This is a genomic window from Kosakonia sp. CCTCC M2018092 (assembly GCF_003864115.1).
Classification (GTDB): domain Bacteria; phylum Pseudomonadota; class Gammaproteobacteria; order Enterobacterales; family Enterobacteriaceae; genus Kosakonia; species Kosakonia cowanii.
On record NZ_CP034225.1, the window covers coordinates 1,833,143 to 1,888,616 of the forward strand.

A 55,474-nucleotide genomic window follows, 5' to 3' on the forward strand; every position below is an offset into this window, starting at 1 on the left:
GGTGAATACGCGCGCCTTTCACCGGACCGAGGGTTTCGATAGTGCGGGCCAGTTCGCCTTCCAGCGCGCGCTGGTAATTAACCTGCTCGCTGAACTGGCTGATGCCGAACTTTTCTTGATCCAGCAGTTCAAAACCCGCCGCGCCGCCTTTCGGCAGACCTTGCTGGGCGAGACGCAGGCGCAGCTCGTGCACCTTGTCAGCAGGCACTTCAATCGCGCCGCTGCCGTCAGCAAAGCGGTAGGGGATATTCATCTGCGTTAACTGCGTAACGATGGCACCGCCGTCCTGATCGGACAGGTTGCTATAAAGGGTGCGGTAATCCGGCGATTTCGCCCACAGCACCATAGCGACAATAATGGCGCAGGCTGCTGCAGCGGCCACCATCAACGGAATTTTTGGGTTCGCGCGTAAGCGGTTGAGCCACTCAAGAGATTTATTCTGCGGTGCAGTTGTTGCAGTCGCACTCATTGTGCACCTCGTGACTCTGGGTGGATGTTGTTATGTGAGTTGAGAAACAAAACGGACTCCCGGGTCGGCAAACTCGACAAATGACCATTAAGATGGCGATGTCATTATTTGATGAAATGGATTTTTCTATGCCTCAAATAACCTGGTTTTTTGACGCTATTTACCGCCATCATCTCATTGACAAACTGTTAGCCTTGTCAGGTATCAATCCATCCGGGGAATAACAATGGCTATACAGGGCATTGAGAGCGTTGTCAGTCAGCTGCAGGCAACTGCAGGTATTGCGCGTGCTCAGAGCGTGGAGAGCGAACCGTCTATCAGCTTCGCCGGGCAACTGCACGCGGCGCTGGATCGCATCAGCGACACGCAGAACGCCGCACGTGTACAGGCGGAGAAATTTACGCTTGGTGAGCCGGGCGTGGCGCTGAATGACGTGATGACCGATTTGCAGAAATCTTCGATCTCGCTGCAAATGGGCATCCAGGTGCGTAACAAACTGGTTTCTGCTTACCAGGACATCATGAATATGCAGCTGTAGTTCACAGCCGCAGAGATAAAAAAAACCAGGCCGGAGCACTCCCGCCTGGTTTTTTTATTGCTTGCGCCGCGGGCTGCGGCGCAAAAGTGGGCTACTTCTGGATCAGGTAACGGATGGTTGGCCCATCCTGCTGGATATCCAGCACCGTGTAGCCGTGGTTGCGCGCATCGAGCGGAATGTTGTTAATCGACTGCGGGCAATCACTCACCACTTCGAGAATTTCCCCTTTTTTCAGCTGCGGCATCGCTTCAAGGGTGGCGACCGCCGGGTAGGGGCAGGGTTCGCCGCTCATATCGAGACGGTAATCAGGCACAATGCTCATGCAGGCTCCTTAGCAGGGTTGGCGGCAGGTTTCTGGCGGCGGAAGAACTGTTTCTCCCAGCCGACCACAAAGAGAAACGCAGCCAGTAACAGAAGATAGGTGACCAGCAGACCGCCGAGCGGCCCGAAGGTGTTAAGCAGGTTGATTTTGTCCCAGCTGGTGGCAAGCGTCGGTGCGAGATCGTCCCAGAAATACGCAAGAATGGTTGAGCCGATTACGTTACCCAGCCCGACCCACCAGTAGTGCACCTGGCCTTCGACGGCGCGGTACATCCAGCCCGTTTCACACCCGCCCGCCAGCACAATACCAAAACCGAACAGCAGACCGCCGAGCACCGCATTGGGGCCGGCCCACATGATTTTCGCTTCCAGCCCCAGCTGCACATAGCTGAAAATGCCGATGGCGCTCGCCGCCATGCCAAAGATGATCGCCTTCGCCATCATCGTGCGCCCGGTGATCCACATATCGCGGAATGCCGAGGTAAAGCAGATTTGCGCCCGTTCAATCAGCAGACCAAAACCGACGCCGAACAACATCGCCAGCCCCAGCTTCGGCTGATTCATCGCCGTTAACAGCGCCCAGCCGAGCATGCCAATAAACACCAGCATACCGAGACGAAAACGGCGCTTCGCCTGATCCGGCTTCTGGGTGAGCGGCGAGGCGGCAGAGACTTTCTGCATCTTCACCGGAATACGGAACAGCGGCAGCAGGGTAAAGCGTGCGCCGAACCAGGAGCCAATCGCCGTGGCGATGGCGAAAAACCAGGCGTGCAGAGAGAACTGCGGGATCCCGGTAAAGAAGGCCGCAAGGTTACAGCCCATCGCCAGGCGCGCGCCAAACCCGGCAATAATGCCGCCGACAATCGCCTGCGCGATACGGATGCGGTTCTGCGGCATCCGCAGTTTCACATTATTAGCCCACAGCGCAGCGGCAAAACAGCCGCCGAACATGCCGATAATCATCATGCCGTCGATGCGCGTCAGCGGCGTGCCCTCGAGGTGGATAATTTTGAAGTAGCCCCACTCTTCGGTGTGCACACCGGCCAGTTGCAATAACTGACCGCCCCAGCGAGTAAACTCGCCAGTCACCGCCCAGAAGGTGCCGGTAATGCCGAAATAGTAGGTAGAAAGAATACCGGCCGCAATCACCGCCGGAACAGGAGACCAGAACTTAATAAGGAAGCGGTCTTTGAAGTGTTGCCATGACATAGTAAAAAGCCTCTGAACTCAGAAGGTATGGGGACGTACAGAAAAGTCGTACAAAAGAAGCGGGATGATACACGTCTTCGCGCCTGAAACGCTGCACAATAGGGCAAAAACCTGGCGCAGATCAAAGTTGTTCTCTCGCGGCGAAAGGGTGGCGAGGCGCGGCCTTTAATGCCACAATCGCTTTTTTTCACGAGCAGGATGAAGAATGAAAAAGCGTATGATTCTCGGCGCGATGCTGCTGCTGAGCGGCTGCGTGCAGGTGGATAACTATCAGGCGGTGGTGAAACACCCGGCGCCCGCAGGATTAGCGGGTTACTGGCAATCGACGGGGCCGCAGAGCAGCCTGGTCAGCCCGGAGGCGATCGCCAGCCTGATTGTGACGCCGCAGGGCGATACTCTCGACTGCCGCCAGTGGCAGCGCGTGATTGCGGTTCCCGGCAAACTGATGCTGGATGGCGGTACTTTCTATAACGTTACGCAGAAGCTGGACGTTTACCGTTTAAATCAGGAAGGCAATACGCTGGAGTTTGATGGCCTGACGCTGTCGCGTACCGATAAACCGACCGTCGAGTGCCAACAGGCGCTGGAGAAAGCGGGTCTGGATATTAAACGCTAGATCGTGCTGAAAAGAGGAAAGCGTGGCGGGTGAGGGGGGAAACCACAGCACCCGCCGCTAATGAGATTTACATCTCATTGGGGAAGAGAATATTTCCGGAAAGACGTCCATATGTCGAATTCAGGTTATGTTGTCGGGAAGTTTGACCAACCAATGTCCTCAGCTCGTCCATTCGCTGGTTTAACAATGTTTTCAATAACACTTCATTATCCAGGATTTGCTTAAGCATCGGACGAATTTGCGCCTGCACATGAGGCGCTGCTTCGCTCGAGTCCTGGAACTGCGTCAACTTCTCAACCGAGGTAACGTACCCCAGTTCGTAGCTGATAAGTTCGTCCCAACGCCCTTCCTTAGCAAGGTTGAGCATGGTACGGCTGGTGGCCAACAGTTGCTGATAGTGGTGGAGCAACCCGAGATTTGCTTCCATTAGTAAGTGTCCCGCGCGTTTTGATGAGTGGGGCCAATCTCTTTCCAGGCATCAGCAATATTGCTCAGCAACAGGGTGACTTCATCAATAGCGGCGAGGTCATTATGGAGATTTGCCTGTAAAAGACGTCGTGTCATGTAGTCATAAAGACTGTCCAGGTTTGCCGTAAGTTCGCCACCGACTTCATGGTCGAGACCTGCACGCAAACCGTTGTTAATGATATTAATTGCCTTTGTAAGCGCCTGTCCTTTACCGGGGATATCTCCCTGCTCAATCAGGATCGCGGCTTTTTTCATGGCGCTTAGCGCGCCATCAAAAAGCAATACCACGAGTTGATGCGGGCTCGCGCTCATCACGGCGCTTTCGACGCCGACCTGAGCATAAGCCTGAATTCCCGATTTCGTATACATGTCCAACCTCAACTAATGGTTTATTAACTCATTGCATTAAACTGTTGGGTCAGATAGTTCCCTGTCGATGTCATGGAGGAGACTAACTGGCTCAAACTGGTGAACTGCGTTTTGTAGCGCGCCATAGTGGCCGTAATCTGGTCACTGACCGCCTTATATTGTGTATCCAGGCGCTTCAGGGTTTTGTTAATACCGTCGGTCGCATTCTGGATGCTGCCGTTACTGCCCAGGATATCTTTCAGCAGATTGCTGGCCTGGGTAGCAAAGCCCGTTGTTTTGCCATCGCCGGAGAGGAAGGTCACCACATCGGCGGATTTTTCATTCAACGCTTTTTCAAGCTTGGTGCTATCTACGGTCAGTTTACCGCTCACATCCTGGGTAATACCCAGCTGCGACAGCACGGCAAAACTATCGTTACCAGACTGTGATGCAGAGAGCTGAGAGCGCAGGCGCGTCTGAATGTTACGCAGCGTACCGTCACCCAGCAGATCGCCGTTCGAGTTGCTCTGTTTGTCACTGCCCTGATCCACCGCGGTATATTTGGTCTGGTTACCAATGGTGGTTTGCAGTGAGTTATACGCATCAACATACGCCTGAATCGCTGCGGTCATCGGTGCGTTATCTTTCGTCACCGACAGGGTTTCCGGCGTGCCGGTAGTCAGCTTGTTCAGCGTCAGCGTCACGCCTTCCGGCGCATCGGTGATGGTGTTGCTGCTACGGGTGATATCGATGCCGTTGATTTTGACTTTTGCATCGTTAGCCGCCACCTGCTGCGTCATTACATTGCTGGCACTGCCGGTGTTCGATGAATCATAACTAACGTATTTCGCCAGCTCCGCATCATTGGTGGTGATGGTCATCTGGTTGGTGGTGCCGCTGTCGCGCGAGGTCAGCGACAGGTAGTAACTGTTATCGTCCGCTTTGATGATACTGGCGGTAACGCTGCCCTGTTTGGCGTTAATCGCATCGCGCATATCCGCAAGGCTGGTCTTATCTTTATCCAGCGTCACGGTCATCGGGGTTTTCTGTCCCGGCTGCGTGATGGTAATTGTGCGCGAATCCAGGCTCTGGTCGCCTAAATCGGTATCTTTACTGGCCACTTTCGGGCTCAGCAGCGACTGCGACGCCGCCAGCGCGCTCACTTCAATAGAGTACGTTCCCGCCGACGCGCTATTGGAAAGCGTGGCGGTAAACGCGGTATTGGTGCTCGACACTTTCGTCCCTGCGATCGCCGAGGTGTTTTTCAGTGCGTCCGCCGCCGTTTGCAGTTTGTTGAGGGAGGTTTGCACCACGCCCCAGGCAGTTAGCTTGGCTTTATAAGAGGACTGCTGAGCCGTAATAGGCGTCAACTTGGTCTGCTCTGCCGTCTGCAAATTGTCATACAACGTATTGAGATCCAGGCTGGTGCCTGCGCCGAGTGAACTAATAGTTGCCATTTCATCATCCTTCAGTTTTAGACAATCACTGTGGAGAGTATCGGCAGCGATGGTGAAAAGATTAGAAGCTTTTTTTTAAAGCAATGGCGAAATAAAGAGGGTGAATCAGGGGCAGTTTGTCGCTTTAAAAAAATGATCTTTTTTTCTAAAGGTTGTTTTCGTCCGGTCGATAATCTGGTTAACGGTGAGAAAGCCGTAGGCAGATGCCTGAATCTGATAACTTTTTTTTATGAAGGAAATACATCATGGCTGTTATTAATACTAACACCCTGTCGCTGATGACTCAGAACAACCTGACTAAATCTCAGTCTTCTCTGGGCACCGCTATTGAGCGCCTGTCTTCCGGTCTGCGTATCAACAGTGCGAAAGATGATGCCGCGGGCCAGGCTATCGCCAACCGCTTTACTTCCAATATCAATGGCCTGTCCGTCGCAGCGCGTAACGCCAACGACGGTATCTCCCTGGCACAGACCGCTGAAGGCGCGCTGGGCGAAATCAACAACAACTTACAGCGTATCCGTGATCTGACCGTTCAGGCACAGAACAGCTCTAACTCCGCGTCCGATGTCGACTCCATCCAGGCTGAAGTTAACCAGCGTATGGAAGAGATCAACCGCGTGACCACCCAGACCGACTTCAACGGCATCAAAGTGCTGAACACCGGTACCGGCACCAGCAGCTACAGCTTCCAGGTTGGCGCGAAAGATAACGAAACTATCTCTATCAGCCTGAGCTCCTCTAACGCCTACAACCTGTACAACGCCACCGGCGCCACTGCACAGACTACCGGCCAGACCATCAACGGTAATGCCCGTAGCACCGCAGCCGAAGGCTTCGATGTGCTTCAGGGTACCGTAAGCAGCGGCGGCGTTACCAACGGCTCTCCGCTGGCGGATATCGATGCGGCGATCAAATCAGTTGACTCCCAGCGCAGCCTGCTGGGTGCGTCCCAGAACCGTTTTGAATCGACCATCACCAACCTGAACAACACCGTGAGCAACCTGTCGTCTGCCCGCAGCCGTATTCAGGACTCCGACTACGCGACCGAAGTGTCGAACATGTCCCGCGCGCAGATCCTGCAGCAGGCCGGTTCTTCCGTGCTGGCCCAGGCCAACCAGGTTCCGCAGACCATGCTCTCCCTGCTGCGTTAATCACCGCTTACGCAGTACAAAAAAGCGCCGCTTGTCGGCGCTTTTTATTTGTCTGAAAAATAAAAGATAAAAAGAAGTAAAAAGAACTAAAGAGTTCGCAAGGTCCGTCGATAACTACTTGGACGGTGATGAAGCCGCTGGCGCTTACCGGAATATAAATTTCTTACTTAAGGATAACTATCATGGCTGTTATTAATACTAACACCCTGTCGCTGACGACCCAGAACAACCTGACTAAATCACAGTCTTCTCTGGGCACCGCTATTGAGCGTCTCTCTTCCGGTCTGCGTATCAACAGTGCAAAAGATGATGCTGCTGGTCAGGCAATTGCTAACCGTTTCACCTCCAACATCAATGGCCTGGGTGTTGCAGCGCGTAACGCCAACGACGGTATCTCCCTGGCACAGACCGCTGAAGGCGCGCTGGGCGAAATCAACAACAACTTACAGCGTATCCGTGACCTGACCGTTCAGGCACAGAACAGCTCCAACTCCGCGTCCGACATCGATTCCATCCAGGCTGAAGTTAACCAGCGTATGGAAGAAGTGAACCGCGTGACCACCCAGACCGACTTCAACGGCATCAAAGTGCTGAACACCGGTACCGGCAGCAGCAGCTACAGCTTCCAGGTTGGCGCGAAAGATAACGAAACTATCTCTATCAGCCTGAGCTCTTCCAACTCTTACAACCTGTACAACGCCACCGGCGCCACTGCACAGACTACCGGCCAGACCATCAACGGTAATGCCCGTAGCACCGCAGCTGAAGGCTTCGATGTGCTTCAGGGTACCGTAAGCAGCGGCGGCGCTACCAACGGCTCTCCGCTGGCAGATATCGATGCGGCGATCAAATCAGTTGACTCCCAGCGCAGCCTGCTGGGTGCGTCCCAGAACCGTTTTGAATCGACCATCACCAACCTGAACAACACCGTGAGCAACCTGTCGTCTGCCCGCAGCCGTATTCAGGACTCCGATTATGCGACCGAAGTGTCGAACATGTCCCGCGCGCAGATCCTGCAGCAGGCCGGTTCTTCCGTGCTGGCCCAGGCCAACCAGGTTCCGCAGACCATGCTGTCCCTGCTGCGTTAATCCGCAGATCGCACAGTACAAAAAAGCGCCGCTTGCCGGCGCTTTTTTATTTTCTGCGCTGCTTCTTTTTTCGGCGGAATTTGTTCAAAAAACATAAAAAAGACTAAAGAGTTCGCCGGAGTCGTCGATAACAATTATGACGGTGATGAAGCCGATGGCGCTTACCGGAATATAAATTTCTCACTGAAGGATAACTATCATGGCTGTTATCAATACTAACACCCTGTCGCTCACGACCCAGAACAACCTGACTAAATCACAGTCTTCTCTGGGCACCGCTATTGAGCGTCTCTCTTCCGGTCTGCGTATCAACAGTGCAAAAGATGATGCTGCTGGTCAGGCGATCGCAAACCGTTTCACCTCTAACATCAATGGTCTGGGTGTTGCAGCGCGTAACGCCAACGACGGTATCTCCCTGGCACAGACCGCTGAAGGCGCGCTGGGCGAAATCAACAACAACTTACAGCGTATCCGTGACCTGACCGTTCAGGCACAGAACAGCTCCAACTCCGCGTCCGACATCGACTCCATCCAGGCTGAAGTTAACCAGCGTATGGAAGAAGTGAACCGCGTGACCACCCAGACTGACTTCAACGGCATCAAAGTGCTGAACACCGGTACCGGCAGCAGCAGCTACGACTTCCAGGTGGGTTCTAAAGACAACGAAAAGATCTCCATCAGCCTGAGCTCTTCCAACTCTTACAACCTGTACAACGCCACCGGCGCCACTGCACAGACTACCGGCCAGACCATCAACGGCAACGCCCGTAGCACCGCAGCTGAAGGCTTCGATGTGCTTCAGGGTACCGTAAGCAGCGGCGGCGCTACCAACGGCTCTCCGCTGGCAGATATCGATGCGGCGATCAAATCGGTTGACTCCCAGCGCAGCCTGCTGGGTGCATCCCAGAACCGTTTTGAATCCACCATCACCAACCTGAACAACACCGTGAGCAACCTGTCGTCTGCCCGCAGCCGTATTCAGGACTCCGACTACGCGACCGAAGTGTCGAACATGTCCCGCGCGCAGATCCTGCAGCAGGCCGGTTCTTCCGTGCTGGCCCAGGCCAACCAGGTTCCGCAGACCATGCTGTCCCTGCTGCGTTAATCCGCAGATCACACAGTACAAAAAAGCGCCGCTTGCCGGCGCTTTTTTATTTTCTGCGCTGCTTCTTTTTTCGGCGGAATTTGTTCAAAAAACATAAAAAAGACTAAAGAGTTCGCCGGAGTCGTCGATAACAATTATGACGGTGATGAAGCCGATGGCGCTTACCGGAATATAAATTTCTCACTGAAGGATAACTATCATGGCTGTTATCAATACTAACACCCTGTCGCTCACGACCCAGAACAACCTGACTAAATCACAGTCTTCTCTGGGCACCGCTATTGAGCGTCTCTCTTCCGGTCTGCGTATCAACAGTGCAAAAGATGATGCTGCTGGTCAGGCGATCGCAAACCGTTTCACCTCTAACATCAATGGTCTGGGTGTTGCAGCGCGTAACGCCAACGACGGTATCTCCCTGGCACAGACCGCTGAAGGCGCGCTGGGCGAAATCAACAACAACCTGCAGCGTATCCGTGACCTGACCGTTCAGGCACAGAACAGCTCCAACTCCGCGTCCGACATCGACTCCATCCAGGCTGAAGTTAACCAGCGTATGGAAGAAGTGAACCGCGTGACCACCCAGACCGACTTCAACGGCATCAAAGTGCTGAACACCGGTACCGGCAGCAGCAGCTACGACTTCCAGGTGGGTTCTAAAGACAACGAAAAGATCTCCATCAGCCTGAGCTCTTCCAACTCTTACAACCTGTACAACGCCACCGGCGCCACTGCACAGACTACCGGCCAGACCATCAACGGCAACGCCCGTGCTACTGCAGCTGAAGGCTTCGATGTGCTTCAGGGTACCGTAAGCAGCGGCGGCACCACCGACGGCTCTCCGCTGGCGGATATCGATGCGGCGATCAAATCAGTTGACTCCCAGCGCAGCCTGCTGGGTGCGTCCCAGAACCGTTTTGAATCGACCATCACCAACCTGAACAACACCGTGAGCAACCTGTCGTCTGCCCGCAGCCGTATTCAGGACTCCGACTACGCGACCGAAGTGTCGAACATGTCCCGCGCGCAGATCCTGCAGCAGGCCGGTTCTTCCGTGCTGGCCCAGGCCAACCAGGTTCCGCAGACCATGCTGTCCCTGCTGCGTTAATCCGCAGATCACACAGTACAAAAAGCGCCGCTTGCCGGCGCTTTTTTTATGCAACACGCCAGACAATCGCCAGATTTAAGCCCTTTTCAATAACGTTATTTCCCCCTCGAAAAGCAGCCATTCCCGCACAATAACCATAACTACACTTGCGCCCGCCGTAGCGGGACGAGGTAAAACCGGTTGAGGATGACGGATGCACACCATATTAATCAGTATTGATAGCTTCGACGCGTTCACGCAGCCTGCGGCTGAACTTATTGATATTGCTGACGCGCTAATCGAATCCGGCTGGCACGTCGAGGTCATTTGCCCGACGGCGGGTAAAGCGTTGGGTCACGAAATTGCGCGTCTGACGGCAACAGGCCGCTTCGCGCTTATCACCGATAAGCAGGGCGAGCCTGCCAGCCATTACCAGGTTATCTGGATCTACCGCGGCTTTTTCAGTGAGAAGTTACTCGACGCTCTGAGCGCCGGACGCCTGAGCGGCGCGATGATCTTCCGGCACTACAGCGATTACAATGACATCTACATTCCCTGGGGTGTCGCGCTGGAAAACCGTCTCGCTGCCGTGACGCTCAATCTCTCGCCGCGCACCTCCGCCATGTTATTGCAAACGGGGATCGATCCGGCCCAGCTTCAAACCATGCCGTGGTGCGTGCCGCGCCGCTTTGCGCAGTATGTGCGTACGCGTGAGCCGCAAAAACTTACCCGTGCGCTCTTTATGGCACCGTCGATGTCAACAGAGATGTATGAGGTTCAGTCCCGGGCGTGGGAAGCGGGGATCAAGATTGAGTGGTTCGATCTCAGCCAGCAGGTTGAGCGCATCGAGCCCGCCTGGCTGGAGCAGTACGATGTCATCATCGGCAACGAAGAGAGTGTAGCGAAAGCGCTGGCGCTCGGCATTCCGCTGTTTCTGGTCAACCAGGGTTATGTGGAAGGCTACCTGGGTGACAATAACGTCGCTCAGCATGAGGCGGAACATTTTAGCGCGCTCACGCTGCGCAACTGTCCGGATGCCGAGGAGTGGGTCGACCTGCTGCAAAACGGCTATGCCGAAGCGCTGAAATGGACCCAGGCTCAGCGGGCGCATTTCGCCACTAAATGGACACTGGAGACCCAGCTCGACAGCCTGCTGGCGCAACCTTTGTCAGAGAAGACGCTGCTGATCGATGATAAAGAGCGCTACACCCTGCATTTTCACAGCAAAGCGGTGCTGGCCCAGCAGCAGACCAGCGATTACTCTCTTACCCGCTGGTTTGACGATCGTAAGCTCAGCGATGCCCGTCGCGAGGCGCTGCTCTCCTTTGCCGCAGCGTATCCGCACAAAGCCACCCTCGGCGTCATTATTCTTGGCGAAGGTGCGCAGGCGGCGAAAACCAGAGCGTCGGTTGAGAGCCAGTCACTGGCACCCCTCAGCATTGATGTGATTGCCGAAGAGAGTGGCTGGCCTGCGGCAGTGAACGCGCTGCTTACCACGCGCGAAGCCGGGTCGATGCTGTTTATCCCTGCGGGGTATACCTTACGCGACGACGCGCTGTTGCGTTTCGTCGGGCAAGCGCTGCATCAGCCTGACGCTTTGCTCTTCTACTGCGATGAGATGACGCAGGGCGAAGGCAACGATCCAGAGCTGACGCTGCGCCCGGAAGTGAATATTGATTTACTGCGCGGTTTTCCCTATATCGGGCGCGTGCTGCTCTTCTCACGTGAAGCGGCGCAACAGTTGGGTGGCCTCAATTCACACTATCCGCAGGCGGCGATGATCGATCTGCTGTGGCGCTTTGTTGAAGCGCAGGGGGCGCAGGCGCTGGGACGCGTGGCGGAAGTTCTGGTGGAGAACCCGCAAAAAGCGGCAGCCTGGTATGCGGACCCGGCGGTGATCGACGAGTGTGGCGAGGTGCTGCTTGCGCATCTGCAGCGCCTCGGTATCAACGCCTCGCTGGAGGAGGGCAACGCCCCGGCGATTAAACGTCTTCGCTATCACTGGGGAGCCACGCCGCTTATCTCCATTATTATTCCGACCCGCGATCGCTTTGCTCTGCTTAAGCGCTGCATTGAGAGCCTGATGGAGAAGACGCGTTACCCGCACTATGAAGTGCTGATCGTAGATAACCAGTCCGTTGAGGAGGATGCCTGTCGTTTTCTTAACGATCTTGCCGGGCTTGGCATCGATCAGGTGCGCATTCTGCGTTATGACGCGGCGTTTAACTACGCCGGGATCAATAATGCTGCGGCCCAGCAGGCGCGTGGTGATGTGCTGGTGTTCCTCAATAATGATTGTGAAATCATCGACGGCGACTGGCTTGATAGCTTACTGGAGCAGACGCTGCGCCCGGAAGTGGCACTGGTTGGCGCCAGGCTTGAGTACCAGGATGGCCGTATTCAGCACGGCGGGTATCTCCTCGGCGTGCAGCATGGCGTTGAAGTTGCTTTCGACGGTGCCGACAGCCAGAGCAGCGGTTTTAACCACTTCCTGAAAACGCCGCGTAACCTGGCGGCGGTCAGCGCGGCCTGCATGATGGTGCGTAAAGAGGTGTTTTACGCCCTTAATGGCTTTACCGAGGAGAAGTATCCGCTCTATTTTGCCGACGTTGATCTTGGCTTGCGGGCGCAAAAGCTCGGCTATCTCAATGTCTGGACACCTTACGCCCGCGTTAAACATATGGGCGGGGCAACGCGGCTGCTGGGCAGCAAGATCGGCGTGCAGGAGCGCCCGTTGCTGGAGGATTATGCGACGCTGCGCAAAGAGTGGCAGCAGGGGCTGTTGGCAGAACCCTCTTACCATCCGTTAATGCAAAAGATGGGCAAAGCCTTCACCCTCAGCGACAGCATGGCCCGGCTGCACCCGCCATTGCCGGGGCGGCCGCTGCCGGTGGTAATGGCGCATCATATTAACTGGGTTGGCGGCGGGCATCACCGTGTTATGCAGCCATTTAAAGCGATGGAGCGCCATTTAATGCTGGAGGGCGGACTGATCAACACCATTCCCGGTGTGATGGAGGCCGCACAATTACAGCCGGACGTTATTCTGCTGGAACTGATTACCGGTAGTCGCTTCCCGGATATTTTCAGGCAGTTACGCGAAGTCAGCGCTGCGAAAATCGTGCTGGAGTATGATGACTACCTGCTGAACGTACCGTTAAAGAATGGCAACCGGCAGCATTTCCCACAGCAAATGATTAAAAGCTTCAGAAAAGTGGTGGACAGCGCCGACTGGCTGGTGGTCTCGACCGCGCCGCTGGCGGAGGCTTACAGCCGTTTCCACTCAGACATTCGTATTGCGCAAAACCGCCTGGCACCTCATCAGTGGGGGCATTTACGCAGTGAACGCGGAGTGGGGAAAAAGGTGCGCGTCGGCTGGGCGGGCGGCAGTTCGCACAGCGGCGATCTGGAGATCCTGCTGCCGCTTATCAAGGCGCTTGAAGGGCAGGTTGAGTGGGTCTTTATGGGCATGAAACCGCGCAATGTGCAGTGCGAGTTTCATCCCGGCGTGCCTTTCGAACTCTACCCGGAAAAGCTGGCGAGTCTCAATCTTGATCTCGCGCTGGTGCCGCTGGAAATCAACCAGTTCAACGAGTGTAAAAGTAATCTGCGCCTGCTGGAGATTGGCACCTGTGGCGTGCCGATTATTGCCACCAATATTGAACCGTACCGCTGTGATCTTCCGGTGACGCTGGTGGAAAACCGCTTTAAAGAGTGGATGAACGCCGTGCAGGCCTATATTAACGACGCGGATTTACGCCATCGTCACGGCGACGCGCTGCGCGAAGCCGTGCATCAGCACTGGTATCTACGTGACAGCGGGCTGGACGAGTGGCGTCACGCCTGGTTGCCGACAGCAAAGTAGCGTGCAATATGTAAAAAGGGAGGCCAGATGGCCTCCCTTTTTTATTAGCGTCTATCGCAACCAGGCTTAATCAGGCAGCCAGATACGGGCCTGCTGAAGCAGCGTCTCCTCATCCCAGAACCCCTTCTCCCGCGCATACGCATGCAATGCATCACCAAGGGCGGCTGAGGCAGCGCGATCGTTGAGGTGGTTTTCAATCGCCTCGCGCCACAGTTTAGGTTTGTTCTCCACGCGCGTAACGGCAGCAACATCCCGGGTAGAGAGAAGATCGCTACAGATAACCGGCACGCCGCAGGCACCATATTCCAGCACCCGACGCGGGCTGATAGTGCGATTCCACAAATTATCCGCCATCGGCAGTAAAGCGAGATCCAGATTGAGGCTGGCCAGCTTCTGCGCAAAAAAGGGCGCTTGCACCGCGACGTGATACTCGGTCACCAGCGGGCGCAATGAGGGTGGGCAGTAGCCATAGAAGACCCACTCAACGCGATCCGCCAGCTGACCAATTACCTTGTGAATCACTTCCAGATCGCCGACATCGGCGGCGCTGCCGATCCAGCCAATGCGCATTTTATCGCCGGTACCGCGCAGCGTATTGAGCGCTGACCACAGGCGCGGATCGAGGCGAGCGGGCATAACGCGGATATCGCTATGCAGACCCGCGCACTGCTCCGCCAGCACATCGCTGGCGACCACCAGCCGATCAACATGGCTTAAGGTGGCGCGCAAGGCTGCCGCTACCGCCTGCGGCGGATCGTTGCGCTCCGCCGCGTTCGCCGGCATGGCGGGCAACCACCCGTCGAGGTCGAACACTTTAAAAAGGGCATTCCCCTGCGGCAATCGTCTTAACCACTCCTGCGTGCCGGCACTGATCTGGCGATGAACAATTAACGCATCCGGCGCGAAGCGAGCCAGGTCGACGTAGCTACTGGCGCGGTAATTGATCTGTCCTTCAACCAGCCCCACTTGGTGCATTAACGACAGCGGGGTATCGAGGCGCTGTTGGCTGGTGGGCAGGCTGTGCAGCGGGAAGGAGACCAGGCGCGGGATCGGTTTCCAGTGCAGCGGCTGCCAGCTGTTATGGCGATCTACCTCAAACTGGAAACCTGCGCCATCCTGGGAGAGGTTAGGGTTATAAGCCGGATCGTTGGCGATGATCGGCAACCATTTGCGGTACATGGTGTCCTGTTCAGCCATAAAACGCTGGCGCTTTTTCTCCTGCACCGTTTTATCGACGTGAGTCTGGCTGACGCTGCCCTCATGCATCACCACCGCGTGCGGTGTCCATACCTCTAAATAGCCCGCTTCACGCACTTTCAGACAGAGATCAACATCGTTATAGGAGACGGTAAATTGCGCCTCGTCTAACCCGCCGACCTGCTCATACACAGATTTGCGGATCAGCAAACAGGCGGCGGTCAGCACATTGTAGTTCTGGTCGACACGCAGACGGTTCATATAGCCGCTGCGATCGTTTTCGCTACCGATAAAGGGGTGATCCGCCGGGCCGCGCAGCCCGAGCACCACGCCAGCGTGCTGGATCTTTCCGTCAGGGTAGAGCAGTTTTGCACCGGTGATACCCACTTCCGGTCGCAGAGCGTGGTTGAGAAGATTATCCAGCCAGTCGGGGTTAATGATCGCGGTATCGTTATTCAGCAGTACCAGGTAGTCACCGCGCGCTTCCCGCGCCGCCATATTGTTGATGGCAGAGTAGTTAAAAGGATGCGGATAGCGCAGAACACGGATGCGTTCAGGATCGATGACCGAGATCCCCTCCAGCCACTGCAATGCTTCCGGGGTTTCGCTGTTGTTATCGACAATCAGCAGCTCGTAATTACGGTAGCGCGTTTTTTCCAGCAGGCTGGTGACGCAGGCGATCAGGATGCGCAGCTGATCTTTGGTCGGGATAATAATCGATACCAGCGGTTGTTCCTGATGATGGTAGCGCAGAGCGTAAAGCCCTTCGCCGGTCACCGCCACCTGGCCCTGAGCGTAGCCGCGCTGGTGCAGATGCCCGGTTAAAATGGTCAGCTCTTCCGGCCGGGTGACAATCTCCGGCAGGTGGCCGAGAAGAAATGGCTCCGGAAGGTGTCCGGCAAAACCGATCCCTTTCTGCTCAATCAGGCGCACGATGTACTCAAATTGCCACGCCTGCGCATAGTGCGGGTTGAAACCGCCCAGCTCACGCAGCGTGCGGGTACGAAACAGCCAGTGGCGCGCCATTTCCGCCGGGTAGCTCAGCAGTAAATCGAGGTTAAAGTCAGGGCGAAACGCCGTCGAGTGGATGTCGCCTTCATGCTGATACAGCTCGTCGCCGTAGAGCGCATCACAACTTTCCGCACCGTCCAGCGCCAGATCGAACATCAGCATGCCGCTGGGAAGCAGCGTTTCGCCAGCCTCAAGGAACAGCACCCAGTCTGTTGCATGGTCGTTAAGAAAAGCGTTAATGCGCTGCACCGTTTGCGTTTGCGCCGCGACAACAGTGATGGTGTCCGGCGCGGTTTGTGGCGCGGTTTCGCCTACCGCAACCGCTTCAAGCGTTAGCCCATAGCCGGTGTAGCCATTGACGCTGTCAAGCGTGCGCCGGGTAGCCACCGGATCGCGGTCAGCGTGCAGGATAAACACCGTCAGGGTTTGCGCAATGCCGCGCGCCTTTGCATACGCTTCGGCATAACCACAGTGCTGGGCAGGAAGCGTGCGCTGTTGCAGCCACTGCTGAATTTGATAACTCTGATAATGGCGGTTTGAGAGATGCGTTGCGTGCAGCATGCCGTGAATGATGTTTTCCGGCTGGAACGCTTCAGGGGCGTTCAGCGGTGCCACTTTGAAGACGCAGTTCTCCTCTTTGTTGCCTTTGTACCACCCCATTTCGCGAATAAGCTGCGGGAAGCGGGTGTAGGTACGGTTGATCATCTCGCGATACTTCTCTTCGCGTGCCCACTGGCTGCTCTGATTTTCCGAGATGCGAAACGCGGCGAGAGCGTCAGCAACAAACGCCAGATTGCCATGGCGCAACAGCTTGACGTAGAGGGCGACATCGGCGAGGAAAGGCATCGATTCGCCATTTAATTTAAACAGCTCATCTTTATATGCCAGCAGATCGTCGCGATAGCAGAGCACGGTGCTCGGCTCACCGATAAAGTTCACCTGGTGATCGCCAAGGAAAGCCACCACGTCCGCGCCGTCTATCACCACGTCGCAACCGAAAGGGAAGGCGGTGGCATTAATATCAGCAAGCGGTTTACCCGCTTCGTCAATACGCGTACGTCGGCAGGAAGCCAGACGGTTCAGCGGGGAGGCCTCTATCGCCGCGACCAGCCGGGTTACACACTCCTGATAAATAATGTCATCGTCGTAGAGAAATTTAATGTATTTCCCCTGGGCTTCCTGAATACAGCGACGGACATTGTTCTCTTCACCCAGCTGCGTCTCATTTTTAAAGTAACGGATGGGCATTGCGGCCTGACGCGCGTAACGCTCTGAGAGAAGCCGGATGGTGTCATCGCGACTGTCGTCGCAGATAATAATCTCGCAGTTTGGCCAGCTTTGATTGAGCGCGCTAAGAAGCGCCGTTTCAAAAAAGTCAGGCTTATAAGCTGGAATGGTAATACTTACCAGAGCGTGTTGGTTCATTCTGTATCCGTGTCGAGCCACCTGCGGGCGCAGGGGGCATGATGGGTTCAGAATGAACGCTGTCATACGCCCCTTTATTCAGCCGCTACATCGCTGAATGTTTCTGCGCCTGTTCTGCTGATGGTGAGTAACAAACATTGCCAGTCAGTCGCCTGGCTGGCTGTGAAGGCGCGCAGTTGCGGCCTTATTGATTAGCGGGTTTTCCAGTAATCCATAAAGCCCTCTTTGCCGAACAGCCAAAGGGTTTGCAGTTCATTATTGATGTTGTCGACCAGCGGTTTGATTTCGCTATAGGGCTGGCGCAGCAATACCCAGGATTTACTTTTCGGGCTGTAGAGAGAGGATTGATATCCCCACTGCTCCATCAGAATGCTCATACTTTTATTGGTGTGCACTACCGTATGTACCGGGACATCGGTGTAGAACCAGTCCGGATCGCACGGTACGCGGTCCACCACCACGGTATGAATCAGCAGCGAGCCATTATCCGCCACCAGCGCGTTGACATCGTCGAGATCCTGGCGGGTCAGCACATGTTCGAACATGGCGGAGTTGATCACCATTGACCAGGCACCCTTCTGCGGCTCATCAATATAGCGGTGCTCCGGGTTGCGCACATATTTGTCGTAGCAGGGGATTTCGCGGTTGAAATATTTGCGCTGAATATGGCTGAGCGTGCCATAACCGGAGGCGTAGTCGAGCATGCTGGTGGTATCAATAATGTTATTGCGCGCCAGCAACTCAATCATTAATGCTTGCTCAACATAGGGTGGCTGATTAAACCCTGTAGTATCGCGGCCACCGGTTTCGCTGTAGTGGTGGAAATCAATATTTAACTTTTCCCACTCTTCATGGCTCAGCTCTTTATGCGTCTGTGAACTCAAAAAGCCGCAATGGGGACACTCATAAAACTGCACCGGCACCAGCTTGCGGGTAAAACTCTCGGTTGACGGCGCGCAATAGTTATCTTTTTGAAAATAAAATTTCATTTCCGTGTCGCAGATAAGGCAAGTGTTTGTTTTCATGAAGATCCTGATAATTTCGCCATAAGGGTGAGAAAAGAGGGTGGCGGTAGCGGAGTGTACTCAGTCAGCCTGGTCGCCAGTCTATAGAATGAATTTGACATAATTTGCGCATATTCAGCCGCTAAATATCCGCTGTTTTGCCCCTCTTTTTATGGGATAGCGCGTTCGTATCGATAATTAGCACCTGAAATAGGGTTTGTTTTACCGATAAGCCCGCCGGGCTATCGCTATGATGCATATCTACCCTTTATTCCTGTAGGTCCGCGTATGGGCGATAACATCTTTGTCACAAGTCCTCTGTTGCCTCCTCTTGAGGAGTTCATTCCTTATATGGAGCAGATTTGGCGTAATCGCATCCTCACCAACGGGGGGGATTTTCACCAGCAACTGGAGGCTGAGCTTGCCGACTACCTGGGGGTGAAACATGTATGCCTCTTTTCAAACGGTACACTGGCGCTGCTTACCGCGCTCCAGGCATTGCGCGTGACGGGCGAGGTGATTACCACCCCTTATTCGTTTGTCGCCACCTCACATACGCTGCTGTGGAATGGGTTAACGCCTGTCTTTGCGGACATCAATCCCCAGACGTTTAATATCAGCCCGGAGTGCATCGAAGGGCTGATCACCCCGCAAACCACCGCGATCATGCCGGTGCACTGTTACGGTATTCCCTGCGAAATCGACAAGATCCAGCAGATTGCCGATATCTATGGCCTGAAAGTTATCTATGATGCTGCCCACGCCTTCGGCGTTCGTCAGAATGGCACCAGCATCCTCAATCACGGCGACTTATCCGTGCTGAGTTTCCATGCCACCAAAGTGTTTAACACTTTTGAAGGCGGGGCGATCATCTGCCACGATGCGCGGACAAAACAGCGTATTGATTACCTGAAAAACTTCGGTTTTGCCGGCGAGACACGCGTTGTCGCCCCCGGTATCAACGCCAAGATGAATGAGATGGAAGCGGCATTTGGTCTGTTACAGCTGAAATATATTGATGGCGCACTGGCCGCGCGCAAAACGATCTACCAGCGCTACTGTGAAGGCTTGCAGGATGTGGCGGGGATTACGTGGTTTGATGCCGGTGGACGTTTTGAGTGGAACCACGCTTATTATCCGGTGCTGGTGGAAGGGGACTACCCAATGGCGCGCGACGCGCTCTACGAGGCGCTGAAAGAGGAGGGGATCTACTCCCGTCGCTATTTTTACCCGCTGATTAGCTCCTTCGCCATGTATCGCCACTTACCGTCAGCCGCACCTGAACACCTGCCAGCGGCAAACGTTATTGCCGAGAAGATCCTCTGTCTGCCGATCTACCCTGACTTAACGGAAGCAGAACAGCAGCGCGTGATTGATGTGGTGCGTAAACATGCGCACCATAAAGGTAAGCCCGGCGGCCCGGTAAAAGAGGTGGCCTGAACAAAAAAGCTCTGTTTTCACAGAGCTTTTTTTTATCCTTTTATCCTGGCCGGTGGCACCGCATAGAGCACCAGTTCGTAGGCCAGCCGCGGATGGTGCGCACGCAAATAGAAGCGATAATCGCTGTGCAACTGCTGGATAAAGTGCGGAATGGAGAGCAGATCGCCCGGTTTATGATAAAGGCTGATGGCCAGTATCGGTTGCCAGCGAGCGATCGTCTCCTGCGCCCCCTCGAGCGCAGCCAGCTCAGCCCCTTCGATATCCATCTTAATAAAGCTCACCCGCTCACCTGCGGTAACATCGTCAATCTTCATCAAATCGATCTTGTCGCCATGCGCACTCTCGCTCAACGACGAGGAGAAGGAGTTAGAAGCATTAAAATAGAGCGTGGTGGCTTCATTCCATACACCGGCCTGGAAATGGAGACACTGCGGCAGCGCGGCGGTATTTTTTTTCAACTGGGCAAATGTCGTGCTGTCCGGCTCGAAAGCGTAAATTCGCCCGGCATCGCTCGCGCCATCGCGGGCCAGCGCGCGGGTAAACGCGTTGATGCTGTCGCCGTCAAAGGCCCCGCAGTCAATAAACACTTCATTATCTTTCAGAGCAATAATCTCTTGCGGAAAGTAGTGCTGCGGGTGGTACAGCGCGCCATATTCGCCTTCGCATGCGCTGATGCGCTGGTTCAGGTAGGCCAGTAAAGTCGCTTTTGAGGTTTCATCCGCCAGCTGCTCATAGAGTGCGGTTAACGGCTGCTGATGCGCCTCGCACCAGGCGAAAGTAAAGTACTCTTTGGTGTTCACGCCCATGAACGCGCAATCAAAGAACAGCATCTCGTGGGCGTTCTGGCTCAGGCTGGCTTTCAGCGCCTCGTCGACAAACTGCATGGCGACAATGTAGTTATAGCGTCTGCCCGTCTGCGCCAGCGCTTCAAAGGAGACCAGCGGGCGGCCATTAAACTCACTTCCGGGGCGCAGGTAGTCGCGGCCAATCGCCACTTCATCAACAGGCATCTGTTCACGCTGCATAAATGCCCAGGTCTCTTGTGCCGCATAGCCCGCGCCGCAAAGCACAATGGGATCGCCATTGGCCTGCATCCGCGCCACGCTATCGATAAAGGTGTTACGGCGGGCAGAAATCAGATTCAGGATTGAGGTCATCGCCATCTCCGGGGCATAAATTAAAAAAGTAGAGCCGGGCTTAAATGCCGGCGGCAATGCGTCTGGTCAGCATCGCGACCAGATCATAGCCATCCCAATGCAAAGTGAAGTCTAGCGTATGGCCAAACGGGACAATGCGATCCACCCCTTTCGGCCTGTGGGTGGCAAGCCACTGATTAACGCTCTCTTTCTCGACGCCGAACAGCGCCAGCGTTTGGCAACGTTCGCCGCAGATCGAGGTGATCTCATCCAGCGAAGCCGCCTCAAACTCCATGAAAAAACCGCAGTTGCCGCGCAGCGCCATGACCTCTTCTGTCAGTTCCGGCAGGTCTATGCGAAGCAGTAAATTATCGTCGTCAGAGGCCTTTCTGACCCCCGGGTAGTGGGCCGCCAATTGATACAGACGACTCAGCTTATCGACGGCCGCCACCGGCTCCAGGGTATAACGCGGTGCGGCGTAGTCGCGAAAGTGTTGCCAGAAGAGCGTCCGGGCGTGCGCTGCATCTTGCCCCAGCCACACCACCAGCGCCGGTGAGGAGCAGGCATTCTGATCGTTGAGCAGGGTATCGTTAAAGAACGCCTGTGCCAGCGCGGCTTTGTCCTCATGCGCCAGGTAGCGTTCGGCGTCGATCGCCGCCAGCGAGTAGCGATCGGCAAAGGCGATGTCGAGCGCGCGCACCGGGAGCGGTGAGCGGCGGATCTGGGCGATGGTTTCATCCCCACCCCAGATAATCCGCGTATCGCACAGCGCCGAGAGCGCATCATTAATGGCTTGTTGACGCCCGTAGCGCAGCAGACAAATCCAGGGCGCAAGCGCCGGGTGTTCTGCCAGCGCGGCGGATAATAAGCGCACAATTATCGTCACCTGCGGGTGATCGCGCCCGGGTAAGCGCACGATATTGGCATTGCCGGTCAGCAGCCCGCTAAACAGCGAGTAGGCAAAATTCGCCGCAACGTTACCCGGCGCGATATGAAACGCCACGCCGCGGCCAAAGCGCTGGGCGAGATCGCCGCAGCTGGCGCGCATCTGCGCCAGCGACGCCGGTCGACACCAGAAGCCGAGGCTCACCACATCGGGCCACGCTTTCGCTTCGCTGTCTCGCAGCGTCAGGCGCGAAAAGGTGTGCAGAAATTCCAGCACCGGCGCGGCAAAGGGAGCAAACGGGGCCAGTGTCGGCATCGCCCGCAGCTGTGCTTCATCGCCAATGGCAAAGGTTATGCCGTCAAAATGTGGCTGCATACGTGTCGCTACACCCTCTTAATTCTGCTTTTTTCAGCCGGCCAAACAGGTGGAAGTACTTCCCTTTGCGCCCGCAGGGGCAGTCATCTTCACCCAGCAGCACGCCCTCATCTTCTGTCAGCAGGGAGTGACCCGGATAGGACTCCGGGAGCAGGGAGAGCACCTGAACGATCCCGCGCTCTCCAACCGGCGCGCAGGAGAAATCGGCTGCGTTACGGATAATCACATCTGAGAAAATAGAGCTGTGCAGATGGCCCTCTTCGCACTGCATCGAAATTGAGCCAGTCTGCTCCACCATGCCGTAGTAGTCATGCACCGCGGGCAGCCCGCAAACAGCCTGTAAACGACGGGCGAACTCAGCCGGTGAGACCGCCTCGTTTTGCAGCTTTTTCCAGCCGCCGCCATGGATCAGCAGCGCGTTATCCAGCGCCAGTCTCTTTCCGCTGGCCGCCAGCGCTTTATAAAAGTGCTGCCAGACCATAAAGGTGAAGCCAAACATCAGGATGCGCTTGCCGCGGTGTTTTTCCAGGAACGCCTCGATCGCCGCAACATTCAGGTTCATCTCTTCATCCAGCGCCCATGCGCGATCGGCACCAAAGAGGGAGAAACCGAGAATGCCCGCACCGCGCGCCGAGAAGTGCAGGCGATCTTTAAGCACTTCAGGCGAGTCGATAATCAGCATCGGCATCCGCCCGGCACCGGTAAAGTGGCTGACAATCTTTACCAGCGTTTTTTGCTGCATCGCCGCGGTGGTTTTATCGAGAAAAATGCGCGATACCTGCTGGCCGGTGGTGCCGGAAGAGGTCATGGTTTTCACCACCTCTTCATCCGCCACGCTTTTGAGCGTTAACGTCTTAAACAGCGATACCGGCAGGAAAGGGATCTCTTCAGGCGCGTTAATCGCCTGCGGCGCAATACCCTGCGCATCCAGCATCTGGCGATAGGGCGCGCAGTGCGCATAGTGATGGGCGGTCAACGCTTTCAGCCGCGCCAGCTGCAACGCGCGTTTTTCCTCGCGCGCCAGCGAGTAGGGGGCGATGGCCAGCATCTCATCAAGAGTGAGGGACATGTTCTTTCAGCCTGTGATAGAGCGTCTTACCCGCCGGGTTTTTGGGAATGTCAGCCAGGATAACCGTCTGAAACGCGCTGGCATGCAGATGGCTTACCTGGGCGGCATACTGTTTCACCGCGGCGGCCAGCGACGTATCGGTAAGAAAGATACAGAGCAGATCGTCGCGTCCATCGCAGGCGAGGCTGACATCCGGGAAGGCGGTTTTTAACAGCGCTTCCATCTCATCCAGACCCACGCGGTTACCGAATATTTTCAAAAAACGCTTTTTGCGCCCGACAATGCGGTAGAAGCCCGCCTCATCAAAGGTGGCGATATCGCCGGTGTGCAGCGTGCCGGAAAACCGATCGCCGAGCGCTAAATCTTCGCCGCATTCGGCGTAGCCCAGCGCCACGTTATCGCCGCGATAAATCAGTTCACCCTGCGTATTCGGCGTGGTGATGGGTTGGTTTGTCTCATCCAGCAACAGAAACTCGCCGCCCGGAATCGGTTTACCGATAGCGCCGTAACGCGCGTCGGCCTCTTCCGGCGGCAGCCAGGCCATACGCGAGGTCGCTTCTGCGGCACCGTACATAACGATAAAACGCTTTCCGTTCTGACGGGCAAACTCGGTGTACTCCTGCTGCAACGCTGGCGAAAGTTTGCCCCCGGCCTGGGTCAGAGTGCGCAGATCCGGCAGATCCATGCGCATAAAACGCAGCTTGCGCAGCATCTCCCAGGTGTAGGGCACCCCGGCGAAGGAGCTGGCGCGCGTCTCGCGGACAAAGTTCCACAGCTCGCGCTGCATCACGCTATGCCCCGTCAGGAGTAGGGTAGCGCCAGCATGTAAATGGCTGTTGATGATCGATAAGCCGTAGACATAGTTGATCGGCAGGCTTACCAGCCCGCGCTCATCGCCATCAATCTGTAAATAGTGCGCGATACTGGCGGCGTTGCTCTGCAAATTACGTTTACTCAGGCGCACCAGTTTCGGGCTGCCGGTCGAGCCGGAGGTCGACATTAGCAGTGCCAGATCGTCATGCAGCGGCCAGGGCGTGAGCCCGGTGGCCGTCAGCTGATAGCCCGTCTCCTGCGGTTGCCAGAGCAGTGCCGGGCGGTAGGTATCAATTAATTGTTGCGCCAGCGTCTCATCAAGCGCGCTGTCGAGCAGCAGGGCGACCGCATCTGCTTGCAGGCAGGCGAGATAGCCAATTACCGCGTCGGCCTGGTTCTGGCAAAAGAGAAAAACCAGCGAGCGGGCGGGAAGCTTACCGGCCAGCGCATTAACTCTGGCAGTCAGCTCGCCATAGCTGAGCTGCTGCCCGCGATCGTCGATCAGCGCCAGCCGCGCAGCATCGTGTTGTTGCGTCTGCCAGAAGGGGATCATTGCAGTGCGTCCACAATCCGTGCGCACACCTGCGCGGCGGTCAGGCCGCTCTGCTCCAGCATCCAGCCGTAGTCGCCAGCGTGCGGATAACCTTGCGGGATACCGACAATCATCTGTCGCGGCCGCTGCGCCTGATTAGCGATGCACTCCGCCACGGCGCTGCCAAGACCGCCGATCACGCTGTGCTCTTCCAGCGTTACCAGCAATTTTTTCCCCAGCTGCGCGCTGATGGCGGCTTCATCCAGCGGCTTGATGGTGTGCATATCAATCACCGTGGCGTCAATGCCGCGTTCGGCTAATTGTGTGGCGCAGGTGAGGGCAACATGCACCATGCTGCCAGTGGCGATAAGCGCAATGTCGTCGCCTTCGCGCAGGGTAATCGCTTTACCGGGGATCAGTTCAAAATCTTCTTTATAGACGATGGGCGCGCGCATACCGCCGGTAAGGCGGAGATAGACCGGGCCATCGTAGGCCAGCGCCGCCTGGGTCATTTTGACCGTGGCGGTACAATCTGCCGGGGAGAAAATGGCGATGTTGGAGACCGAGCGCAGCATTGCCAGCTCTTCGATACCGTGGTGCGTGGCGCCGAACATGCCTGTCGCCAGACCTGAGGCCAGCCCGACCAGCTTAACGTTCTCCTGCATATAACCGAGGTTAAGGCGCACCTGTTCTGCCGCGCGCAGCGTCAGAAAGTTAGGAAACGAGGTGGCGAACGGCACAAAGCCGCTGGAAGCCAGACCTGCGGCGACGCCCACCAGATTCTGTTCAGCGATGCCGGTATTAAAGAAGCGTTCGGGATAAGTAGTGCTAAAGCGATCGAGGCCCGAGGATTTACAGAGATCGCCGGAGAGCGCCACGATGCGCGGATCGTCGTGCGCCAGCTCAAGCAGCGTCATGCCAAAGGTGCCGCGCGAGCCGAGCATTGACCAGGAGCGGATAGCCGCAGGTTTAAACTCAATCATCTTCGCCCCCGTGCAGCCCGGTAAGCGCATCAGAGAGCTGCTGTGCCGAGACGCGGTTACGGTGAAACTCTTTACTGTTTTCCATAAACGACACCCCTTTGCCTTTGACCGTGTTGGCGATAATCACCTTCGGTTTACCGTTGTGCGGTGCGGCGAAGGCCGCTTGCAGTGCGTCAATATCGTGCCCATCACAGACAATGGTTTCCCAGTGGCAGGCGCGCCACAGCGCTTCCAGATCCATCTGCATCACCTCGGCGGTAAAACCATCGGATTGCAGGCCGTTACGGTCAACGATCAGGGTCAGGTTATCGATCTTATGGTGCGCTGCCATAAACGCCCCTTCCCAGATAGCCCCCTCGTTGCACTCGCCGTCGCCGACCAGCACATAGGTGTGCCACGTTTCGCCGTTCAGGCGGCGTCCAAGCGCCAGCCCGGTCGCGAAGGAGAGCCCCTGCGCCAGGCTGCCGCCGGAGAAGTCGATACCATATTCCGGGTGTTTAGTCGGGTGAACCTGCAGCACCGAGCCGTTGATCTCAAACTCATTGAGCTGCGCCTCGGTAATAATGCCGAATTCGCACAGCGTGGCGTACAGCCCCAGCGCCGCGTGGCCTTTACTGAGGATAAAAATATCCCGTTGCTTGCTGGTGATCTGCTGCGCATCGTAACGCATCACGCTGCCATACAGCGTACTCAGGATGTCGGTCATCGACAGTGCAGGGGAGACATGCACGCCATCGCTCGGCGCGTGATGTGCCACATTAACGATACGGCGACGGATGCGTCGCGCGGCGTTCTGAATTTTATGCGTCATTTGAGACCACCATCGACACGAATTGTTTGGCCTGTGATATAGCTCGAGAGATCGCTGGCGAGAAAAAGCGCTAGCTGGGCAATCTCAGAAGGGGAACCTGCCCGGCGCAGATCGGTGCGTTTTTTCGCCTCTTCTACCACTTCAGCGGGCATGGTTTGCAGCATATCTGTTTCGGTTATGCCGGGGGCAATAGCGTTAGCGCGGATGCCTTTTTCGCCCAGCTCTGCCGCTATCGATGCGGTCATGGCAACCAGCGCGGCTTTTGAAGCGCCATAGGCTGCTTTACCGGGATTGCCATCTTCCGCTGCCGTTGAGGCGATATTAATGATGCTGCCGCGCTGCTGGCGCAGCATGAGTTTTGAGATGTACTGCGTGAAGAGAAAAACAGAGAAAAAATTCACTTCAAATTGCGTACGTAACTGCGTCTCGCTGGTCATCTGAAAGAGGCTATTGCAGGCTACGCCAGCGTTATTGATAAGCGCATCAATGGGACGTTTATCCGCCATGATCTGCTTGACCGCTGTTTTCATCGCCGCGGTGTCGGTGATATCAAAGCCGAGTGGCCAGATATTAACCTGATGCAGGTCGGCTATCTCACTCATCTGGCCGGTAAACGCGTCATCAGCCTGGCGGGCATGGGCATAAATGTTTGCCCCGTTCGCGGCGAAGAGTTTGACCATCTCCAGCCCCATACCCCGGCGACAGCCAGTGATAATTACGTTTTTTCCTTGCATCAACATTTCTGGCTTCCTCAACGACCGATGCGTTAGCGACATGCGGGGTCTGGACGAATCAACGTGTCAACTGATTAGCTTTGCAGTTCAACATCATATTTTTTCAGGATCGCTTTGCCTTTTTCCCATGAGGAGAACTCAATGATGTCATCGGTATCCATCATGATTTCAAAAGCATCTTCCAGAGAGGCGATAAGGGTCATATGACCTACGGAGTCCCATGAGGGAGTATCCTGGTACTGATAGCCCGGCAGGATCTCTTCAGTAACCTCGAAGGTTTCAATAAAAATACGGTTATACGTTTCCAGATTGGACATCACGGTCTCCAGATGGCAGCAAGCTTGATGACTATTCAGGTTTACCTGAATACTTTTTTATCTTCATTTGCACGCATGACGCGCGCCGGATTCCCCAGTGCGATTACCGAGGAGCCAATATCATTAAAAACAATCGCGCCCATACTGATGATGGTATCGTCGCCGATAGTTGTCGTTTCCCGGATAGCCGCATTGAGGCCGATGTAGGTGCGGGTGCCAATCAGGCAGTTGCCGCCGAGATTGGCGTACGCGGAGATCACGCTATCGTCACCAATCACACAATCATGGCCGACGTTGCAGTTAGGCTGCAGATAGACATTTTTACCGATGGTACAGTCGCAGGAAACATAGGCGCGATCGCAGACGATCGTCCCTTCGCCGAAGGTGACGTCATCGCTGACGCGCGCCAGAGGATGGATGAGCGTCGCCAGTCGGAATCCTGCATTCAGGGCTTTTTGCGCCATTTGATGACGCACATTAGGCTCGCCCACGCCGACAACCACCTCATACTCCTCGGGCGAGATCTCCTGCAGTGTGACGACAGGTTGGCCCTTTAACTGGCGATGGGGATCAATATCATCAATAAAGCAGACGCCGCTCCAGCGTGATTCAGCTGCGTTGAGCTGTTTGACCAACTCATACACTTCTCTGCCGAGACCACCTGCGCCATAGATTGCCAGTTTCATCATATCCTCGAGATGCGGTATTGCCGGGCGATGATTTGGCGAACAATGCGTCACGCTGTCGCGTTCGCTCGCGCGCAAAGAGTGATAGCCCGGATCAGGGCTTTAATGTAAATGAGCGGAGGGGGGAGTCAGGGGAGGAATAACCATCATTTTTCCTCGCTTATCAACGGATAGGGCAGGGTGAAAAAACGCGATTTTATGAATAATTTCATTTAAGTCAGCGGCTTTGGCTGATGACTTAGTAAAAACAGGCGTATCGCTGAATGGTTTTGTGCCATGAGGGAAAAATTTTTTATATGCGCCAGCGCTTCTATTATCTCCTTGATTGATTAGATTTTTCTTGAAGGGAGGTAGGTTTTAAAGGGCGAAATTTCTCTATTGGTGTAAATAACCTGCCATTTCACCCACTATTCATCCGATTAAAACAACTATAGAAACGGATAATTACGCCGATAACTCAATTAACGCAGGGCCGTTTATCGTGAATTCACTCTATACCGCTGATGGTGTAATGGATAAACACTCGCTGTGGCAACGTTATGTTCCTCTAGTGCGTCATGAAGCATTGCGCCTGCAGGTGCGTTTGCCAGCAAGTGTGGAACTGGACGACCTGCTACAGGCGGGCGGCATCGGTCTATTGAATGCAGTAGATCGTTATGACGCTCTGCAAGGAACGGCATTTACCACTTACGCAGTACAGCGTATTCGTGGGGCTATGTTGGACGAGTTGCGCAGCCGCGATTGGGTGCCACGCAGTGTCCGACGTAATGCCCGCGAAGTGGCGCAGGCAATGGGGCAACTAGAGCAAGAGCTGGGACGTAACGCGTCGGAAACAGAAGTGGCGCAGCGTCTTGGTATTCCCGTTGAGGAGTACCGTCAGATGTTGCTCGATACGAACAATAGTCAGCTTTTCTCCTATGACGAATGGCGGGAAGAGCACGGCGACAGTATCGAGCTGGTGACGGAAGATCATCAACAGGAAAACCCGTTATTCCAGTTAATGGAGAGTAATTTACGCCACCGGGTGATGGAAGCGATTGAGTCGCTGCCCGAGCGTGAACAACTTGTCCTGACGCTGTACTACCAGGAGGAGCTGAATCTCAAAGAGATCGGTGCTGTACTGGAAGTCGGGGAATCGCGTGTCAGCCAGCTCCATAGCCAGGCCATTAAGCGCTTACGTACCAAGCTGGGTAAGTTATAGGTCGGTGATACTGCATCGCCCCTGGTAAATGCCGAACAACGCATTGACAACCAGGAGTTATCATGACGGTGCAGCAATCGAAAAGACGGCCATTAAGCCGCTACCTGAAAGACTTTAAACACAGCCAAACGCATTGTGCTCACTGCCACAAACTGCTCGACCGCATTACACTGGTACGCCGCGGCGAGATCGTCAACAAAATTGCGATTTCGCGGCTGGACATGCTGCTGGATGAAGCCGCGTGGCTACAAGAGCAAAAAGAGTGGGTGGCACTCTGTCGCTTTTGTGGCGATCTGCACTGCAAAGAGCAGAGTGACTTCTTCGATATCATCGGCTTTAAACAATACCTTTTCGAACAGACTGAGATGAGCCACGGTACGGTGCGCGAATATGTCGTGCGTCTTCGCCGCCTCGGCAACCATCTCACTGAACTGAATATCTCCCGCCAACTGCTGGAAGAGGGGTTCCTTGATGAGAACCTCGAACCCTGGCTACCTGCGACCAGCACCAACAATTACCGCATCGCTTTGCGCAAATATGCCCAGTTTAAAACCCAACAACGCTTTACTGGCGCGCAAAAGATCGCTGTCGGCGCGACATCTGATATATATTAAAAAAGAATGTGTTATCAGGCCGCGGCTGGGCTTCACGCTCAGACGCGGCGCGCTATAGCGAATCTCTTAGTGGGGGAAGAATGAAACTAGCACTTTTGGGTCGTCAGGCATTGATGGGTGTTATGGCTGTCGCGCTGGTGGCCGGTATGAGCGTCAAAACCTTTGCCGCAGAAAATCTGCTGAATAAAGTCAAAGAGCGCGGCACATTATTAGTTGGGCTGGAGGGCACCTATCCGCCGTTCAGCTTTCAGGGTGATGATGGCAAGCTGACCGGGTTTGAAGTGGAGTTCGCCGAAGCACTGGCGCAGCATCTGGGCGTAAAAGCGTCGCTGAAGCCCACAAAGTGGGACGGCATGCTGGCCTCGCTGGACTCAAAGCGCATCGATGTGGTGATAAACCAGGTGACCATCTCCGACGAGCGCAAGAAGAAGTATGACTTCTCAACGCCCTATACCGTGTCCGGTATTCAGGCGCTGGTGAAAAAAGGCAATGAAGGCAGCATCAAAACGCCTGCCGATCTGAAAGGTAAGAAAGTCGGCGTTGGTCTTGGCACCAACTACGAAGAGTGGCTGCGCAAAAACGTGCAGGGCGTTGACATTCGTACCTACGATGATGACCCGACCAAATACCAGGATCTGCGCGTAGGCCGTATTGACGCCATTCTGGTCGACCGCCTGGCGGCGCTGGATCTGGTGAAGAAAACTAAAGATACGCTGGCGGTCGCCGGTGATGCCTTCTCCCGTCAGGAGTCTGGCGTGGCGGTGCGCAAAGGTAATGATGACCTGCTGAAAGCGATCGATGCGGCCATTGCCGAGATGCAGAAAGATGGCACCATGAAGGCGCTGTCAGAAAAATGGTTTGGCGCAGATGTAACGAAGTAATCGTGCTCTGCTAAAAAAAGGCGCTTAATCAAGCGCCTTTTTTATTGCGGCGGATATTTCCGTGCATAATAAAACCATTACGTATCTTTGCGGCTTCAGGAGGTTGTATGCCCTTACACAATTTAACCCGCTTTCCCCGCCTTGAGTTTATCGGCGCGCCGACGCCGCTCGACTATTTGCCGCGCTTATCGGATTACGTTGGTCGCGACATTTATATCAAACGCGATGATGTGACACCGCTGGCAATGGGCGGCAACAAGCTGCGCAAGCTGGAGTTTCTTGCCGCCGATGCGCTGCGCGAAGGGGCCGATACGCTGGTTACCGCTGGCGCAATCCAGTCCAACTACGTGCGCCAGACGGCGGCGGTTGCGGCGAAGCTCGGACTGCACTGCGTCGCGCTGCTGGAAAACCCGACCGGAACCCGTGCGGAAAACTACCTCACTAATGGCAACCGCCTGCTGCTCGATCTCTTTAACGCGCAGATTGAGATGTGCGACGCGCTTACCGATCCCGCAGCCCAACTTAGCGAACTGGCAACGCGCATTGAAGCGCAGGGTTTTCGCCCCTATGTTGTGCCAGTGGGCGGCTCTAACGCGCTGGGGGCAATGGGCTACGTTGAGAGCGCGCTGGAGATCGCACAACAGTGTGAAGGCGTGCTCGGTCTCTCATCGGTGGTAGTCGCTTCAGGCAGCGCCGGTACCCATGCCGGGCTGGCGGTGGGGCTGGAACAGCTGATGCCGGACGTAGAGCTGATTGGCGTTACCGTCTCGCGCAGCGTCGCGGAGCAAAAACCGAAGGTAGTGACGCTGCAACAGGAGATTGCCCGTCAGCTTGAGCTACAGGCGCAGGCGGAAATCCTGCTATGGGATGAGTACTACGCGCCGGGCTACGGGCTGCCGAATGATGAAGGGATGGAAGCGGTAAAACTGCTGGCGCGCCTTGAAGGGATCCTGCTCGATCCGGTTTATACCGGCAAAGCGATGGCCGGTCTGCTTGATGGCATTGAGCAGAAGCGCTTTAAAGATAACGGCCCTGTTTTGTTTGTGCATACGGGCGGCGCACCGGCGCTCTTTGCCTACCATCCTCACCTTTAACGCAGGCAGAAAAACCAGAATGCAAGAGAGCCTACAACTCGTTATCGACTCCGCCCCCTATTTACTAAAGGGCGCGGTCTTCACGCTACAGCTCAGTATCGGCGGCATGTTTTTTGGCCTGCTGCTCGGCTTTATACTGGCGCTGATGCGCATGTCGAAGCTGCTGCCGCTGCGCTGGCTGGCGCGTTTCTATATCTCAATATTTCGCGGTACGCCGCTTATTGCCCAGCTCTTTATGATCTACTACGGTCTGCCGCAGTTCGGTATCGAACTCGACCCGATCCCGTCGGCGATGATTGGCCTGTCGCTCAATACGGCGGCCTACGCGGCAGAAACCCTGCGCGCGGCGATCTCGTCGATCGATAAAGGGCAGTGGGAAGCGGCGGCCAGTATCGGCATGACGCCGTGGCAAACTTTGCGCCGCGCCATTCTGCCGCAGGCGGCGCGCGTGGCGCTGCCACCGCTCAGTAACAGCTTTATCAGCCTGGTGAAAGATACCTCGCTGGCGGCAACCATTCAGGTGCCGGAGCTGTTTCGCCAGGCGCAGCTTATCACCTCGCGCACGCTGGAGGTCTTCACCATGTATCTGGCGGCATCGCTCATTTACTGGGTGATGGCGACGGTGCTCTCGACGTTGCAGAACTACTTTGAAAACCAGCTTAACCGGCAGGAGCAGGATCCGAAATGAGCGCAATCGATGTAAAAAACCTGGTGAAGAAGTTCCAGGGGCAGACGGTGCTGCACGGTATCGATCTGCAGGTGGAAGAGGGCGAAGTGGTAGCGATCATTGGCCCGAGCGGCTCGGGGAAAACCACGCTGCTGCGCTGTATTAACCTGCTTGAGCAGCCGGAGAGCGGCTCTGTTCGTGTCGGGAATATCACCATTGACGCCACCCGCTCTGTTGGCCAGCAGAAAAGTGCCATCCGCGAACTGCGGCAGCATGTCGGTTTTGTCTTCCAGAACTTCAACCTCTTTCCCCACCGCACGGTGCTGGAAAACATTATTGAAGGCCCGGTGATTGTTAAAGGCGAACCGAAGGAGGAGGCGCTGGCACGAGCGCGTGAACTGTTAGCGAAAGTGGGGCTGAGCGGGAAAGAGAACAGCTATCCGCGCCGTTTATCCGGCGGTCAGCAGCAGCGTGTGGCGATAGCCCGCGCGCTGGCAATGCGCCCGGATGTGATCCTCTTTGACGAACCTACTTCGGCGCTCGATCCTGAGCTGGTGGGCGAAGTGTTAAACACTATTCGTCAACTGGCGCAGGAGCGACGCACGATGGTGATCGTCACCCATGAGATGAGCTTTGCCCGCGATGTCGCGGATCGGGCGATTTTTATGGATCAGGGGCGCATTGTAGAGCAGGGTGCGGCGAAAACGCTGTTTGCCGAACCACAGCAGGCGCGCACGCAGCAGTTCCTTGAAAAATTCCTCACCCAGTAAATCAGATCGCGCGATTCAGCAGTGCCAGGCGCTGAATCGCGACGATTTTACTTAAAGCCTTTATTAAAGTAACCAATTAGCCCACCTATGCCAGGGAAATAATGTTGTCTTTTGCGCCTTATTTCCCGCCATTCGCCGTGCTTTAATTCGGCAATAAAGTGAACTCCTTACCAATTATCCCGATATTTTATATTTATAATTAAGTTTTATGTGTTAGCTTATTGTATACAAAAATATGATTAATAAATGCAGGGGTATTACCGGTCGGTATGCAGCAAAAAGATTTTTTAACCTGGCGTCGTGAAATGATTTCGCGTTTTCAGGAAATGACTGTGGCACAGGACGTTTATACGGAGATCCAGCAGCAGACACAGCTACTGGAGTTTGATTATTACTCGCTTTGCGTGCGGCATCCGGTGCCTTTCACCCGGCCGAAGCTGAGCGTGGAAACCTCATATCCGCCTGGATGGATGGAGCACTATCAGGCAGAGAATTACTTCGCTGTCGATCCGGTGCTGAAGCCTGAAAACTTCATCCAGGGACACTTGCCGTGGAACGATAAACTCTTTCATGATGCGATGACATTGTGGGATGCCGCACGCGACCACGGCCTGCGCAAAGGGGTTTCGCAGTGTTTAATGCTGCCTAATCATGCGCTCGGCTTTCTGTCGGTCTCGCGTTCCAGCCTGTTTGGCAAGACGATGGCCGATGATGAAATAGAGATGCGTTTGCAGACGCTGGTGCAGTTGAGCCTGCTGGCACTGACGCGCCTTGCGGACCATACGGTGATGACACCGGAGATGAAATTCAGTAAACGCGAGCGCGAAATTCTGAAGTGGACGGCAGAGGGGAAAACCTCGGCGGAAATAGCGATGATTCTCTCTATCTCCGAAAACACGGTCAATTTCCACCAGAAGAATATGCAGAAGAAATTTAACGCGCCGAATAAAACGCAAATTGCCTGCTATGCGGCGGCAACGGGAATAATTTAATAGCGAATGCGACGGAAGTCGCAAAGTGATTCCGGCTGTCAGAGCGCCTGACAGCCGGCGAGTAATTACTGGCGGTAAGCTTGTTTAATTTGCTTAACGGTGCTGGAAAATACGTCGGCCTGAGCTTCATCTTCCATCTGTGCAATTAATCTTTCCATTTTAATAATGACGCGGCCTGCATCAGCCTGGCCCATCGCTTGCAGCATCAGGGTAATCATCGACTTCAGGCAAGCGACTTCCTGCGCCAGTTCTTTTGCGTTTTCGGCGGTAGTGAAATCAGGTGTGCTCAATTTATTTTCCTCATTACATTGTCACGGACTTTCGCGACGATTGCTGTTAAGGCCGCGAAGTATACCACAAGGCTTATAAAAAAAAGCAGTGGTTGTTTTTTCACCGCTATAGAAAGTAATTGATTGAGGTCTGGTTGAAAAATAAGGAAGCCATAATGTTGCACATCAAATATATGTTTAGCGCGCGTTAAGCGTGGTTAATTGCTGTAACAACTCTATTAGGGTAATTTCTTCTGCATAATCCTGCGTCTTTTGCTAACTTTCTGAAAAGAAAGAGATTATGATTTTACCGCTTCGTTTTTTATATTGAAAAAAGTTTCCAGCTTATGTACAACTTCATTTCCAAAAACGAGAACAAAATTGGCGTTCGTTGTTTTTTTGCCTTTCATTATGGGCTAAAAAAAAGCTAATATATGCCGAATTAGTTTTCGCAGCGTTATCCCTTTTCCGGAGATACTCCTTTGATCAACGTACTACTTGTTGATGACCATGAACTGGTGCGCGCAGGGATACGACGCATTCTCGAAGATATTAAGGGCATAAAAGTGACGGGTGAGGTCAACTGCGGTGAAGACGCCATTAAATGGTGTCGTACCAATGCGGTTGATGTTGTTCTCATGGATATGAATATGCCCGGTATCGGCGGCCTTGAAGCGACGCGTAAAATCGCGCGCGGCAGTGCCGACACAAAAGTCATCATGCTTACCGTTCACACCGAAAACCCCTTGCCCGCCAAAGTGATGCAGGCTGGCGCTGCGGGTTATCTCACGAAAGGCGCTGCGCCGCAGGACGTGGTTAACGCCATTCGCTGCGTTCACTCAGGCCAACGCTATATCGCTTCTGACATTGCACAACAGATGGCGCTTAGCCAAATCGAGCCAGAAAAGACAGATTCACCGTTCGACAGTTTGTCGGAACGTGAATTGCAGATTATGCTGATGATCACAAAGGGCCAGAAGGTCAATGAGATCTCAGAGCAACTGCATCTGAGCCCGAAAACGGTGAACAGCTATCGCTATCGGATGTTCAGTAAATTGAACATTCACGGTGACGTCGAACTGACGCACCTCGCCATTCGCCATGGTTTGTGCAATGCGGAGACGTTAATAAGTCAGTGACTGAAGTTTTTGATTCCAGAGCCTTTCTGAAAACGGTAACCAGCAAGCCCGGTGTCTATCGCATGTATGACACCGGCGGTACCGTTATCTATGTCGGTAAAGCAAAAGACCTGAAAAAACGTCTTTCCAGCTACTTCCGCAGCAATCTAGCCTCGCGCAAAACCGAAGCGCTGGTCGCGCAGATCCAACAGATCGACGTGACCGTCACGCACACGGAGACCGAAGCGCTGCTGCTGGAGCACAACTACATTAAGCTTTACCAGCCTCGCTACAACGTGCTGCTGAGGGACGATAAATCCTATCCGTTTATCTTCCTCAGCAACGATACGCACCCTCGTCTGGCAACCCATCGCGGCGCGAAGCATGCGAAAGGGGAGTATTTCGGCCCCTTTCCGAACGGCTATGCGGTGAGGGAAACGCTGGCGTTATTGCAAAAAATCTTCCCTGTTCGCCAGTGCGAAAACAGCGTCTATCGCAACCGCTCCCGTCCGTGCCTGCAATACCAGATTGGCCGCTGCCTTGGCCCGTGCGTCGAGGGGCTGGTGAGCGAAGAGGAGTACGCGCAGCAGGTTGACTACGTGCGGCTGTTCCTCGCCGGTAAAGACGATCAGGTGCTGACCCAGCTTATTGCGCGAATGGAGAAAGCCAGCCAGGCGCTCGATTTTGAAGAAGCCGCGCGCGTGCGCGATCAAATCCAGGCAGTACGTCGCGTAACGGAGAAACAGTTTGTTTCCAATAACGGCGACGATCTGGATGTCATTGGCGTGGCGTTTGACGCTGGCATGGCCTGCGTGCATGTGCTGTTTATTCGCCAGGGCAAGGTTCTCGGCAGCCGCAGCTACTACCCGAAAGTGCCGGGCGGCACCGAACTTGGCGAAGTGGTCGAAACCTTTGTCGGCCAGTTTTATCTGCAGGGCAGCCAGATGCGCACGCTGCCGGGCGAAATCCTGCTCGACTTTGACCTTACCGATAAAACCCTGCTGGGTGATTCCCTCTCAGAGCTGGCCGGGCGTAAAGTCAATGTGCAGACCAAACCGCGCGGCGATCGCGCCCGTTATCTGAAGCTGGCGCGCACCAATGCCGCGACGGCGCTCAGTACTAAGCTTTCTCAGCAGTCGACGGTCCATCAGCGGCTTGCCGCGCTGGCGAGCGTGCTGAATCTGCCTGCGGTCAAACGCATGGAGTGCTTCGATATCAGCCATACTATGGGCGAGCAGACGGTCGCCTCCTGCGTGGTGTTTGACCCCAACGGGCCGGTGCGCGCCGAGTATCGCCGCTATAACATTACCGGCATTACGCCGGGGGATGACTACGCGGCGATGAACCAGGTGCTGCGCCGCCGCTATGGCAAAGCCATTGAAGAGAACAAGATCCCCGATGTGATCCTGATTGACGGCGGTAAAGGGCAACTGGGTCAGGCGAAAACCGTATTTGCCGAGCTGGATGTGCCGTGGGATAAACATAAGCCGCTGCTGCTGGGGGTGGCGAAGGGCGCAGATCGTAAAGCCGGTTTAGAGACGCTCTTTTTCGAGCCGGAAGGGGAGGGGTTCAGCCTGCCGCCTGATTCGCCCGCGCTGCATGTGATTCAGCATATTCGCGATGAATCGCACGATCACGCCATTAGCGGACACCGTAAAAAACGAGCGAAGGTGAAGAACACCAGTTCGCTCGAAACCATCGAAGGGGTGGGGCCGAAACGCCGCCAGATGCTGCTGAAATATATGGGTGGTCTGCAAGGGTTACAGAACGCCAGCATTGAGGAAATTGCGAAAGTGCCGGGCATCTCGCAAGGTCTGGCAGAAAAGATCTTCTACTCGTTGAAACATTAGGGGCTCTGTAGCAACATAGAGCGAAATTTTACGGACAACAGACAGTTAACGCCAACATGCGATTCAATATTCCTACGTTGCTCACCCTTTTTCGCGTCATCCTGATCCCGTTTTTCGTTCTGGCGTTCTATCTGCCGTTCAACTGGGCGCCGTTTGTCTGCGCCCTTATTTTTTGCTGCGCGGCGGTAACCGACTGGTTTGATGGTTATCTGGCGCGCCGCTGGAACCAGAGCACGCGCTTTGGCGCTTTTCTCGATCCGGTGGCCGATAAGGTGCTGGTCGGGATCGCGATGGTACTGGTGGCGGAGCACTATCACAGCTGGTGGGTGACGCTGCCTGCGGCAACGATGATCGCCCGTGAAATTATCATCTCCGCCCTGCGCGAGTGGATGGCAGAGATGGGCAAGCGTAGCCGTGTGGCGGTCTCCTGGATTGGTAAAGTCAAAACCACGGCGCAGATGGTGGCGCTGGTGTGGCTGCTGTGGCGACCGAACCAGTGGGTTGAGTACGCCGGTATTGCGCTCTTCTTTGTCGCCGCAGTGCTGACGCTGTGGTCGATGCTGCAATATCTCAACGCTGCGCGCGGCGATCTGCTCGAACCGTGATCGTTTCGTCGCAAATTTCAGCAAACGATCGTGCTTTTGAAAAATATCGTTGACTCATTGCGTCAGGTAAGTAGAATGCAACGCATCGGAAGGCGGCACAGCTTGCCAGAAGATAATAAAATCAAGCGATTACAACACGCTTGATGATGCGGGAATAGCTCAGTTGGTAGAGCACGACCTTGCCAAGGTCGGGGTCGCGAGTTCGAGTCTCGTTTCCCGCTCCAGTTTTACGCATCGGCTGTTACAGCGGGTGCTGGCTGAAAAGCCTGAAGGATTTTGGCGCGTTAGCAAAGCGGTTATGTAGCGGATTGCAAATCCGTCTAGTCCGGTTCGACTCCGGAACGCGCCTCCAATTTCTTCCCGAGCCCGGATGGTGGAATCGGTAGACACAAGGGATTTAAAATCCCTCGGCGTTCGCGCTGTGCGGGTTCAAGTCCCGCTCCGGGTACCATGGGGAAAAATCAGAATAATCAAAGCAATAAGCAGTGTCGTGAAACCACCGAAAGGTGGTTTTTTTGTGCCTGAAATCTGTGTTTCATAATACCCATTCATAATATTTTTTGACCGCCAACGACCGGAACAACGGTGATCTTCCTGTCATAGCGTGCAGTTTGTTCAACGTTTTTATGCCCTGATATAGCCTGCTTATCGTAAATGTTCCCCTGCAAATCAGAGATGCCTTTTGCTTTGAGATCGTGAAATGTGAAATCAAAAGACAGGTGCGGATATGCAATACGAGCCTCTTCTTTTGCCTTTCTCCAGCGACTGTTAAAACCGTCACGCGTATATTTATGGCCTGTTGGTTGATGGATAATATACAGGCTACTCATGCCCGGATTTAGGGGCAGCGCTTTAGCCATATCAATCGCAGCAGTTAAACGATCTGACCAGGCTTTGATCTGAGCTACCGAAGTTTTGCTCTGCTTGATCAAGATGCCTTCAGCCATCAACTGGCTTTTCTTCATCTCAAGCACATCGTTCTGCCTGGCACAGCAAAGATAAGCCAACTCCATTGCCGCACGGACGACGTTGGGTGCCACGCTGTACAGGGCGGTGTATTCTTCGTCCGTGATGTAACGATCCCGACCCGTCTCCTTAAATTGTTTGACCCCCTTAGTTGGGTTCCCCTTAACAAAGCCTCGTTCAAATCCCCATCGATAAACCCTAGACATAAACGCCTTTTCACGGTTCGCTTGCGTCCGGCTTTTAACACCGCGTTTATCAAGATATTTCCTCACATGCTCTGGTTTAATGCTGTCAGAAGGCATTTTCCCAAATACATCTATGATTTTCTTAGAATATTTCTTGTAGTCTTTTTGAGTTTCTTTCGCTAATTCAAAGAAATCTGCTGACTTAAAAAATAGCTCAATCAGACCAGCAAAAAGCGAATCATCCGGGCGCTGATTCATCAGTGATTCCCACGCTGCCCATACTTGAGCCTGGGTTGATGTTTTATCGCATAGCCGGATGTTACCTCCGGCTTTTGGATGAAATTCATATGCGGATCTGCCGAGATATACCCTCGGCGGCATCCATGCATCTTCTTTATTTTTACGGCGTCTTGGCATTATTCAAGCGCTCCAAAGTTCGGCTCAGGTCCATCGTGCTCTTTAACACTTTTGCGATGTGACAGAGGGTTATTAAAATGTGCCCAAGTTGTGCTTGGGCGACCGTCAGGTCTGGTCATAAAAAATATTCCAGCGTCGCGCAGTTTATTGCACTGTTTTGACGGGATTGCATAACCGGTTAATTTCTTAATATCTGAGTCGGAAATGATGTCATTTTCATTTTTTCCGTACTGGCTTGCGCCATGTAATTCAACCATGCGATTCTCCACTGCCGGGTGCAACCGGCTATTTCAATCGGTACGCACATGACGAGCACCCGTGACGGGCACCGTCGTTACAGCTGATACAAATCTTCGGTTCGCTGGTGGCCGCAGCCACGTGCTTGATTATCCTGGCCGGTACCAGCACCGGCATCGGTACGCGCTGCCGGCGGGCTTCCTCCAGCAGGTTCGCCAACTCCAGCACGCGTGCTTTACAGTCCATTGCTTCAGCGCGCCACCAGATCACATCTTCACGCAGACGGCGCTGGCGCCGCAGCTTCAGTTTGCTGGGCATTAGTCGTCCTCGTCCCAGTCTTCATCTTCCTCGCCATCCTCACATGGAAAATTTAGAAGGGGATTGGTAGCTACCAGCATTTCACTGGCAGCGCCACGGCGTTGAAGCCTGCGCAGCGCCTCATATAGCACGAAAGCTTCAGTGCGTTCTTCGCCGAGATCGAGGGAGCATGCGACGCGGTGAGCGGCAACAACTATCGCCTCTAACTGGTTACGGATGTCCTGAATAGTTTCCACCTCACACCTCCTGCTCAGGCGCTGCTGCTAGCATGGCGCCATAAACGCCAAGTGATGAAGGTGATTTTGTTGTCATGTAATATGACCATCCAGCGTCAATCATCTCTTTAGTCGGCTCAACCGGAACAAGCTTCCACCCATCCGGTACCGTAGCCGCCGTTACAGGCCCGGCCTTGAGCATGGCGGCGCGGTAGTCTTTCCACCCACCACGATAGGTATCATCAAAATTATCTTCTTCTATGAAACGACGCTTGTACTCTTCTCGGGTTAGTTCATCAGGCACAGCCACCGGCGCTGGCGCTGGCGCTGCGGCGTAGAGAGCGGCACCAACAGCAGGTTTGCGAGGCACCCCGTTATCTGCGTACCAACAAACCCCGACAGTCTCAACCTTCGCTACCGGCTTGCTGTCCAGTCCCGCCAGCAGCATGCGGGCCATCGCTTCGGCTTCTTCAGCTGGCAACATTACGTTGTGGTCAGCGCCGAACTTTTCACGCCATGATGCGATTTTTTCCAGCCGCTCCCGGCTCAGTTGCTCTGTCATGATTTCAACCCCTCGAAAGTAACAGTGGCGTAAAACATATCGCTGGGATCGCGGTAGAACTCGATGGCCTTGATGCAAAGGACGCCGATCTGGTTGCCGGTCAAAGCGATGGTGAAGGTGTCACCTTTCTTGGGATTCTTCTCGTGAATCAGGCCTGCGCCGAAGAAGTGGCCGGTGATCTCCATTTTCCCCTTCGGCTTGAAGCCGCGAACGAAGTGGAGGGCGTGGCCCCAGTGTTGCCGGGTGTAATCGAACTCTCTGCTTTCCGGACTGGTGCCGTTCAACAGCGCGATTAATTTAGCGAGCATGTATGCCTCCCCGCAGCTCTTTCAGCTGCTGGCAATCGACGCAGGTTTTGCAACCGGGCATTGCAGAGCGTCTCTTTTCCGGTATTTCTAGTCCACACGCTTCGCACTTCTCAGCGGAGACAGCGTTACGGTCGATGCGATGACGCTGTAAGGCATGCTCCATGTTGAGCTCTACCAGCTCGTTGGCCTGGTCTATGATTTCGGCTGTCATGCTGACTCCTTAAATTTCGAAGGCCAGTTGTGGCATAAACCTGTCGCGCCCGGCGTCATAGTTCAGTGAGCTGGCGCTGTTCATTGATTCAATGCGTTCAACAAGCACCGCAGCCCGCGTCTCTTTACTTGCTGGCGAATAGGCTGATTTTTTCCAGGCTTTATCGATCCCGATATTGCGCGCGACGTTGGTGCTGTCTGCTGATGACAAAGGGATGTGCCTGAAAATGTCGGCGTTCAGCATTCGTAAGCCGTGTAATTTTGTAATCGGGTAGCCGTTCTCATCGACAACGTGTCGGATCAGGTCACGCAATCTGGCAACGCAGTGGCGCGGTCGTTTTGCGTCGTACTCGCCCATGCTTCCAATGCACACTCGTGGAAAGTCCTGGCACAACCGGATGAAGCGCTCGTCTGGTTCATTCATGTGCCAAACCGGAGCGCCAGCAAATTTCCCGTGTGGCCACTCAGCGATAAGAGCGTCATTCTCTTCACTACTGCCGCCGATGACGTCCGGAATGACAGCGAAGGAGAATCGCGGGTGATTACCCCAGCGCGCGACGAAGGCGTAATAATCATGCCAGTTAACGACGCGATTTTTAGTCCAGAAGCTGAAAGCCCCGTTATCCAAAGCGAATGACTGGCACACTTCACTTGCCAGCGGCAACTGGCCGGCATTAGCAAAGCTGATGAAAGCATGGCGAGATTTCCACGCTTTCAAAGCGCAGGTATCTGGGGTAATAGGGCCGCCATGGAAATGGATCATTGGCTGTCTCCTGCGTTGCCTTTCATCGCCAGTTCTTGCGCTTCTTCAGGGGTGGCCACTTCAAAGCGAGGGTGCTTATTACCGTCAGGAGTTTCCACCTCAAGCTTGTGCATGCTAAATAAACCACCCAGTGTCCAATTGCAGCCGTGGTTTTTTCCCGTCTCCTTGGATGGGCTGCCTTTTCCTGTAAAGCGACCAGTGCAGGAAAAGGCTAGGTACTTCTCAACCTCTTCGAAATCCTTACCGGCTCCTGCAGCTATAAGCGTTTTTGCTGATTGAATGGTTCCGCACATTGGGCACCTGAAAGCAAAGTCGTTACACTCAACGCCTTGGTTTTTAATCTCGGTGCGAAACTCGTCGAGTGTCATGGTGATCATGACTGCACCTCCGATTTGATGCGCAACTGGGCGGCGATGGCCTCAAGCACTTCATCAGCGAAAGAACGATCGAAATCACCATCGGGTGCTTCGTCCATAAATTCCGTAGACATCAGAATTGTGCGGGCGATATCCGCCGCGTTTTCTGGTGTGTCTTCAACGAAACCAGCATCCCAGGCTGCCAAAATTCTGTTTGCTGCAAAGACAGCACCCTCTTTGCGAGCTTCTGCGCGCAGGGAGGCGAGGAATGCATCAGTGGCTGGAGTTTCTTCAAGTGCATAGCAAACATCGTCATTGCTGCATGGATCATCTTTTCCACAACCCACGCAGAAGTGGACCGATTCGCTGTGAGTCTTAATAGCCGACTTCATCAGAGCATTCTCCCCAGCCAGCTGCTTTGCCTCGTTCCGCGATTCGCACAGCACCACGAACTGAACATCGAGACGGTCTGCCATAGCGATCATTAGCTTTGCTGCTGCTGGTGGCAGAGTAGGGGCTGTCACTCTGGCGTCGGCGATCAGCTCTTTGGCATTCATTCGCATGTTGGTATCTCCTGCGCGCTGCAACGCGCGATTTTTGGTTGCACGAATCCCTCGCCGGCTGGCGATTAATTAAAATAGGTTCGCTTTAATAAACGCCCTGAACAGCGAAGGGCGCTTAATGAAGCGGGCGGCTGCAACCGCCCAGGTATCTCCACACAGATGTAAGCGCGCTCCGAGGAGTTTGCATTAACGACCAGACACTTGAGGGAGAGTGCCGGAGCGCGCTTGCATCTATGCGAAAAAAGTGCGGCACCTTCACGGGAAAATAAGATCCGATGCCGCCAATGACTACACACTGCGTTTTGTTACTTTGTGGTGCCGGGTGCCTCCCGGTGATCGCATCCAGTTACGTGCGATCGGGTACCAAACCACCTGATAAAGACCTGGTTAACTGTCCCGCGCGCGCTGAGCCGCATTCACCACAACGGGGAGAGCATTCGAACCTGGACTGCGATTATTTGCGGGTCTTTCGACTGCATAACCAGGGCAACATTACCGACTGCTCTCTCCTGTTGCGTCCTCGTCTGCTTCCGAGGTGTCACACCGTATCGCCGCGATGGTGAGTCGATCTCGTGCTTACCTGCCTTGCACATTCCGGCTACCCACAAGCCCAATGCAGTACTTCAAGGGAGGCTGTGGACCGCTTCGACGCATGTGCCATACGCCGTGGATTAAAATATACCTTCAAGTATATTTAGTTGTAAATACTTAAAGGTATATTTTGCGTACGTAGTAAGTAAACTATTGATTTGAAGGTTAATTTAAATGAGGTTTGAAACGGGTGAAAAATGAAGTGCAGCTGCTGTGACTACGAGGAAAGATTCACAGCAACATAATTTTGGGTGGGGTTATTTATTGATTAATCAAGGTGATAGCTATTTTTGCTGGCTACATTCTAACTTGGCGATTAGGGCAGATTAGTGATTTTTGCATCTACTACAACGCCTATAATTCTGCAGTTGCCGTCAATCTCTGTCATTGGGTACTGAGGATTTAAGGGCTTCAGAAATTTTCGGCCAGCGTCGACAACTAATTTTTTAAATGTTGCCTCATTTTCAGAGTCGAGCTTAGCTACCACAAGTTTTCCGCTGCGTGGCTCAACAGCAGGATCAACCAGAATTGCCATCCCTTCTGGAATACTCAGTCCAACAGGGGATGTCATAGAGTCGCCTTTTACATCAAGCCAAAAAGAGTCCTCTGAACATTCAACAGTTGTTTCATACCAGCGGTCAATACCGCGACGATGATAAGGTTCTACAGCTTCCATCCATTGCCCTGCGCTCACCCAGCTTATTACCGGATAAGCCCCTTGTGGTTCGTTAAGTCCTGCATAAGAAACGTTATTATCAGTTTTATCAGCAAGACCGTCCATCCAGCCTCTGTGCAGCTTTAGTGCATCTTCTATTTGCCTGGCTGCCTGCTCACCAATGTTTCTCTTATTTGCTTTTCCTTCCGGATAAAGCATGCGCGAAACGACAGTAGGATCCATGCCCACTGTTTCTGCAAATTTCCTCTGCGTTTCATGACGCGATACCAGCTCTTGAAGCTTCTTGCGCCTGACTTCGTAAATTGCGTTGTTCGTATTTTCTTTCATGCCGGCATCTTACGAAAATTTACTCTTAGGTAAATGACCTGTGAGTATTGAATAAAATATACTCCTGGGTATACTTTCACTGTTACCCAATGGAGGCTTCATGGAAACGTTAAGAACGTATCTCAACAGTCTGGCGTTCAATAAACAGCGTGAATTCGCCGAAAGCTGCGAGACCACGATTGAATATCTTCGCAAGGCTATCAGTAAGGGGCAGAAGTTAGGCCCGGCTTTATCAGTTTTGATTGAGTCCAACTCAGCTGGTGCAGTCAGCAGAAAAGATCTTCACCCAAGCGATTGGTCGAAAATCTGGCCTGAATTGAATCCTAAAGAAAACGCAGCGTAACGGTAACTACCAAAGGAAAAACAAGATGGTAGAGCACACTTTAAAAACTGTTGTTAAGGCGATGTGTAAAGCCTATCCAGGTGGACGCGAGGCGATGGCTGGTGCGCTTGGTATGAGCGTGACGCAGTTCAACAACAACCTTTACGAAAAAAACGGCTGCCGTTTCTTCGAGGCTTCCGAGCTGGAAGCGATGGAAGACATCTCCAACACCTCTTGCCTGGCTGACTACTTTGCCCGGCGCCGCGGATGCCTGCTGGTGGAACAGCCGAGTATGGAAGACCTCGATCGCGTGGACCTTTTCAGCCGTTCGATGAGGACAGCAGCAGCGCGCGGATACGTTGACCAGATTATTCAGCAGGCGCTGGAAGATGGGGTGATTGAGCAGGATGAAGCAGAAGAAATTATGGAATGTCACCGCCGCCATATGGCTGCGCGTGAAGAAGAGATTGCAGCGATTATCGCGTTATTCAGCCGCAAAAAGAAGTGACGCCAGCGGGTTGCAGCCCCTGGCGTCGTGGCGTGTCGATCAAAGTGTGGAGATACCTACGCATGAACAGTTTAAACCGATTCCGGCCAGCTAAGCAATTCCGCTGCCCACCGCTGGTGGGGCGTGATGCACCGTTCGGCTATGTGGAAATAGTACGTGGCACAGAGGGTAGCCACAACTACCAGACTGCTGGCGCGCTGGTAGGAGCATTCGCAGCGATGAATGAGCAGGGGCGTAAAGAATGGCTGAAGTTGACAGGTGGTTCCGTGACAGAAGAGGCATCCCCGTCCGTGTCATACGGTGGGAGCCAGAATCGCGCCGCGTTATCTATCTGCGGAGTGACTACCCTCACGAATGCTTCAAACCACTCCAAATCTTCAAGCGCGATTTCAGAGAAATAAAGGACGACCATGAGCACTAAATTACAAGGCTATGTCTGGGACGTTTGTGCCGCCGCTGGCATGAAGCTGACCAGCGTTGCCATCATGGCGCGCCTGGCCGACTACAGCAACGACGACGGCGTGTGCTGGCCTTCTATAGAGACCATTGCCCGCCAGCTTGGCGCGGGTGAAAGCACCGTGCGCACGGCGATCGGCAAGCTTGAACAGGATGGCTGGCTTTCCCGTCAGCAGCGCCGCAAAGGCAACCGTAACGCGTCGAATGTCTATCAGCTCAACGTGCAAAAGCTTCAGGCCGCTGCCTTTTCTCACCTGTCAGAATCTGACACCTCAAAATCTGACGGGTCAAATTCTGACGCCTCAAAATCTGACGCGTCGAAATCTGGCAAAAACGGCGGTTTTCACCCGTCAGAATCTGGGGGGGATCCGTCAGTAAATTCAAAACAAGATCCATCAGATAAAAATCAAAACCCTTTCTGTCCGGTTGCTGCGCAACCCGACGATGCGGTGAGGGTTACTGACCAGGCTAAACAGGTTCTGACTTACCTGAATCAGCAAACCGGATCGCGGTACCAGGTATCGAAAACGTCGCTGGAACACATCCGGGCTCGCCTGGGTGAAGGATTCAGCGCTGAAGAGCTGAAGCTTGTCGTGGATTACACCAACGAGAAGTGGAGCGCAGATTTGCAGATGGCGACATACCTGCGCCCGACCACGCTTTTCCTGCCGAGCAAATTCCCTGGCTACCTGCAGGCCGCGACGAAGTGGAACGAAGCAGGGCGCCCGGCGCGCCGCAACGGCGAGTGGGTCAGCAGCACAGCTTCCCGTGCGACATTCCAGAACGTCGATTACTCGCTGCCGCAAAACTCGGGGTTCCGCTCATGATGGCTGATACGGCAGCAGCACTACCAGTGGCAGAACCGGCGCCGCGCGTATGGCAGCGTCCGTTCCTGAAATGGGCTGGCGGGAAATATTCCCTGATGCCTGCACTGGATCGCCTCATCCCGACGGGTGCGCGGCTTGTTGAGCCGTTTGTCGGTGGTGGCTCGGTTTTTCTCAACTCAGGTAAGCACGAAAGATTCCTGCTGGCAGATGCCAATCCGGATCTGATTAACCTCTATCAGATGCTTGCCGTTGTGCCAGAGCAGGTAACGGTGCTGGCGCGCCAGTTTTTTACTGAAATGGGTGACGAGCGGAGTTACTTCGCCGTTCGCCAGGCATTCAACTCGCAGCAGATGACCGGACCAGCGCGCGCCGCCGCTTTCCTGTATCTGAACCGCCACTGCTTCAACGGGCTAATCCGCTACAACCGCGCCGGCGATTTCAACGTCGGCTGGGGTAAAAAAACTGGTCCGTATTTTCCGGATAAAGAGCTGCTGGCTTTTGCTGCTGTGGCGCCCAAATGCGTTTTCATGAATGCCGGTTACCTCCGCACGCTGTCGCTGGCAGGTAAAGGCGATGTCGTTTACTGCGATCCGCCCTATGAACCGCTGCCGGGTACGGCGGGTTTCACGAACTATGCCGCCGGCGGTTTCGTATGGGCTGACCAGGTGGCGCTGGTTGAATCCTGTGTTGCGGCACATCAGCGCGGCGCGCGGGTGGTGATCAGCAACTCGACGGCGCCACGGATTATCGAGCTCTACGAAGAGCATGGCTTCACGCTGCATCAAGTCAGCGCCCGGCGGTCCATTTCCAGTAAAGGCAGCACGCGGGAAAACGCTGCTGACATCGTGGCAACTCTCTGAGGAGGCAGTGTGAAAATGAATCTGTTAACAGCCCGCCAGCAGCAAATACTGAGCCTGATTGTGGCTTTCCATAAAGAGCATGGGATCCCGCCGACGCAAAAGGAAGTGGCTGACCTGATGGGCGCAGCATCACCGAACGCGGCAACTGAAGTTCTGCGATCCCTTCAGCGTAAAGGCGCTATCACCCTTTTACCGGGCGTGTGCCGCGGTATCTCCATCAACAGCCCGGTCGCAGAAGATGAAGCAGTTTCGCTGCTGCGCTCGCTGGTGGCCGGTGAAGAACATGCGAGAGACCAAGCGATCTCCTTCCTGAAAATGCGCGGGGTTGCCGTATGAAGTTGATCCTGCCGTTCCCGCCGAGCGTGAACACCTATTGGCGCGCTCCGAATAAGGGTCCGCTCAAGGGGCGCCATCTCATCAGTGCTGCTGGTCGTGCATTTCAGAGCGCAGCCTGTGCGGCCATCATCGAGCAGCTACGCCGCCTGCCGAAGCCGTCGACCGAGCCCGCAGCAGTAGAAATCCTGCTTTTTCCGCCCGACGCGCGCCGCCGGGACATCGACAACTACAACAAAGCGCTTTTCGATGGGCTGACGCATGCCGGCGTGTGGGAGGACGACAGCCAGGTGAAACGGATGCTGGTTGAGTGGGGGCCGACAGTGAAGGGCGGCAGGGTGGAGATTACGATCACCAGGTATGAACCAACAGCGGTTGCAGCCGCTTAACGGAGATACGCATGCAACAGATGAACGCAGTACCCGCTTTTACCCCGGCGGCAATGATGTCGGGGCAGGAACTGGCGATGAGTAGCCAGGAGATCGCTGATCTGGTTGAGTCACGTCACGATAGCGTCAAACGGACAGTAGAGCGACTGGCAGAACGCGGCGTTATTCAACTTCCACCAATGGTGGAAGTTGCCAATCACCTCGGGCAGGCCGTCGCCGTGTACCAGCTTTGTAAGCGAGACAGCTATGTCGTGGTGGCTCAGCTCTCGCCAGAGTTTACCGCCCGCCTGGTCGACCGCTGGCAGGATCTGGAGAGCCAGCAGGCGATGCAGGTACCGAAATCCCTGCCGGAAGCTTTGCGCCTCGCTGCTGATCTTGCCGAGCAGCAGCACCAGCTCAAACAGGAACTGGCCGCCGCAGCGCCGAAGGTGGAATTTGTGGATCGCTACTGCTCTGCGGGTGGCTCAATGTCTTTCCGCCAGGTGGCGAAGCTGCTTAACGCCAAAGAGCATGAGTTTCGCATGTTCCTCATTGACAACAGGATCATGTATCGCCTCGGCGGGGGGCTGACGCCGCACCACCAGCACATTGATAACGGTCGCTTTAAGGTGAAAACCGGCACCAGCACCGACAATGGCCATGCTTTCAGCCAGGCGCGCTTTACGGCAAAGGGGATCCAGTGGGTCGGCGGCCTGTGGGCGGCACACAAAGCGCAGGGGGCTGCGAGGTGAGGGCACTGCTTAATCCGATCGTCGTGGCAGAGCTGGGTCTCGTCATGTTCAGGCCGGGCGCCAGCCTGCTGATGCATTTCCGCCGCGGGCGTATGCTGCTGGAAAATGAGCCGGAACGCCTGGCGGGTATGCCCAACGGCGAACTGCCACCCGCCGGGCAGCCACTGGCCGAGGATCCTGCGCTCGCTGGTGTTTTTGAAAACGATGCGGTGCTGCGCCGCGCTGGTGGCATCGGTGGGCTGGAAAGCTGGCTGATGGAAAACGGTGGCTGTCAGTGGCCGCATGAGGACTGGCACGCGGAGAACATCACCACGATGCGCCACGCGCCCGGCGCGCTTCGCCTGTGCTGGCACTGCGATAACCTGCTGCGTGAACAGACTACAGAGCAGCTGGCGCACATGGCGCGGGCGAACTGCGCGGCTTACATCCTCACCACCGCACGCCGTGAACTGGGTTTCGACGATTCGCATACGCTCACGCTACCGGAATTCTGCTGGTGGCTCGCGCGCAATGGCCTGGCAGATGCCCTGCCAGAAGATGCCGCCCGGCAGGTGCTGAGGATGCCAAAGCCGGTGATCAGGTCCGTCACCCGCGAAACAGAACTTGTGCCCGGCGAACTCCTCGGACGCGAGATAGTGGAGGAAGTGGCTAAGCAGGTGCTGGCGCTGAATGTGGATCCGGAAACGCCGGAATCCTTCATGCTACGCCCGAAGCGCCGCCGCTGGGAGAATGAGAAGTTCACCCGCTGGGTTAAAACGCAGCAGTGCATGTGCTGTGGCAACCCGGCAGACGACCCCCATCACCTGATAGGCCACGGGCAGGGTGGGATGGGTACGAAGGCGCACGACCTGTTTGTGATCCCGCTTTGCAGAGCGCATCACGACGCGTTGCACGCTGACACCGTGGCATTCGAAGCGAAATACGGCGACCAGTTAGCGCTGATGTTTCGGTTTTTAGATCGTGCGCTGGCTATTGGCGCGCTGGCGTAAATTGTGGAGACGCTATGAACCTCGAATCATTACCGAAATTTTATTCCCCGAAATCACCGAAGCTTAACGATCAGACGCCAGCGACCGGCGGTGTCGCGCTGACTATCACCGATGTAATGGCAGCCCAGGGCATGGTGCAGTCGAAAGCCAGTCTCGGTTTTAATCTCTTCCTGGCGAAAATGGGGATTCAGGATCCGGCACCTGCTATTGATGGGCTGATGCAATACGCGCTGGCGCTGAAAAACCCGGTTCTGGGGAAACTGAGTGAGAAGGCACGCGGCGAAGTTCTGCCGGTGCTGGTGCAATTTGCCTATGCAGATTATTCGCGTTCTGCAGCCAGTAAATCGACCTGCCCACATTGCGAAGGGAAAGGCGTGGTGCGGGAAATGCAGGACGTGGTTAAGCACCCTGGCGTTAACGGCGTAGAGGCAACGGTTAAGCACGAAGCCGTAGAAGTGATGTGCCAGCACTGCACGGGAAAAGGAGAGGTGGGCACGGCCTGCCGCGGCTGTAAAGGTAAGGGGACCGTGCTGGATGAGAAGAGAACCAATCTCCTCGGCGCACCAGTCAGGAAAGTTTGCGGTCGTTGCAACGGAAACCGCTTCAGCCGTTTGCCTACAACACTTGCGCGGGTGCGCATAGAGAAGATTATCCCTGATCTGACCAGCTACCAGTGGTACAGCGGTTATGGCGATGTAATCGCGCTTTTGGTGACAAAATGCTGGCAAGAAGAGGCTTTTGCCGAGGTGCAGCTGCGCAAAGTTACAAGATAGATGCATATTCGCGATTTTTAGCGACACGATGCTTGCAATGTCCGAAAAAAATGGTTAGTATTTTCCTAACGATGGGCATTGTGCGTGTCTCGTTATATAAATTAATCCTGAGCCTCGCTTTAGCGGGGTTTTTTATTGCTTGAAATATTCGTTTTTGCATCTGCTAACATAACTATTTATCTTCATATTTCTTGAAAATTATTGATTTCAATGCCGATTCATAATCATTAATTTCTGAAATTGAAAGGCTGTTTTCATATTTTTCCACGAACATTTCTTCAAGTGTTTTGATAAGTTCATCTCTGCTAAACTCTTCCCGAGACTGAGAATTTATAAAGCGCAAAATTGCTTCGCCTACTATGGCGTCAGTATTTTTGATAAAGGTTCCTTAGTAAATGATTATTCGACGGAACCTAGGGAAAAGTTCTTTTTTATCAGTAGGTTTCAGGGTGGGTAAGTATTGCATGAAGTAACAACGATTTTTCAAGCATACACGCTTTACCTTATGAAAGCTTTTATTTTAAGAAAGAATTAAATTTATAGATTTTTTTGCCAGTTCTTAAATAAAATTTATCTTCAAGTACCGCCTGGAGCGCATCAGGCGTGGCCGTCGCAGAAAGCGTAATAAACCCTCTAATTAGAATTTCTCAAGGCTGCCATCTGGCGGCTTTCTTCATTTCAGTCCACAGGAAAACTATCAAGGCCACATTGTCGAGTGCAGCCTTGGCTCCTGACTCTTTAAATTACACAGCACCGACCCTTTACAGGCGGAGGTGGAGATGAAACGTATGCCGGACAAAGACGCTGGTTTCTGGGCAGGTCTTATTGCCTGGCTATACAGCCACAAAACAGAATGGGGATATGCAGGTGTGGCGGGCATGTTTTCTCTGCTGCGAAGTGCTTATGCGCAGTCCTCATGGAGTAAGCGTGTTCTTGACGCCGTGTCGTGCAGCGCACTGGCATTCTTCGCCGCGCCGACGCTTCAGGTGGTCGGGGGCGTTCTTAACTGGAATGTCCCCGATACAGCCGCTCAGGTTTTCGCGGTGTACATCGGGTATGTCGGCAATGACTACATAAGCGAGAAGTTGCGCGGGTGGATTAGCCGCAGAACGGGAGATAACAGTGAAAATCAGTCCTGACGGTATTGCCCTGATTAAGCGCGAAGAAGGTGAGCGCCTGAAAGCGTATAGCGACACCAAAGGTATTCTGACGATCGGCGTCGGTCATACCGGGCCGGTGGATGGCCGCCCCATCACTCCGGCACTGACCATCAGCAAAGAGAAATCAACCGCATTGCTTCTAACTGATATCGCCTGGGTTGAGAAAGCTATTAACGCCAGCGTGAAGGTGCCGCTTACCCAGAATCAGTATGACGCACTGTGCAGTCTGGTCTTCAATATCGGCAAAAAGGCTTTCGAAGATTCCACCGTCCTTAAGCGGCTCAATGCCCATGAATATCACGGCGCGGCTGATGCTTTCCTGATGTGGAAACGCTCCGGTAACGATCCGGATATTCTCCTGCCGCGCCGCCAGCGTGAAAGAGAGGTGTTTCTGACATGAACCCGATCAACCTCATAAAGAACTATTCGCACATCATCGTTATCGGCCTGATTTGCGTGGCGCTGTGGGGACTGAATGCCCGTAACGCCCAGTTAACAGCCACTAATGAGCGGCTGGAAAAGCTGGCGAACAGCAAAGACGACCAGATTAACGATCTGCGATCGAAAAATGACGGCCTGGCCGCCAGCGTGGGTGAGCTGGTTACCGCTGTCAGGCAGCAGAACCAGGTAATGTCTCAGGTCACTGAACAGCGCACTGTAACCGCACAGCAGAACCGGAAGCTACAGAATGAAATTAAGCAATACCTTGAAGCTGATAAGTGTGCCCAGTCTCGCGTTCCTGACAATGCTGCTGACCGGCTGCGCGCCGCAGCAAAAGCCGCAGGTGGAGTACCGGACAATAAGCCAGCCGCAAATCAGCCTGCCGGCAGAGCTGACATCACGCATTGATGCGCCAGAGCCGCCGGACGGAATGACGTTCGGTGACAGCGTTCAGCTCAGTGCGCAGTTATACGGGCTGGTGGAGCAGTGCAATATCGATCGCGCTGCCATTAGGCAGATTGAAGAGAGCAGACAGCATGGAAAATGAAATGACTCAGGGCTTCGATGATCCGGTTAAATTCCGTGAAGAGTGGGATAAGAAGACAGAAGGGAAGTAGTCATTACAAAGCTCATCTGCGGGTGGGCTTGATAATGCCGTATCTTTTAAGAAGCCAAAGATTATATGCCAGGCATAGCGTTTCAATGATGTAGCAGAGGGGTTTTCTCAAGGCGATAATAAAAAGGATTTTTTCGTGCGTAGTCACAATAGTAACCTCCAGGATTTTTATGGACGTGTACGCCTCGATTGTGAGGCTTCTATTGTGTAACTTTTTTCTTGCCCGAATCGTCTGTCTACTGCAGTAGACAAAGTGGATAAAGCTTGTAACGCTAATCAAGGTGCGATCACTGCAAGGATATTTGAGCAGTATCACATTTTGCTGTCCGTAGTGCCCAAAATGCAGAAGTGCCATTTGGTATTATTCATGTACCAAATGGCTTGTATCAGAGGGTGGAATAATGCAATACAAAGTAGACAATGTGCGTTTGTCCTCAACGGAGCACGCGCAATCTGTTAATGGTGAATTTAAGGCTCCCGAGGGGGCATTTCTTACCAGCATCTGCACAGAAACCGGAAATTTTACATATAGCTACATAGAGGTAGCAATCGAGGATAAATGGTATCCCATCAGCCTAATGAACAAGATTTAAGGGATATTTTTCCGAAAGCCCCGCTTTTGCGGGGTTTTTTATTTCTAATTCATACGTATGTCGAAATGTAAGGTGATTCAATGAATGAAGCAAAACCACAAGACGGCAGCACCGTGAAAGGCTACCGCACTTTAACTGATGGCGACATTGAGCGCATGAACCGCCTTAAAGGTGTCAGTCGCCATTTTTGCAGTCTTCTCGATACCGAGCGGGAAATCGTAAGCGCTGAGCTTTCTGAGACGGCGAATCACTCTGTCGAAGCGCAGGAAGCTGCGCGCTGCCTGGCTATTGCCCGCACCAAAATGCAGGAAGCCTGCATGTGGGCATGTCGTGCAGTTGCACGCCCCGACGGAGACTGCTGAGGCATTACAGCAGGCATTCACTGAGTGTCTGTGATAATGCTATATTATCCCCTCACCTTTGAAGGGGCGGGTTATGAAAATAGATCACGATTATTTGAAAGGACTCTTAGAAGCTTTCGAAGCTTCAGGTGAGCCACAAACTGATATTAGGAAACTACAGGATGTGGGATACGACTTTACAACAGATAATTTCTTATTCCATATGCGGTTATTAGACGATCGTAATTTGATTGCAAGAACAGATGGAAATTATGGCTTTGGTTATGATGAAGGTGCCGATACTGGTGGCTCTTGGAGTGTTTTACCATTACGTCTCACCGCAAGTGGTCATGATTTCCTCGAAGCCCTTCGAAATAAGGAAGTATGGAACACTGTAAAAGATGGCTTTAAGGATGCCAGTATTGGAACTTTAGTTGATGTGTCGAAACGGCTGTTTGAAGGTTTTGTTCAGAAAAAGATCGACAATATTTTAGGCTCCTAGTCACTATTTAAGAATCTTTATTTAAGCCACGCAAAGCGGGGCTTTTTTATTGCGCCTCGCATGCGCTAAACAATCGTGAGTCTTTCAGTCGTGAGCCTGGGGAACGCTGCTTTCTCGGGCGGCTGCCCCATGCGACAGGCTCACATCTAAAAGGAAGCTTTATGCAGGTCACTATCGATGGTGTCCCGTACGCGCCTGTTTGCAAACCGGCCACCAGCCGTATCGGCATAGCTATCTCTACGCACAATCGCGCTGCTGTTCTAAGCAAGGCGCTGGAGCATCTTCTCCGACATTTACCTGTCGGCGCGCTGGTGGTTGTCGTTGACGACGGTTCACAACCACCAGCAGCGGTCACCGACGGCGTGAAGTTAATCCGACACGATACATCGCTTGGTATTGTGGCCTCGAAGAACGCCAGCCTTACCGCGCTGATGGATGCCGGGTGTGAGCATCTTTTTTTGTGGGACGATGATGCCTGGCCGATCGCTGATTGCTGGTGGCTGCCTTACATCGAATCACCCGAGCCACATCTGGCTTATCAGTTTCTCGATCTGTCTGGTGCGCGCAAGCTGAACGATATTGCGGTGCTGTATCGAGACGATCAGCATATCGCCTACACCGGCCAGCGCGGCGTCATGCTCTATTACCACCGCAGCGCGATTGAGCGTGTCGGCGGCTTCGACCCGATTTATGGTCGCGGCATGTATGAGCACAGCGATCTCGCCCTGCGCATCCACAAT

General features: G+C 54.2%; 63 protein-coding genes and 3 tRNA genes (2 of these 66 cut by a window edge). 37 read left to right on the forward strand and 29 right to left on the reverse strand.

The window, feature by feature from the left end; all coding sequences use genetic code 11:
* A protein-coding gene (fliF, locus tag EH164_RS08665) for a flagellar basal-body MS-ring/collar protein FliF (protein ID WP_124967943.1) crosses the window boundary here: on the reverse strand, positions 1–469 show its beginning. 1,235 nt of this gene lie to the left of the window's left edge; the window shows 469 of its 1,704 coding nt (coding positions 1–469); the start codon lies at positions 467–469; the stop codon falls past the left edge of the window.
* A 226-nt stretch (positions 470–695) separates the two neighbouring features.
* Here fliF and fliE point away from each other — a divergent pair, with 226 nt between their 5' ends.
* A complete protein-coding gene (gene fliE, locus EH164_RS08670) occupies positions 696–1,007 on the forward strand; it encodes a flagellar hook-basal body complex protein FliE (protein ID WP_023479201.1) in 312 nt (103 codons plus the stop codon).
* Between the two features lie 91 nt (positions 1,008–1,098).
* On the opposite strand, the gene yedF is transcribed toward fliE, so the two are convergent.
* Together yedF and yedE are read right to left on the reverse strand one after the other, a co-directional pair.
* The gene (gene yedF / locus EH164_RS08675) at positions 1,099–1,329 is read right to left on the reverse strand and encodes a sulfurtransferase-like selenium metabolism protein YedF (protein ID WP_034812490.1); all 231 of its coding nucleotides are present in this window, start codon (positions 1,327–1,329) and stop codon (positions 1,099–1,101) included.
* The gene (gene yedE / locus EH164_RS08680) at positions 1,326–2,537 is read right to left on the reverse strand and encodes a selenium metabolism membrane protein YedE/FdhT (protein ID WP_124967944.1); all 1,212 of its coding nucleotides are present in this window, start codon (positions 2,535–2,537) and stop codon (positions 1,326–1,328) included. Before yedE ends, yedF begins: the two co-directional genes overlap by 4 nt.
* Positions 2,538–2,742: 205 nt before the next feature.
* Here yedE and yedD point away from each other — a divergent pair, with 205 nt between their 5' ends.
* A complete protein-coding gene (gene yedD, locus EH164_RS08685; RefSeq protein WP_124967945.1) occupies positions 2,743–3,153 on the forward strand; it encodes a lipoprotein YedD in 411 nt (136 codons plus the stop codon).
* A gap of 67 nt (positions 3,154–3,220) precedes the next feature.
* Here the strand turns inward: yedD and fliT are convergent, their stop codons facing one another.
* The 3 genes from fliT to fliD are packed head-to-tail and all read right to left on the reverse strand — an operon-like array spanning position 3,221 to position 5,426.
* Complete coding sequence (fliT, locus tag EH164_RS08690) at positions 3,221–3,580, reverse strand: flagella biosynthesis regulatory protein FliT (protein WP_023479115.1); 360 nt, start codon at positions 3,578–3,580, stop codon at positions 3,221–3,223.
* Positions 3,580–3,990, reverse strand: a complete 411-nt coding sequence (gene fliS, locus EH164_RS08695; RefSeq protein ID WP_023479156.1) for a flagellar export chaperone FliS — start codon at positions 3,988–3,990, stop codon at positions 3,580–3,582. Before fliS ends, fliT begins: the two co-directional genes overlap by 1 nt.
* A 23-nt stretch (positions 3,991–4,013) precedes the next feature.
* Positions 4,014–5,426 carry a flagellar filament capping protein FliD gene (fliD, locus tag EH164_RS08700; RefSeq protein ID WP_124967946.1) on the reverse strand — a complete coding sequence of 471 codons (1,413 nt, stop codon included), beginning with the start codon at positions 5,424–5,426 and terminating at the stop codon, positions 4,014–4,016.
* A 245-nt stretch (positions 5,427–5,671) separates the two neighbouring features.
* Here fliD and EH164_RS08705 point away from each other — a divergent pair, with 245 nt between their 5' ends.
* The 5 genes from EH164_RS08705 to EH164_RS08725 all read left to right on the forward strand — a co-directional run bounded on the left by EH164_RS08705 (position 5,672) and on the right by EH164_RS08725 (position 13,719).
* Positions 5,672–6,577, forward strand: a complete 906-nt coding sequence (locus tag EH164_RS08705; protein WP_124967947.1) for a flagellin — start codon at positions 5,672–5,674, stop codon at positions 6,575–6,577.
* 182 nt (positions 6,578–6,759) lie between these two features.
* The gene (locus EH164_RS08710; RefSeq protein ID WP_124967948.1) at positions 6,760–7,665 is read left to right on the forward strand and encodes a flagellin; all 906 of its coding nucleotides are present in this window, start codon (positions 6,760–6,762) and stop codon (positions 7,663–7,665) included.
* A 199-nt stretch (positions 7,666–7,864) separates the two neighbouring features.
* Positions 7,865–8,770 carry a flagellin gene (locus tag EH164_RS08715; protein ID WP_124967949.1) on the forward strand — a complete coding sequence of 302 codons (906 nt, stop codon included), beginning with the start codon at positions 7,865–7,867 and terminating at the stop codon, positions 8,768–8,770.
* A gap of 199 nt (positions 8,771–8,969) precedes the next feature.
* Positions 8,970–9,875 carry a flagellin gene (locus EH164_RS08720; protein WP_124967950.1) on the forward strand — a complete coding sequence of 302 codons (906 nt, stop codon included), beginning with the start codon at positions 8,970–8,972 and terminating at the stop codon, positions 9,873–9,875.
* A gap of 193 nt (positions 9,876–10,068) precedes the next feature.
* Positions 10,069–13,719: a glycosyltransferase gene (locus EH164_RS08725; protein WP_124967951.1), complete on the forward strand. Its 3,651-nt coding sequence runs from the start codon at positions 10,069–10,071 to the stop codon at positions 13,717–13,719.
* A 66-nt stretch (positions 13,720–13,785) separates the two neighbouring features.
* On the opposite strand, the gene EH164_RS08730 is transcribed toward EH164_RS08725, so the two are convergent.
* Positions 13,786–17,352: a glycosyltransferase gene (locus tag EH164_RS08730; protein WP_164483608.1), complete on the reverse strand. Its 3,567-nt coding sequence runs from the start codon at positions 17,350–17,352 to the stop codon at positions 13,786–13,788.
* Positions 17,353–17,543: 191 nt separating this feature from the next.
* On the reverse strand, positions 17,544–18,341 hold the full coding sequence (locus EH164_RS08735) for a class I SAM-dependent methyltransferase (protein WP_235180448.1): 798 nt from the start codon (positions 18,339–18,341) through the stop codon (positions 17,544–17,546).
* 303 nt (positions 18,342–18,644) lie between these two features.
* Between EH164_RS08735 and EH164_RS08740 the strand changes: the two genes are divergently transcribed.
* The gene (locus EH164_RS08740; protein WP_034813178.1) at positions 18,645–19,796 is read left to right on the forward strand and encodes a DegT/DnrJ/EryC1/StrS aminotransferase family protein; all 1,152 of its coding nucleotides are present in this window, start codon (positions 18,645–18,647) and stop codon (positions 19,794–19,796) included.
* Positions 19,797–19,828: 32 nt separating this feature from the next.
* Here the strand turns inward: EH164_RS08740 and EH164_RS08745 are convergent, their stop codons facing one another.
* The 9 genes from EH164_RS08745 to EH164_RS08785 all read right to left on the reverse strand — a co-directional run bounded on the left by EH164_RS08745 (position 19,829) and on the right by EH164_RS08785 (position 28,141).
* Positions 19,829–20,953, reverse strand: a complete 1,125-nt coding sequence (locus EH164_RS08745) for an FkbM family methyltransferase (RefSeq protein ID WP_164483609.1) — start codon at positions 20,951–20,953, stop codon at positions 19,829–19,831.
* A gap of 40 nt (positions 20,954–20,993) precedes the next feature.
* The gene (locus tag EH164_RS08750; protein WP_124967954.1) at positions 20,994–22,193 is read right to left on the reverse strand and encodes an acyl-CoA reductase; all 1,200 of its coding nucleotides are present in this window, start codon (positions 22,191–22,193) and stop codon (positions 20,994–20,996) included.
* The gene (locus tag EH164_RS08755; RefSeq protein WP_124967955.1) at positions 22,177–23,262 is read right to left on the reverse strand and encodes an acyl-protein synthetase; all 1,086 of its coding nucleotides are present in this window, start codon (positions 23,260–23,262) and stop codon (positions 22,177–22,179) included. The genes EH164_RS08750 and EH164_RS08755 overlap by 17 nt, the downstream gene beginning before the upstream one ends.
* Complete coding sequence (locus tag EH164_RS08760; RefSeq protein WP_124967956.1) at positions 23,246–24,628, reverse strand: AMP-binding protein; 1,383 nt, start codon at positions 24,626–24,628, stop codon at positions 23,246–23,248. Before EH164_RS08760 ends, EH164_RS08755 begins: the two co-directional genes overlap by 17 nt.
* A complete protein-coding gene (locus EH164_RS08765) occupies positions 24,625–25,590 on the reverse strand; it encodes a transketolase family protein (protein WP_124967957.1) in 966 nt (321 codons plus the stop codon). The genes EH164_RS08760 and EH164_RS08765 overlap by 4 nt, the downstream gene beginning before the upstream one ends.
* Entirely contained in the window at positions 25,583–26,401 is an 819-nt protein-coding gene (locus tag EH164_RS08770; protein WP_023480138.1) for a transketolase, read from the reverse strand. Before EH164_RS08770 ends, EH164_RS08765 begins: the two co-directional genes overlap by 8 nt.
* A complete protein-coding gene (locus EH164_RS08775) occupies positions 26,398–27,141 on the reverse strand; it encodes an SDR family NAD(P)-dependent oxidoreductase (protein ID WP_124967958.1) in 744 nt (247 codons plus the stop codon). The genes EH164_RS08770 and EH164_RS08775 overlap by 4 nt, the downstream gene beginning before the upstream one ends.
* Positions 27,142–27,209: 68 nt before the next feature.
* Positions 27,210–27,452, reverse strand: coding sequence for a hypothetical protein (locus EH164_RS08780; protein ID WP_023480037.1), 243 nt, complete (start codon positions 27,450–27,452; stop codon positions 27,210–27,212).
* A gap of 41 nt (positions 27,453–27,493) precedes the next feature.
* The gene (locus EH164_RS08785; RefSeq protein WP_241175016.1) at positions 27,494–28,141 is read right to left on the reverse strand and encodes an acetyltransferase; all 648 of its coding nucleotides are present in this window, start codon (positions 28,139–28,141) and stop codon (positions 27,494–27,496) included.
* Positions 28,142–28,619: 478 nt separating this feature from the next.
* Between EH164_RS08785 and EH164_RS08790 the strand changes: the two genes are divergently transcribed.
* From EH164_RS08790 to sdiA, 7 genes are all read left to right on the forward strand, one after another.
* Entirely contained in the window at positions 28,620–29,339 is a 720-nt protein-coding gene (locus EH164_RS08790; protein WP_023480141.1) for an RNA polymerase sigma factor FliA, read from the forward strand.
* 62 nt (positions 29,340–29,401) lie between these two features.
* Positions 29,402–29,953 (forward strand): flagella biosynthesis regulatory protein FliZ, encoded by a 552-nt coding sequence (fliZ, locus tag EH164_RS08795; RefSeq protein WP_023480107.1) that lies wholly within the window; start codon positions 29,402–29,404, stop codon positions 29,951–29,953.
* Between the two features lie 80 nt (positions 29,954–30,033).
* Positions 30,034–30,834, forward strand: a complete 801-nt coding sequence (tcyJ, locus tag EH164_RS08800; protein WP_124967959.1) for a cystine ABC transporter substrate-binding protein — start codon at positions 30,034–30,036, stop codon at positions 30,832–30,834.
* A gap of 107 nt (positions 30,835–30,941) precedes the next feature.
* Entirely contained in the window at positions 30,942–31,928 is a 987-nt protein-coding gene (dcyD, locus tag EH164_RS08805; RefSeq protein ID WP_124967960.1) for a D-cysteine desulfhydrase, read from the forward strand.
* Positions 31,929–31,947: 19 nt separating this feature from the next.
* Positions 31,948–32,616 carry a cystine ABC transporter permease gene (gene tcyL / locus EH164_RS08810; protein ID WP_124967961.1) on the forward strand — a complete coding sequence of 223 codons (669 nt, stop codon included), beginning with the start codon at positions 31,948–31,950 and terminating at the stop codon, positions 32,614–32,616.
* Entirely contained in the window at positions 32,613–33,365 is a 753-nt protein-coding gene (gene tcyN / locus EH164_RS08815; RefSeq protein ID WP_124967962.1) for an L-cystine ABC transporter ATP-binding protein TcyN, read from the forward strand. Before tcyL ends, tcyN begins: the two co-directional genes overlap by 4 nt.
* 269 nt (positions 33,366–33,634) lie before the next feature.
* The gene (gene sdiA / locus EH164_RS08820; protein WP_042712095.1) at positions 33,635–34,357 is read left to right on the forward strand and encodes a transcriptional regulator SdiA; all 723 of its coding nucleotides are present in this window, start codon (positions 33,635–33,637) and stop codon (positions 34,355–34,357) included.
* A gap of 65 nt (positions 34,358–34,422) precedes the next feature.
* Here sdiA and EH164_RS08825 read toward each other — a convergent pair whose 3' ends face one another.
* Positions 34,423–34,647, reverse strand: coding sequence for a DUF2594 family protein (locus EH164_RS08825; protein ID WP_042712094.1), 225 nt, complete (start codon positions 34,645–34,647; stop codon positions 34,423–34,425).
* Between the two features lie 461 nt (positions 34,648–35,108).
* Between EH164_RS08825 and uvrY the strand changes: the two genes are divergently transcribed.
* From uvrY to EH164_RS08855, 6 genes are all read left to right on the forward strand, one after another.
* Positions 35,109–35,765 (forward strand): UvrY/SirA/GacA family response regulator transcription factor, encoded by a 657-nt coding sequence (uvrY, locus tag EH164_RS08830; RefSeq protein ID WP_042712093.1) that lies wholly within the window; start codon positions 35,109–35,111, stop codon positions 35,763–35,765.
* The gene (uvrC, locus tag EH164_RS08835; protein WP_124967963.1) at positions 35,762–37,594 is read left to right on the forward strand and encodes an excinuclease ABC subunit UvrC; all 1,833 of its coding nucleotides are present in this window, start codon (positions 35,762–35,764) and stop codon (positions 37,592–37,594) included. The genes uvrY and uvrC overlap by 4 nt, the downstream gene beginning before the upstream one ends.
* Before the next feature lie 56 nt (positions 37,595–37,650).
* A complete protein-coding gene (pgsA, locus tag EH164_RS08840) occupies positions 37,651–38,199 on the forward strand; it encodes a CDP-diacylglycerol--glycerol-3-phosphate 3-phosphatidyltransferase (RefSeq protein WP_023480080.1) in 549 nt (182 codons plus the stop codon).
* Between the two features lie 148 nt (positions 38,200–38,347).
* Positions 38,348–38,423, forward strand: a tRNA-Gly gene (locus EH164_RS08845).
* Positions 38,424–38,477: 54 nt separating this feature from the next.
* Positions 38,478–38,551 (forward strand) — tRNA-Cys (locus EH164_RS08850).
* Between the two features lie 12 nt (positions 38,552–38,563).
* Positions 38,564–38,650, forward strand: a tRNA-Leu gene (locus tag EH164_RS08855).
* A gap of 97 nt (positions 38,651–38,747) precedes the next feature.
* Here EH164_RS08855 and EH164_RS08860 read toward each other — a convergent pair.
* The 11 genes from EH164_RS08860 to EH164_RS08910 all read right to left on the reverse strand — a co-directional run bounded on the left by EH164_RS08860 (position 38,748) and on the right by EH164_RS08910 (position 44,893).
* Positions 38,748–39,767: a tyrosine-type recombinase/integrase gene (locus EH164_RS08860; protein WP_124967964.1), complete on the reverse strand. Its 1,020-nt coding sequence runs from the start codon at positions 39,765–39,767 to the stop codon at positions 38,748–38,750.
* The gene (locus EH164_RS08865) at positions 39,767–40,024 is read right to left on the reverse strand and encodes a DUF4224 domain-containing protein (protein WP_124967965.1); all 258 of its coding nucleotides are present in this window, start codon (positions 40,022–40,024) and stop codon (positions 39,767–39,769) included. The genes EH164_RS08860 and EH164_RS08865 overlap by 1 nt, the downstream gene beginning before the upstream one ends.
* 28 nt (positions 40,025–40,052) lie before the next feature.
* Positions 40,053–40,322, reverse strand: a complete 270-nt coding sequence (locus EH164_RS08870; protein WP_124967966.1) for a hypothetical protein — start codon at positions 40,320–40,322, stop codon at positions 40,053–40,055.
* On the reverse strand, positions 40,322–40,558 hold the full coding sequence (locus EH164_RS08875) for a hypothetical protein (RefSeq protein ID WP_124967967.1): 237 nt from the start codon (positions 40,556–40,558) through the stop codon (positions 40,322–40,324). The genes EH164_RS08870 and EH164_RS08875 overlap by 1 nt, the downstream gene beginning before the upstream one ends.
* A 1-nt stretch (position 40,559) precedes the next feature.
* Positions 40,560–41,099 carry a hypothetical protein gene (locus EH164_RS08880; protein ID WP_124967968.1) on the reverse strand — a complete coding sequence of 180 codons (540 nt, stop codon included), beginning with the start codon at positions 41,097–41,099 and terminating at the stop codon, positions 40,560–40,562.
* Complete coding sequence (locus EH164_RS08885; RefSeq protein WP_124967969.1) at positions 41,096–41,407, reverse strand: hypothetical protein; 312 nt, start codon at positions 41,405–41,407, stop codon at positions 41,096–41,098. The genes EH164_RS08880 and EH164_RS08885 overlap by 4 nt, the downstream gene beginning before the upstream one ends.
* Positions 41,397–41,618 carry a TraR/DksA C4-type zinc finger protein gene (locus tag EH164_RS08890; RefSeq protein WP_124967970.1) on the reverse strand — a complete coding sequence of 74 codons (222 nt, stop codon included), beginning with the start codon at positions 41,616–41,618 and terminating at the stop codon, positions 41,397–41,399. The genes EH164_RS08885 and EH164_RS08890 overlap by 11 nt, the downstream gene beginning before the upstream one ends.
* Positions 41,619–41,627: 9 nt before the next feature.
* Positions 41,628–42,380, reverse strand: coding sequence for a hypothetical protein (locus tag EH164_RS08895; protein ID WP_124967971.1), 753 nt, complete (start codon positions 42,378–42,380; stop codon positions 41,628–41,630).
* On the reverse strand, positions 42,377–42,757 hold the full coding sequence (locus EH164_RS08900) for a VVA0879 family protein (protein ID WP_124967972.1): 381 nt from the start codon (positions 42,755–42,757) through the stop codon (positions 42,377–42,379). The genes EH164_RS08895 and EH164_RS08900 overlap by 4 nt, the downstream gene beginning before the upstream one ends.
* Complete coding sequence (locus EH164_RS08905; protein ID WP_124967973.1) at positions 42,754–43,299, reverse strand: ead/Ea22-like family protein; 546 nt, start codon at positions 43,297–43,299, stop codon at positions 42,754–42,756. Before EH164_RS08905 ends, EH164_RS08900 begins: the two co-directional genes overlap by 4 nt.
* Before the next feature lie 907 nt (positions 43,300–44,206).
* On the reverse strand, positions 44,207–44,893 hold the full coding sequence (locus tag EH164_RS08910; RefSeq protein ID WP_124967974.1) for a LexA family transcriptional regulator: 687 nt from the start codon (positions 44,891–44,893) through the stop codon (positions 44,207–44,209).
* A 100-nt stretch (positions 44,894–44,993) separates the two neighbouring features.
* Between EH164_RS08910 and EH164_RS08915 the strand changes: the two genes are divergently transcribed.
* The 16 genes from EH164_RS08915 to EH164_RS08990 all read left to right on the forward strand — a co-directional run.
* Positions 44,994–45,236 carry a Cro/Cl family transcriptional regulator gene (locus tag EH164_RS08915; RefSeq protein WP_124967975.1) on the forward strand — a complete coding sequence of 81 codons (243 nt, stop codon included), beginning with the start codon at positions 44,994–44,996 and terminating at the stop codon, positions 45,234–45,236.
* Between the two features lie 25 nt (positions 45,237–45,261).
* Entirely contained in the window at positions 45,262–45,723 is a 462-nt protein-coding gene (locus EH164_RS08920) for a YmfL family putative regulatory protein (protein ID WP_124967976.1), read from the forward strand.
* Positions 45,724–45,964: 241 nt separating this feature from the next.
* Positions 45,965–46,144, forward strand: a complete 180-nt coding sequence (locus EH164_RS08925) for a DUF4222 domain-containing protein (RefSeq protein WP_124967977.1) — start codon at positions 45,965–45,967, stop codon at positions 46,142–46,144.
* On the forward strand, positions 46,134–47,006 hold the full coding sequence (locus EH164_RS08930; protein WP_124967978.1) for a conserved phage C-terminal domain-containing protein: 873 nt from the start codon (positions 46,134–46,136) through the stop codon (positions 47,004–47,006). Before EH164_RS08925 ends, EH164_RS08930 begins: the two co-directional genes overlap by 11 nt.
* Positions 47,003–47,866 (forward strand): Dam family site-specific DNA-(adenine-N6)-methyltransferase, encoded by an 864-nt coding sequence (locus tag EH164_RS08935; RefSeq protein ID WP_124967979.1) that lies wholly within the window; start codon positions 47,003–47,005, stop codon positions 47,864–47,866. Before EH164_RS08930 ends, EH164_RS08935 begins: the two co-directional genes overlap by 4 nt.
* Before the next feature lie 15 nt (positions 47,867–47,881).
* Positions 47,882–48,202 (forward strand): LexA family transcriptional regulator, encoded by a 321-nt coding sequence (locus EH164_RS08940; RefSeq protein WP_124967980.1) that lies wholly within the window; start codon positions 47,882–47,884, stop codon positions 48,200–48,202.
* The gene (locus tag EH164_RS08945) at positions 48,199–48,588 is read left to right on the forward strand and encodes a RusA family crossover junction endodeoxyribonuclease (protein WP_124967981.1); all 390 of its coding nucleotides are present in this window, start codon (positions 48,199–48,201) and stop codon (positions 48,586–48,588) included. Before EH164_RS08940 ends, EH164_RS08945 begins: the two co-directional genes overlap by 4 nt.
* 11 nt (positions 48,589–48,599) lie before the next feature.
* Positions 48,600–49,319: a phage antirepressor KilAC domain-containing protein gene (locus EH164_RS08950; protein ID WP_124967982.1), complete on the forward strand. Its 720-nt coding sequence runs from the start codon at positions 48,600–48,602 to the stop codon at positions 49,317–49,319.
* The gene (locus EH164_RS08955; RefSeq protein WP_124967983.1) at positions 49,316–50,308 is read left to right on the forward strand and encodes a DUF968 domain-containing protein; all 993 of its coding nucleotides are present in this window, start codon (positions 49,316–49,318) and stop codon (positions 50,306–50,308) included. Before EH164_RS08950 ends, EH164_RS08955 begins: the two co-directional genes overlap by 4 nt.
* Before the next feature lie 14 nt (positions 50,309–50,322).
* On the forward strand, positions 50,323–51,081 hold the full coding sequence (locus EH164_RS08960) for an antitermination protein (RefSeq protein WP_124967984.1): 759 nt from the start codon (positions 50,323–50,325) through the stop codon (positions 51,079–51,081).
* 779 nt (positions 51,082–51,860) lie between these two features.
* On the forward strand, positions 51,861–52,220 hold the full coding sequence (locus EH164_RS08965; RefSeq protein WP_223284278.1) for a phage holin, lambda family: 360 nt from the start codon (positions 51,861–51,863) through the stop codon (positions 52,218–52,220).
* The gene (locus EH164_RS08970) at positions 52,204–52,641 is read left to right on the forward strand and encodes a lysozyme (protein WP_124967985.1); all 438 of its coding nucleotides are present in this window, start codon (positions 52,204–52,206) and stop codon (positions 52,639–52,641) included. The genes EH164_RS08965 and EH164_RS08970 overlap by 17 nt, the downstream gene beginning before the upstream one ends.
* On the forward strand, positions 52,638–53,090 hold the full coding sequence (locus tag EH164_RS08975) for an Rz lytic protein (RefSeq protein ID WP_124967986.1): 453 nt from the start codon (positions 52,638–52,640) through the stop codon (positions 53,088–53,090). The genes EH164_RS08970 and EH164_RS08975 overlap by 4 nt, the downstream gene beginning before the upstream one ends.
* Before the next feature lie 881 nt (positions 53,091–53,971).
* A complete protein-coding gene (locus tag EH164_RS08980) occupies positions 53,972–54,253 on the forward strand; it encodes a hypothetical protein (protein WP_124967987.1) in 282 nt (93 codons plus the stop codon).
* Positions 54,254–54,326: 73 nt separating this feature from the next.
* Complete coding sequence (locus EH164_RS08985) at positions 54,327–54,734, forward strand: DUF2513 domain-containing protein (RefSeq protein ID WP_124967988.1); 408 nt, start codon at positions 54,327–54,329, stop codon at positions 54,732–54,734.
* A 161-nt stretch (positions 54,735–54,895) separates the two neighbouring features.
* Positions 54,896–55,474, forward strand: partial view of a glycosyltransferase family 2 protein gene (locus EH164_RS08990; RefSeq protein ID WP_124967989.1) — the start only. Its footprint extends 882 nt past the window's final position; only the first 579 of its 1,461 coding nucleotides appear in the window; the start codon lies at positions 54,896–54,898; its stop codon lies off the right edge, out of view.

Coding starts and splice junctions, on each gene's coding strand:
- EH164_RS08720 (WP_124967950.1), top strand. CDS start 8,970: ATGGCTGTTATCAATACTAACACCCTGTCGCTCACGACCCAGAACAAC.
- EH164_RS08925 (WP_124967977.1), top strand. CDS start 45,965: ATGGCTGAAGTTGACAGGTGGTTCCGTGACAGAAGAGGCATCCCCGTC.
- fliZ (WP_023480107.1), top strand. CDS start 29,402: ATGACGGTGCAGCAATCGAAAAGACGGCCATTAAGCCGCTACCTGAAA.
- EH164_RS08725 (WP_124967951.1), top strand. CDS start 10,069: ATGCACACCATATTAATCAGTATTGATAGCTTCGACGCGTTCACGCAG.
- EH164_RS08735 (WP_235180448.1), bottom strand. CDS start 18,341: ATGAAATTTTATTTTCAAAAAGATAACTATTGCGCGCCGTCAACCGAG.
- EH164_RS08985 (WP_124967988.1), top strand. CDS start 54,327: ATGAAAATAGATCACGATTATTTGAAAGGACTCTTAGAAGCTTTCGAA.
- EH164_RS08785 (WP_241175016.1), bottom strand. CDS start 28,141: ATGATGAAACTGGCAATCTATGGCGCAGGTGGTCTCGGCAGAGAAGTG.
- EH164_RS08710 (WP_124967948.1), top strand. CDS start 6,760: ATGGCTGTTATTAATACTAACACCCTGTCGCTGACGACCCAGAACAAC.
- EH164_RS08935 (WP_124967979.1), top strand. CDS start 47,003: ATGATGGCTGATACGGCAGCAGCACTACCAGTGGCAGAACCGGCGCCG.
- EH164_RS08980 (WP_124967987.1), top strand. CDS start 53,972: ATGAATGAAGCAAAACCACAAGACGGCAGCACCGTGAAAGGCTACCGC.
- EH164_RS08730 (WP_164483608.1), bottom strand. CDS start 17,352: ATGAACCAACACGCTCTGGTAAGTATTACCATTCCAGCTTATAAGCCT.
- fliD (WP_124967946.1), bottom strand. CDS start 5,426: ATGGCAACTATTAGTTCACTCGGCGCAGGCACCAGCCTGGATCTCAAT.
- fliE (WP_023479201.1), top strand. CDS start 696: ATGGCTATACAGGGCATTGAGAGCGTTGTCAGTCAGCTGCAGGCAACT.
- EH164_RS08915 (WP_124967975.1), top strand. CDS start 44,994: ATGGAAACGTTAAGAACGTATCTCAACAGTCTGGCGTTCAATAAACAG.
- EH164_RS08940 (WP_124967980.1), top strand. CDS start 47,882: ATGAATCTGTTAACAGCCCGCCAGCAGCAAATACTGAGCCTGATTGTG.
- EH164_RS08780 (WP_023480037.1), bottom strand. CDS start 27,452: ATGTCCAATCTGGAAACGTATAACCGTATTTTTATTGAAACCTTCGAG.
- yedE (WP_124967944.1), bottom strand. CDS start 2,537: ATGTCATGGCAACACTTCAAAGACCGCTTCCTTATTAAGTTCTGGTCT.
- fliS (WP_023479156.1), bottom strand. CDS start 3,990: ATGTATACGAAATCGGGAATTCAGGCTTATGCTCAGGTCGGCGTCGAA.
- tcyJ (WP_124967959.1), top strand. CDS start 30,034: ATGAAACTAGCACTTTTGGGTCGTCAGGCATTGATGGGTGTTATGGCT.
- EH164_RS08880 (WP_124967968.1), bottom strand. CDS start 41,099: ATGACAGAGCAACTGAGCCGGGAGCGGCTGGAAAAAATCGCATCATGG.
- EH164_RS08765 (WP_124967957.1), bottom strand. CDS start 25,590: ATGATTGAGTTTAAACCTGCGGCTATCCGCTCCTGGTCAATGCTCGGC.
- EH164_RS08960 (WP_124967984.1), top strand. CDS start 50,323: ATGAACCTCGAATCATTACCGAAATTTTATTCCCCGAAATCACCGAAG.
- EH164_RS08930 (WP_124967978.1), top strand. CDS start 46,134: ATGAGCACTAAATTACAAGGCTATGTCTGGGACGTTTGTGCCGCCGCT.
- EH164_RS08770 (WP_023480138.1), bottom strand. CDS start 26,401: ATGACGCATAAAATTCAGAACGCCGCGCGACGCATCCGTCGCCGTATC.
- EH164_RS08775 (WP_124967958.1), bottom strand. CDS start 27,141: ATGTTGATGCAAGGAAAAAACGTAATTATCACTGGCTGTCGCCGGGGT.
- EH164_RS08900 (WP_124967972.1), bottom strand. CDS start 42,757: ATGATCACCATGACACTCGACGAGTTTCGCACCGAGATTAAAAACCAA.
- EH164_RS08920 (WP_124967976.1), top strand. CDS start 45,262: ATGGTAGAGCACACTTTAAAAACTGTTGTTAAGGCGATGTGTAAAGCC.
- EH164_RS08870 (WP_124967966.1), bottom strand. CDS start 40,322: ATGCCCAGCAAACTGAAGCTGCGGCGCCAGCGCCGTCTGCGTGAAGAT.
- fliT (WP_023479115.1), bottom strand. CDS start 3,580: ATGGAAGCAAATCTCGGGTTGCTCCACCACTATCAGCAACTGTTGGCC.
- tcyN (WP_124967962.1), top strand. CDS start 32,613: ATGAGCGCAATCGATGTAAAAAACCTGGTGAAGAAGTTCCAGGGGCAG.
- EH164_RS08890 (WP_124967970.1), bottom strand. CDS start 41,618: ATGACAGCCGAAATCATAGACCAGGCCAACGAGCTGGTAGAGCTCAAC.
- pgsA (WP_023480080.1), top strand. CDS start 37,651: ATGCGATTCAATATTCCTACGTTGCTCACCCTTTTTCGCGTCATCCTG.
- EH164_RS08950 (WP_124967982.1), top strand. CDS start 48,600: ATGCAACAGATGAACGCAGTACCCGCTTTTACCCCGGCGGCAATGATG.
- yedF (WP_034812490.1), bottom strand. CDS start 1,329: ATGAGCATTGTGCCTGATTACCGTCTCGATATGAGCGGCGAACCCTGC.
- EH164_RS08910 (WP_124967974.1), bottom strand. CDS start 44,893: ATGAAAGAAAATACGAACAACGCAATTTACGAAGTCAGGCGCAAGAAG.
- EH164_RS08750 (WP_124967954.1), bottom strand. CDS start 22,193: ATGCAGCCACATTTTGACGGCATAACCTTTGCCATTGGCGATGAAGCA.
- EH164_RS08745 (WP_164483609.1), bottom strand. CDS start 20,953: ATGACCTCAATCCTGAATCTGATTTCTGCCCGCCGTAACACCTTTATC.
- sdiA (WP_042712095.1), top strand. CDS start 33,635: ATGCAGCAAAAAGATTTTTTAACCTGGCGTCGTGAAATGATTTCGCGT.
- yedD (WP_124967945.1), top strand. CDS start 2,743: ATGAAAAAGCGTATGATTCTCGGCGCGATGCTGCTGCTGAGCGGCTGC.
- EH164_RS08885 (WP_124967969.1), bottom strand. CDS start 41,407: ATGCTCGCTAAATTAATCGCGCTGTTGAACGGCACCAGTCCGGAAAGC.
- EH164_RS08860 (WP_124967964.1), bottom strand. CDS start 39,767: ATGCCAAGACGCCGTAAAAATAAAGAAGATGCATGGATGCCGCCGAGG.
- EH164_RS08705 (WP_124967947.1), top strand. CDS start 5,672: ATGGCTGTTATTAATACTAACACCCTGTCGCTGATGACTCAGAACAAC.
- EH164_RS08865 (WP_124967965.1), bottom strand. CDS start 40,024: ATGGTTGAATTACATGGCGCAAGCCAGTACGGAAAAAATGAAAATGAC.
- tcyL (WP_124967961.1), top strand. CDS start 31,948: ATGCAAGAGAGCCTACAACTCGTTATCGACTCCGCCCCCTATTTACTA.
- EH164_RS08945 (WP_124967981.1), top strand. CDS start 48,199: ATGAAGTTGATCCTGCCGTTCCCGCCGAGCGTGAACACCTATTGGCGC.
- EH164_RS08760 (WP_124967956.1), bottom strand. CDS start 24,628: ATGATCCCCTTCTGGCAGACGCAACAACACGATGCTGCGCGGCTGGCG.
- EH164_RS08715 (WP_124967949.1), top strand. CDS start 7,865: ATGGCTGTTATCAATACTAACACCCTGTCGCTCACGACCCAGAACAAC.
- EH164_RS08740 (WP_034813178.1), top strand. CDS start 18,645: ATGGGCGATAACATCTTTGTCACAAGTCCTCTGTTGCCTCCTCTTGAG.
- EH164_RS08975 (WP_124967986.1), top strand. CDS start 52,638: ATGAACCCGATCAACCTCATAAAGAACTATTCGCACATCATCGTTATC.
- dcyD (WP_124967960.1), top strand. CDS start 30,942: ATGCCCTTACACAATTTAACCCGCTTTCCCCGCCTTGAGTTTATCGGC.
- EH164_RS08755 (WP_124967955.1), bottom strand. CDS start 23,262: ATGTCCCTCACTCTTGATGAGATGCTGGCCATCGCCCCCTACTCGCTG.
- EH164_RS08905 (WP_124967973.1), bottom strand. CDS start 43,299: ATGCGAATGAATGCCAAAGAGCTGATCGCCGACGCCAGAGTGACAGCC.
- EH164_RS08965 (WP_223284278.1), top strand. CDS start 51,861: ATGAAACGTATGCCGGACAAAGACGCTGGTTTCTGGGCAGGTCTTATT.
- EH164_RS08895 (WP_124967971.1), bottom strand. CDS start 42,380: ATGATCCATTTCCATGGCGGCCCTATTACCCCAGATACCTGCGCTTTG.